The organism is Streptomyces sp. NPDC005485 (assembly GCF_040606085.1).
GTDB lineage: Bacteria > Actinomycetota > Actinomycetes > Streptomycetales > Streptomycetaceae > Streptomyces.
On sequence record NZ_JBEXDZ010000072.1, the window covers coordinates 1 to 43,284 of the forward strand.

Below are 43,284 nucleotides of genomic sequence, written 5' to 3' on the forward strand. Positions count from 1 at the left end.
CTAATCCCCACCGAAGTGGTTCATCGTTCGACTTGCATGTGTTAAGCACGCCGCCAGCGTTCGTCCTGAGCCAGGATCAAACTCTCCGTGAATGTGTGCAGGTAATCCTGCGAAACACTCGCGTTGAGCGGAACAGCCGGGCGGAATAAGCCCAACCGTTCACAGCGTCCTCGCTGATGCGCCTACCGAAACAATGCCCGGCAGGACTTTTTTCAAAGGAACCTCGCCCCGACCGATCGGCCGGAGACGGGGTATCAACATATCTGGCGTTGATTTTTGGCACGCTGTTGAGTTCTCAAGGAACGGACGCTTCCTTTGTACTCACCCGCAGAACATTTTCTGGGGCTTTCCTCCGGGCGCTTCCCTTCGTGTTCCCAGACTCTATCAGTGTTTCTCCGGCTCTCTGACCACCGTCCCGCAGGCATGCGGAAACGGACCCCGAGATAGGATCTGACAAGTTGGGTGCTGCCAGGCAAGGGCGCTTGGTCACGCCGCTCAGCCTCAAGCAGGAGTACGACTGTACACGGGGGCTTGGAGCGGGCGCAAATCGTTTGTGCTGTGCTCTACGGCCGCCAACCGGGACCTCTCGTGCGGAACCGGCACTTCATATGACATACCCTGCTCAACAGTGCGCCGTCCGGTACAGGCAGTGACGGCCCATTTGAATCTCCACCCCTGGGAGGCTTCCCATGACCACCGTGACGTCCCCTATTGCAGGACGCGCCATCGGGCTCGCCGCTGTGCCGGACCCCGTCTTCTCCGGAGCGATGGTGGGTCCCGGAACGGCCATCGACCCCGTCCGTGAGCCCTCTGAGGCTGTCGCCCCCGTGGACGGAGTCATCGTCTCGCTCCATCCGCACGCCTTCGTCGTGGTCGACGCAGACGGCCACGGTGTGCTGACTCACCTCGGCATCGACACCGTCCAGCTCAACGGCGAGGGCTTCGAACTGCTCGTCAACAAGGGCGACACCGTGACCCGCGGTCAGGCTGTCGTCCGCTGGGACCCGGCTGCCGTCGAGGCGGCCGGTAAGTCCCCTGTGTGCCCGATCGTGGCCCTTGAGGCCACGGCCGACTCTCTCGTCGACCTCCGAGAGGACGGCGACGTGAAGTCCGGCGACCAGCTCTTCACCTGGCGCTGACGTCAAACCCGTACTAGACGGCAAGTACACAACCACCGCGGTGGCGGGGCCCGCCGCACAAATCGGAGACGGGTGAGATGGAGACAACGCTGCGAGGCGTCGGCGTGAGCCACGGTGTGGCGATCGGCGAGGTTCGGCACATGGGAACGGCGGTGCTTGAGCCGCCCGCCAAGCAGATCCCGGCGGAGGACGCGGAGCGCGAACAGGGGCGCGCCCGCAAGGCCGTCGAAGCTGTGGCGGCCGATCTGATTGCACGCGGCAATCTGGCGGGGGGCGAAGCCCAGCACGTGCTTGAGGCCCAGGCCATGATGGCCCAGGACCCCGAGCTGATGGCGGATGTGGAGCGGCGGATCGCGGTCGGCAGCACGGCCGAGCGCGCGGTCTACGACGCGTTCGCCTCGTACCGTGCCCTGCTCGCCGGTGCGGGTGAGTACCTCGCCGGTCGCGTGGCCGACCTCGACGACGTGCGGAATCGTATCGTCGCCCGGCTTCTGGGGGTGCCCATGCCGGGCGTCCCGGACAGCGACGAGCCGTACGTCCTTATTGCGCGTGACCTCGCGCCCGCGGACACCGCGCTCCTCGACCCCACTCTCGTACTCGGTTTTGTCACCGAGGAGGGCGGGCCGACCAGCCACAGCGCCATCCTGGCGCGGGCGCTCGGTGTGCCCGCCGTGGTCGCGCTGCCGGGTGCGGGTGAACTCAGCGAGGGCACGGTCATCGCGGTGGATGGCAGCACCGGTGAGATCTTCGTGGAACCGAGTGCTGACAAGAAGGCCCAGCTGGAGGCGGCTGCCGCGGCGCGCAAGGCGGCGCTGTCGTCATCAAGCGGTCCGGGCGCCACCTCCGACGGGCACAAGGTGCCGCTGCTCGCCAACGTCGGTGGTCCTGCGGACGTGCCGGCCGCTGTCGAGGCCGGGGCCGAGGGTGTCGGTCTGTTCCGTACCGAGTTCCTCTTCCTCGACGACAGCAAGAACGCGCCGACCGAGGAGAAGCAGGTCGATGCGTACCGGCAGGTCCTCGAGGCATTCCCCGAGGGGCGTGTCGTGGTGCGTGTGCTGGATGCCGGTGCGGACAAGCCGCTCGACTTCCTGACGCCGGGCGACGAGCCGAACCCCGCGCTGGGCGTGCGAGGTCTGCGGACGCTGCTCGACCACCCCGAGGTGCTGCGAACGCAGCTCACCGCCCTGGCAAAGGCTTCGGAGGGGCTTCCGGTCTACCTGGAGGTCATGGCTCCGATGGTCGCGGACCGCACCGACGCCAAGGCGTTCGCCGATGCGTGCCGTGAGGCCGGGTTGCAGGCGAAGTTCGGCGCGATGGTGGAGATTCCGTCGGCCGCGTTGCGTGCGCGGTCGATTCTGCAGGAGGTCGAGTTCCTGTCGCTGGGGACCAATGACCTGGCGCAGTACACCTTCGCCGCCGACCGGCAGGTGGGCGCGGTGTCCCGTCTGCAGGACCCGTGGCAGCCTGCGTTGCTCGACCTGGTGGCGCTGTCCGCGGAGGCGGCGAAGGCCGAGGGCAAGAGCTGTGGAGTCTGCGGCGAGGCCGCTTCGGACCCGCTGCTCGCATGTGTGCTGACCGGTCTGGGTGTCACCTCCCTGTCGATGGGCGCCGCGTCGATCCCTTACGTCCGGTCGACTCTCGCCAAGTACACGCTGGCGCAGTGCGAGCGTGCCGCCGCGGCCGCGCGTGCCGCGGACACGGCTGAGGAAGCACGCACCGCAGCTCAGGCGGTGCTGTCCGGCGAGTAGCAATGCGCAACTAGCTGGAACACGGTCGCCCGGTCGAGCCGATCAGCCTGATCCGGTCGGCGTACGGGCGCCGTGGGGCGCTCCACCTGCGGGTGGGGCGCCCCTTTTCGTTGTCAGTGGATGTGCCCTGTCCCCTGTCCCTGCTCTCCGAGGTCGGGCGGGAAGCAGTAGTCGACGCCGGATTCCGGGGAGACGAGGTCGCCGGAATCGATGTCGGTGCAGTAGGCGTCGAACACTTCTCCGGCGGTGAGGGGCTCCAGGCCGTCGTTGCGCAGGCGCCATCCGTAGACACGGTCGGACGTGTCCTGCTCGGTGACGCGCATGACGAGTCCCCCGGCGCTTCCGGTGGCGATGCCGAGGGCCAGGACGGTGGTGAATTCGAGGGCTTCTGTCTCGTCGAGGCGGGCGACGCCCTCGGATTGGTCAGTGGTGCGGAGCACGGCGACGAGGGTTTCGGGTGATGCCGCGACACTGCAGACGAGATGGCAGGCGCCCTGGCCGGCGGTGGCGAGGATTCGGGTGAGCAGATGGGAGGCGCGGGCGAAGGCTGCACGTCCGACGTCCTCTCCGCAGGACGCGCAGTCGCCGATGCGGGCCAGGATCGTCGTCGCGTACTGCCAGGTCGCCTGGCGGATGGCTTCGTCGACGAGGCCCGGGACCAGTTCGGCGAGGGGTTGTCCCTCGTACAGGAGGGTCGGGCCTGTGGCCGCCAGTTCCGCGGTGAAGCGGGTGCGGCTGGCCACGGCGTCTGGTTCGAGGCCTTTGTCGGCGCAGAACTCCGCGTACTCCTCGGGGTCGAAGAGGGCCACGGCGGTGTGGCCGCCCTGCGCGGCGAGCGTCCTGAGCAGAGCCTCCACCTGTTTGAGATAGGCAGTGTGGTCGTCGAAGGTGAAGGTGCGGTAGCGCCGCATCGCTGTGAAGTCCTGTTCGTCGGTCAGCAGGCCGATGGTGCCGGCGATTTCCCGGCGCAGGACACTTCGCATGGTCTGGTGCTGGGTGTGCGCCATTCTTCCCCCTGTGCGCAGTCGATCAATGCTCACTCACAGTAACGGGCGCCACTGACAACGACGGTCGGACGAGGGGATCCCGAACCAGTCGGTGTTGAATGATGCAGGTCAGAGCGATGGTCGCGCCGAAGACGGTCCAGCCGACGGGGCCGGTGGCGATGGCCGCGGTGACGGCCAGTGGTCCGATGCTGCGCTGGGCGGACTGTGCCAGACCGTGGGCTCCGAGGTAGGCGCCCTGCGCCGCGTCGGGTGCCAGGGCGAGAGAGAGCTCCCAGGACACGGTGGCGTGAAGCATCTCGGCAGCGGTGAAAGCAGCGGCCGAGGCGGTCAGGAAGAGGGTTGCGCTGAGGGGCCCGCCCATGGCGGAGAGAGCCATGGTGACGCCGCCCAGCGCGAAGGCGGCGGAGAGGGGGAGCAGCAGAGCGCGTGCCGCGGCAGTGGTGGCGCCGAATCTGGCCAGCGGGACCTGGAGGGCCACCACCATCACGTTGTTGAGGACCATGAGCAGCGGGGCGAGGCCGTGCGGCGCGTTCGTCGAGTGTGCGATCCACAGCGGGAGGCCGACCTTGAAGACGGCGTCGTCGAGGAAGAGGACGGTCTCCGTGGCGACGTATGCCAGGTAGGTGCGGTCGCGCCAGGGCCCGGTCGTCTGCGGGGCGGGGGCGGTGTCCTTCGACGAGGCGACCGTGCGGGAGGGGGAGGGCGGTTCGCCGCAGCGTGAGGTGAGGAGGGCGACGGCGATGAAGGAGACGGCGTCTCCGACGAGGAGCCACTGGTATGCGGTTCTGGTGCCGAGGGCGAGGGCCGCCGCGGCGGCGAGGCCGCCCAGGGCCCAGCCGGCGTTGGCGAGGGTCCGGTTGACGGCCTGGTAGCGGACGCGGTCCTGTCCGGAGACGCGGGCGGCGTACAGCTTGGTGAGGACGTTGGCCGCGCGGTCGCCGAGGCTGCCGACGGCCGAGACGGCCAGCAGCAGGGTGTAGTTGTCGGTGGTGAGCAGGGCAAGGGAGGCCAGGGCCCGCAGCAGTTGAAGGGCGATGAGGACGTGGGTGAGGGGCAGCCGGTCCGCGATGCGGCCGCCGAGCGGCGCTCCGGCGATGCCGATGGCCCCGGAGACGGCGGCGAGAGTGCCGATCTGGGCGACGGAGAGACCGGTGACGTACGTGAAGTAGAGGACGGAGACGGTGGCCCACAGGCCGCTGCCGATTCGGTCGACCAGGGCGATCCAGAGCATTCTTCGGCCGTCGGAGCCTCCTGGCATGCGGGTCCACCATGCGGCCGCGCGGCGTATCGGACTCACTGCTCCCCCTTGCTTCCATTTATGTATTGATACATACTTGGCAACGTGGCAACACAATATGCGATCACGGGTGCGACGGCCAAGGGAATTGCCTCCTCGGTCGAACGAGGGGTAGCCGAGGGCTCGTTGGACCCAGGGGAGGCACTGCCTCCGGTTCGGCGGCTGGCCGACGAGCTCGGGGTGAGCCCGGGGACGGTCGCGACGGCCTACCAGGAGCTGCGGCGGCGCGGGATCGTGGTGACGCGCGGGCGCGGGGGGACAGTTGTGTCCGCGGCCCCGGCGGTGGCGTCACGCCGGCCTCCCAAGGTGCCCGCAGGGCTGCGGGACCTGGCCGGCGGGCATCCGGATCCCGAGCGGCTCCCCGGGCTCGTGCCGCCCTCCCGGCTCTCCCCCGGGGCGCGATCGCACCGCGGCACGCCTCGCCTTGAGCGGCTGGAGGACGCGGTGCGGAACTGGCTCGGGCCGGACGGAGTACCCACGGAGCACGTGACCTTCGCGCACGGCGCCCTGGATCTGGTCGGACGACTGCTGTCCGTGGAGTTGCGTCCGGGAGACGCCGTCGCCGTGGAGGACCCCGGCTATCACCATCTGCTGGATCTCGTGACGGCGTTGGGCCTGCGCACGGTCCCCGTCGCCGTGGACGACCAGGGAATGCGTCCCGAGGCGTTGCGCGACGCGCTCGGCGTCGGTGTACGGGCGGTGGTGTGCAGTCCCCGGGCGCAGAATCCGTACGGCGGGTGCTTCTCGAGCGCGCGCCGGGACGCGTTGGTGGCAGTCCTTGAGCGGGAACCCGATGTGCTGGTCGTGGAGAACGACCACGCGTCCGCTGTCGCGGGCGCGCCTCTCCACACGCTGACCGGGGGCGGTCTGGCGCGGTGGGTGCACGTGCGGACCGTGAGCAAGTTCCTGGGCACCGACCTGCGGTGGGCCGCGGCGGCCTGTGATCCGACGACGCTCGCCCGGCACGACGGCCGGTTGCTGCTGACCTCGGGATGGGTCAGCCATCTGTTGCAGGAGACCGTGTACGGCCTGTTGAAGGACGAGGGCACGCGCGCGTTGGTCGCACGGGCCGAGGAGGCGTACGGGACGCGGCGGGGTGCTCTGGTCCGAGAGCTCGGCGCGCGGGGTATCGGGGCCCACGCGGTGAGCGGGATGAACGTGTGGGTGCCCGTGCGGGACGAGTCCGATGTCGTGAACGGGCTGCGGTCCTACGGATGGTGGGTCGCCGCCGGCTCGCGCTTCCGGCTCGCCTCCGCACCCGGTGTACGCCTCACGGTCGCCGAACTCGAGCCCGCCGACGCGGCGCGGCTGGCCTCGGACTTCGCTGCCGTGCTCGGCGAGTCCGAGGCCACCTACGGGGGTTGATCAGGCGCGCTTGCGGGCCAGCTCTTCGTAGAAGCGCAGCAGTTCGACGTCGTCCACGGAGCCGAGGTTGACCGCCTTCTCCAGGGCCGAGCCCTGAAGGAGTCGCTTGACCGGGACCTCGATGCGCTTGCCGGTGAGGGTGTGCGGAACTCCGGGCACCTCGATGACCTCGTCGGGGACGTGGCGCGGCGAGAGCTGTTCGCGGATGGTCTGCTTGATGCGGATCAGGAGGGCCTCGTCCAGGACGGCTCCTGGGGCGAGGTGGACGAACAGCGGCATCCAGTAGCCGCCGTCCGGCTGTTCGACGCCGATGACGAGCGACTCCTTGATCTCCGGAAGTCGCTCCACAGCTTCGTAGATGTCGGCCGATCCCATGCGCACGCCCTGGCGGTTGAGCGTGGAGTCGGAGCGGCCGTGGATGACGACGGAGCCACGTGAGGTGACGGTGATCCAGTCGCCGTGGCGCCACACGCCGGGATAGGTGTCGAAGTAGCTGTCGTGGTAGCGGCTGCCGTCGGGGTCGTTCCAGAAGCGGATGGGCATGGACGGCATCGGGTTGGTGACCACGAGTTCACCGACCTCGTCGGTGAGCGGTTTGCCGCTGGGGTCCCACGACTGCAGGTCGGTGCCCAGCCCGGGGGCCTGGAGTTCGCCGATGTGGACGGGGAGCGTGGGGACGGCTCCTGCGAAGCAGGAGCACACGTCGGTGCCTCCGCTGACGGAGGCGATCCACAGGTCGGCCCCGCTCTCGGCGAACTCGTCGTGCAGCCAGCGGAAGCCGTCGGGCGGCAGCGGCGAGCCGGTGGTGGCGACACACTGCACACGGGAGAGGTCGAAGTCACGGGCCGGGTGGACGCCTGCTTTGCGACAGGCCATGACGTACGCGGCGGAGGTGCCGTAGAGGGTCGCGCCGGTGCGTTCGGCGATGCGCCACTGGGCGGCGGTGTCCGGGAAGCCGGGGCTGCCGTCGTAGAGGACGATCGTGGTGCCCGTCAGCAGCCCGGAGACAAGGAAGTTCCACATCATCCAGCCCGTGGACGTGTACCAGAAGAAGCGGTCCTCCGGTCCCAGGTCGCAGTGCAGGCCGAGCTGTTTGAGGTGCTCGACGAGGATGCCGCCCTGCGACTGGACGATGGCCTTGGGCAGGCCGGTCGTGCCGGAGGAGTACAGCACCCACAGGGGGTGGTCGAAAGGCACCTCTTCGAAGACGGGCTCCACGACCGCGGCCGTGAGAGCGGACCATTCCAGGGCCCCTTCAGGGGCCTCTGTGCCGAGCAGCGGGATGTGGACGACGGCACGCAGTGTCGGCAGTTCGCGGCGCAGTTCGGCGACGGTGTCGCGGCGGTCGTGCTCCTTGCCGCCGTAGCGGTAGCCGTCGACGGTGAACAGCACGACGGGTTCGACCTGCTGGAAGCGGTCCAGCACGCTGCGGGCGCCGAAGTCGGGGGCGCAGGACGTCCAGACGCCTCCCACGGCGGCTGTGGCCAGCAGGGCGACGACAGCCTGCGGGATGTTGGGGAGGTACCCGCTGATCCGGTCTCCGGGGCGTACGCCGAGGGCTCGCAGTTCGGCGGCGAGGGATCCGACCTGGCGGCGCAGTTCGGACCAGCTCACCGGGATCGGCTCGTGGGTCTCGTCGACGTACAGGAGGGCGGGCGCGTCGCCACGGGTGCCGGACGCGCGCAGGGCGTGCTCGGCGTAGTTGACGGTCGCGCCGGGGAACCACTCGGCGCCCGGCATGGAACGGTCACCGAGTACGCGCGCGTAGGGGGTCGAAAACCGTACGTCGAACCATTCGGCGACGGCCTTCCAGAAGGTCTCCAGTTCGTCGACCGACCAGCGGTGCAGCGCCGCGTAGCCGCCGTCGGACGGAGCTCCGTGGTGCTCGGCCGCCCAGGCCTGGAACTTCGTGATCTGCGCCTGGGCGATACGGTCCCCGTCTGGCTGCCAGAGCGGCGAGGGGTTCGCGGTGGACATGGGGCGGCTCCCGGACTGTGCGCGTCGTGTGCGTAGGTCGCGCACGAGCAGGGGTGTGCGCGTCACGCGGCTGACACGGACGATGCCATGTGATCGACTTCTACACCAGGGCGCGCCGCACATAGTCGGCGACGTGAAGATGTGCTGCCACCACGGGTGAACGGGAGTTGAACGACTCACCCATTCGGCGCCGTCAATGGCAGGGTGAGCAGCATGAACGGTCGTGACCTGGTGCGTTCGGTGAAGGTGGTTGGTTCGGTGGGGGCGGCCCAGGGGCTGCGGACCGTGCGGGCGGCGTGGCGCAGGAGGCGTACCGATGCCACCGGGCTGCCGCAGCGGGGGGCAGAGCGCGCTCGGGTGCCCGGGCCGGTGCAGGATGTGAAGCCGGAGCCCGGCGGGGGTGTCGTACGGTTCACGCGCTCCGAGCTGCGGATCGTCGTCACGGTCAACGGAGCCGTGTTCTGGGGCTGGGACGGGGCGGATCCCGAGCCGTCGTACGCCCTTGCGGGCCGCTGTCCCGATCCGGACCCGCGAGCGCTCCTTGAGCCCGACAAGGACGGCGGGTGGCGGGTCGTGTCCGAGCGGGCGACGGTCGTCGTCTCGCGGCACGGGGCGATCGAGGTGCAGACCCCCGGTGGCGTGGTCCTGCGCCGTGATCTGCCGCCCCGCTGGTGGGAGCCGGTCGACGGCGGCGCGGCGCGCTGGCTGCAGCGCTCGGAGGTGGCCGCCGATGCCCGGTTCTTCGGCCTGGGCGGGCGTGCGGCCGGCCCCCGGCTGCGCGACGGAACCCATCGGCTGTGGAACACGGATCCGGGGCACACCTTCGCGCCCGGCGACGATCCCCTGTACATCACCATGCCCCTGCAGATGGTGGTCTCCGACGCGGCCACGCATCTGGTCTTCCACGACACCTCGTGGGACGGCACGGTCCAGCTGCGCGAAGGTGAGGAGGGCGCCGGTTCCGGGCACGACCGGGCCGGGACGAGCGAGCTGCGGATGGACGGCGGCCCGCTGCGCTGCTGGGTGATCGTGGGCACCCCCGCGCGCGTGCTGCATGCCTGGGCCTCGCTCACCGGGGCGCCCGCGCTGCCCCCGGCATGGGCGCTGGGGCACCACCACGCGCGGTGGGGCTTCGGCAGCGAGGAGGAGGTGCGGCGGATCGTCGCGGGGTACCAGGAGCGCGGGCTTCCGCTCGACGCGATCCATCTGGACATCGACCACTACGACGCCCACCAGGTGTTCACGGTCGACCGGGAGCGCTTCCCGAAGCTGTCCGTACTCGCCGAGGAGCTGCGCCGCGACGGCATACGGCTGGTGTCGATCGTCGACGCGGCGGTCAAGGCCGAGCCGGGCAACGCCGTGTACGACGGCGGTGTCGTCGAGGACGCGTTCGTGCGGGACTCCGCGGGCCGGCTCGTCCGTGGTGTCGTGTGGCCCGGGGAGTCGGTGTACCCGGATTTCACGCACGCGCGCGTGCGGCGGTGGTGGGGCGGGCTCTACGAGGAGCGGCTGGCGCAGGGGTTCTCCGGGTTCTGGCACGACATGAACGAGCCGACGTCGTTCACGGCCTTCGGGGAGAACACGCTGCCGCGCTCGGCACGGCACTCCCTGGAGGGGCGCGGCGGGGACCATCGTGAAGCACACAACGTGTACGCGCTGTGCATGGCCCGGGCCGGGTACGAAGGGCTGAGCGAACTGGCACCCCAGGAGCGGCCGTTCCTCTTCTCGCGCTCCGGGTGGGCCGGCATGCAGCGCTACGGCGGCACCTGGTCCGGGGATGTGGCCACGGGATGGCCGGGTCTGCGGGCATCGCTGTCGCTGGTGCTGGGCCTCGGGCTGTGCGGGGTGCCGTATTCGGGGCCCGACGTGGGCGGCTTCGACGGCAGTCCGTCACCGGAGCTGTATCTGCGGTGGTTCCAGCTCGGCGCATACCTCCCGCTGTTCCGAACCCACGCGAGCCTGCGGGCCGGGCGCAGGGAGCCCTGGGAGTTCGGTGACGCCGTCCTGGAGCACGCGCGCGTGGCGCTCGTCGAACGGCGCCGTCTGCTGCCGTACTTCCTGACCCTGGCGCATCTGGCGCGGCGTACCGGGTCGCCGTACGTGCGTCCTCTGTGGTGGGGCGCACCCGAGGACCGGACGCTGCGCGACTGCGAGGACGCGTTCCTGCTCGGCGACTGTCTGCTGGTGGCGCCGGTGCTCGACCCCGGGGCGGACCGGCGTGCGGTGCAGCTGCCGCGCGGGCGCTGGTACGACACGGTGACCGAGGAGGCGTACGAAGGGCCTGCTCAGGTGCTCGTCGAGGCGCCCTTGGGGCGGATTCCGGTGCTGGCCCGTGCGGGGTCGGTGGTGCCTGTGCGGGGTGACGACGGCGGTCTGGAGTTGGAGGTGTGGGCGCCCGCGCGCGGGCGTATTGGGGGCGGGCTCGTCGTACCCGACGGGGGCGACGGCTGGGACGAGCCCGAGATCGAGCGCTATGTGGCGTACTGGGAGGGGCAACGGGTGGTCGTGCGGCGGGAGGGGGACGACGGTTCGGTCGAGCCGTCGTATCCGGTGCGGGTTCGCGGTCTCGGGACGCCGTGACCTGTGGTCGGGCGGGCCGGTGGCAGCCCGCTCAGTACCGCCCCTCGAACCACGCGCGGGCCGCCAGGGTGTGCAGCGGAAAGGCCAGTTCGGCCGGTCTGCGCAGCAGGTGCCAGCCCTCCGTCTCGTCCGTGGCCGCGGACGGCGGAAGGTCGGCGGCAGGGCGCTCCGGGAGGAGCCCGAAGAGCAGCAGGTGCCCGGCGGGGGAACTCATCGCGTCGGCGAGCCGTACCTCGTGGCTCGCCGCGTCGATGCCCGTCTCCTCCTTGAGTTCCCGGACGACGGCATGTCGCCAGTCCTCCCGGTGGTCGATGAACCCCCCGGGCAGAGCGATGCCTCCGCGCGCGGGAGCGATGGTCCGGGTGATGACCACCAGGGAGGTGCCGGTGCTGTCGTACACGGGCTGCAGGGCCACGGCGACGGGCAGGGGGTTGCGGTAGGCCACGGTGCCGCAGGCGGCACAGGTGCGGGGCCAGCCGGAGACGTTCTCTCCGTAGCGCGCTCCGCAGCTGGAACAGTGGGAATCCGGCGCGAAGTCGGCGGGCGGGTGCTGGGTTGCGGACACGCCGCGGACTGTAGCCGATCACTGCGAGGGCGTCCTCGGCGGGCCCGTACCGTGCACCGGTGCGGGCCCGCGGAGGCTCAACGGGAGGAAGTGAGGGACTTCTTGGAGACGGGGAAGTCGAAGTAGGTGTCCGGGTAGGGCTCGGGCTTGTACGTGAAGTGCCACCATTCCTCGGGGAGGTTGACGAAACCGGTTCCTTCCAGGGTGCTCTTCAGAAGCAACCGGTTGGCGCGCCGGCTGCCTTGAACACGCGGATCCAGCGTGTGGGCGAGGGTGTCGAAGCAGTCGAAGCCGGTGCCCATGTCGACGGAGTTGTCCGGGAAGCGCTCGCCCTTGGGCGCATAGCAGGGCACGAGGGTCTCCCCGGGGACGTAGGGCCGGGTCGGCACAGCGGGCAGCCGGACGATGGTGAGGTCCATCGTCGAACCGCGGCTGTGTCCGGACTTCTCGGCGATGTATCCGTCCTCGAAGAGGCGGGTCTTGTCGACCTGGGGATAGAACTCGGCCTTCATCGCCTGGTCGTCGAGGTCCTCGGCCCAGCGGACGAAGTGGTCGACGGCGCGCTGGGGGCGGTAGCAGTCGTACACCTTGAGGGTGTAGCCCTGACGCAGGAGTCGCGTCTGCGCCTTGTGGAGTGCTTCGGCGGCGGTCCGGGTCAGGATGCAGATGGGCTGCCGGTAGCCGTCGATGTGCTCGCCCACGAAGTTGTGGGTGGTGAAGTAGCGCATCTCCTGGATGATCGTCGGGTCCACGGATCTCAGGGCCACGAAGTCCTTGGGGGCCTTCGGCTCGGGCTTCGCCTGCGCGGTGGCGGAGGCGGCGGTCACGGCCAGCAGGGCGGCGAGCGTGGTCACCAGTCCCCGTACGGCGGTGGAGAGTCGTGTCATGCCCCCTGCATCTATCAGGCGCGGGCTCCTCATGGGAAGCGATCGCATGCAGCCCCGCCCTGTTGGAGGACGAGGGGCGGCCGGAACCACCCCCGTGGGCCCCGGCCGTCCCTTCCGATACTCCGACGCCGGAAGGGCCCCCATGGTTCTCCGTGACGGCCTGCCGGATTACGGTTGCCCGTGGCACACTTCTGACGTTCCGTCAGATCCAGTGTCATGGAGGGGCCTTGTCGCCTGCACGCACACCCGTGGTCGCAGGATGGTTCGCCGGGGACGGGGAGGACTTCCATCTCCTCGGTACACGCTGTGCGGCGTGCGCCTCGGTCTTCTTCCCCCGCGAGGACGCCTTCTGCCGCAACCCCGGCTGTCCGGGCGGCGAGCTCGAGGAGGTGCCGCTGTCACGGCGCGGCCGCGTCTGGTCGTACACGGACAGCCGCTACCGGCCTCCGTCACCGTACGTGTCCGATCCGGAACTCTCGTGGGAACCCTATGCGTTGATCGCAGTGGAGCTGGAATCCGAGCGCATCGTGGTGCTCGGTCAGACGGTTCCCGGGGTCACCGTCGCCGACCTGACGGTGGGCATGGAGGTGGAGGTCGTCCCCGGTGTGCTCAGCGAGGACGCGGAGACGACCTGGACGACATGGCAATGGCGGCCTACGGGGGTGACGGCATGACAGGCGAGGTGGCGGTGCTCGGCGCGGGCATGCACCCGTGGGGCAAGTGGGGGCGGAGTTTCGTCGAGTACGGGGTGGTGGCAGCGCGCGCCGCTTTGGCCGACGCGGAAGTCGACTGGCGGGACGTCGGCTCGATCGTGGGCGCGGACACGGTGCGCGGCGGCTATCCCGGATACGTGGCGGGGGCGACCTTCGCGAAGGCGCTCGGCTGGCAGGGGGCGCGCGTCGCCAGCGTGTACGCGGCGTGCGCTTCCGGGGCGCAGGCCATCAACACCGCGCGTGCGCACATCCTCGCGGGGTTCGCGGACGTGGTGCTCGTGGTCGGTGCTGATGCGGCGCCCAAGGGGTTCTTCCGCCCGGCGGGCGGGGAGCGGGCGGACGACCCCGACTGGCTGCGGTTCCGGTTGCTGGGGGCCACGAATCCGACGTACTTCGGGTTGTACGCGCGGCGGCGGATGGCCGTGTACGGAGACACACCGGAGGACTTCGCACAGGTCAAGGTGAAGAACGCGGCGCAGGGGGCGCTCAATCCGAACGCGCGCTACCGCAAGAAGGTCACCGCGCAGGAGGTCGCCGGTTCCGCGGTCGTGGCCGATCCGCTGCGACTGCTCGACATCTGCGCCACCTCCGACGGCGGCGCGGCGCTGGTGCTTTCCAGCATGGAGTTCGCGCGACGCCACGGGGCCGCGGATCCCGTACGGATAAGGGCCGTCTCCACGGTGACGCCGCGCTATCCCAGCACCGTGCTCGATCTCCCCGACATCGCGACGGACTCGGCGGCCGTCGTGGAACCGTCGGCCGAGACCTTCCGCGCGTCGATCGCACGGGCGGCCTACGAAGAGGCGGGCATCGGCCCCGAGGACCTCTCCGTCGCCGAGGTGTATGACCTGTCCACGGCCCTGGAGTTGCAGTGGTACGAGGACCTGGGCCTGTGCGCGGAGGGCGACGGCGCAAAGCTGCTGCGCGAGGGCGCCACGACGCTCGGCGGGCGCATACCGGTGAACGTCAGCGGCGGGCTGGCCTCCTTCGGAGAGGCGGTTCCGGCGCAGGCGATCGCCCAGGTGTGCGAGCTGACCTGGCAGTTGCGGGGCGTCGCGGGTGAACGGCAGGTCGCCGGGGCGCGGGTGGGGATCACCGCGAACCAGGGCCTGTTCGGGCACGGGTCGTCGGTCGTCGCCGTGCGGTAGCGCAGGGGTCGCGCGCCGGCCCTCGACGCTGTGCGGCGATCGCGGAGTCCTACGGCGCTCCCCCGCCGGACGAACACCCGGCGTTCGGACAGGTGTGCCCACCCAGTGTGACGGGTCGGGAATCGTGCGTGAACAGCTCATGAATCGCGCCCGGGGGTGCGCCTGCGGCGCCATCATGCTCCCGTGCCCTCCTGGACGAACGCTCTTCGCTTCGCCTTCCAGCCGATCGTCAACCTGACGACCGGAGGAGTCGCGGCGCTGGAGATACTCGCACGCCCGGAGACCGGTGACGTCCTGGCGCAGGCCCGGCGCGACCCGGAACTCGACGGCCGTCTCGCCGCGTCGGCGATCCGGGCGGCAGCTCAGAAGGAGACGCTGCTGCCGCTGCACGTCAACGTGTTCGCGGGGACCCTCGCCGATCTCGGTGGGCTCGCCGCCCTGCGCGACGCGGTGCGCGAGGCCGGGCGGCGGCCCTGGGAGGTGACGATCGACATCGGTCCGCCGTACACGCACGTGCCCCAGTTCGCCCTGCTGGAGGCGGTCGCGGCGCTGCGCGCCGAGGGCTTCCGGATCTGCGCGGACGGAGTGGGCGACGGTGACGCACCCCTGCGGTTGCTCACCGACCTCGCGCCGGACCTGATGAAGCTCGACGTCTCCCTGCTGGCACGGCCCGCGGCGATCCGGGCGATGCGGACCCTGTGCGAGCAGTTGGGCGCCCTGCTGTCGGTGGAGGGGGTCGAGACGGAGCGGCAGTGCGCGGCCGCGATCGCGGCGGGCGCGCAGTGGGCGCAGGGCGAGCTGTTCGCGCCGCCTTCCCGGCTGCCCGCGGCGGACGTATACGTTCCGGCGCTCTCCCCCGCCGTCCTCACGACACCGCGCTCGGGGCCGCCCGTACGGCAGTTCGTACGACCGGCGGCGCTGCTGCCTGCCACCGCGTCCGCCGGGCAGGTGCGGGCGCTGCTCACGGGCTCTCCCGACGTGTCCGGGGTGCTGCTCGTGGACGCCACGGGGGCGCCGGTGCGGTCGGTGCACCGCTCCCGGTTCCTGCTGTCGATGTCGGGGCGCTACGGGCATGCGCTGTACGCCGACCGGCCGGCCGCCAAGCTGGGCGACGCGCCGCGCACGGTCGGCGTCGACGCCACCGCTTGGGAGGTCCTCGACGTGGTGGCGGTCGGGGACCGGGACCGTACGTCCGACGACGTCGCGGTCGTCGACCACCACGGACGGTGCGTGGGTGTCGTACGGCTGGCAGATCTTGTACGGGCGCTGGCCGAGAGCCGCGTCGAGGAGGCGGCATCCCTCAACCCGCTGACCCGGCTGCCCGGTTCCGACGCGATCACCGGCGAGGTGGACCGCAGGATCGCGGACGGCCGGATGTTCGCGCTGACCTGGCTGGACATCGACCACTTCAAGCGGGTCAACGACAGTGCGGGGTTCGCGGCGGGCGACGAGCTGATCCGGGCGGTGGGCCGGGCTCTGCAGCACGCGGCCTCCGGCGCGACGCGGGTGGGCCACATCGGCGGCGACGACTTCCTCGTCCTCGCGGACCCCGACACACTCGACCCGTTGGCCGCCGCGGTGCTCGACGCGCCGTGGTCGGCGGGCGGACGGGCCGTCACGCTGTCGCTGGCGACCGTTCTGTGTGCGCCGGGCAGCGTTCTCGACCACCGGCAGGCCGCCGCCTGCCTGGCGCCGCTCAAGCAGGCCGCCAAGGCGCTCAGCGGGGCGAGTTGGGTGCTGGGCCGTGCGGGCTTTCCCGGGCATGAGATCCGGCGCGGTTCGGGAGCGGCGCACGCGACGGCACCGACACAGGCCGGCTGCGGGGCGGGTGAGCCGAGCAGGGGCTGATCGGCCGACAGGCCGGTTGGCAGGCAGGCCGGTTGACCACAAGCTGGCTGGCAGCAGAGGTGGCCGCCCGGGCGAGATCAGGAGTTCGAGGCACAGGCGTTCTGGGAGAGTGCGGGCTTGACGGAGCCGGCCCCCTGCCGCGCCGACCATGCCCGATTGTCCTGCGTGCGCCAGCCGCCGGTCCGCGGCGACAACGCCATGGATGTCACCGATGCCGCGAGCAACGAACGTGCGGCACCGGGCCTGACGGGCCGGCGGGGCAGGCCTTCCGCCTCGACGCGACAACCGCAAGCGCATACCGCAGCCGTCCACGGCGGCTTACGACCCCACTGTGGGCCCGCACCGCGAAGAAGGCACGGTCCGGAGTCCCGGGCCTCGTGGCGCGTCCGCGCCCCAACCATTGCGGTCCGCGACCTTGACGCCCTCTGGGCGCCGGTGAACACTTCCGGGTGTCAGTCGGCATCGCCGCATTCGGGCGTCTCCAGGCACTGCGCCGCTCGGGTTCCCGCCTGCATCAAGGACCATCCCCCACAGGCGATTCCGGTGCGACGGCACGCTCGTCACGGACGCCGGGCGGGGCGCGGGTCTCCCTGCCTCCGGCTGAAGTAGCCCTGGGAAACGCACCCTGCACGCCGGTCCGGAACGGTCCACTCCGGGCGAGGCCTAGGAGCCGCCATGAGCAACGGAGACATCTCTGTCGGCGAGTTGACCGGCGCGGCGTTTCCGATCCCGCTCGGCGCGGGCGGGTGCGCCGCTGTCACCCCCGGCAAGTCCACGGCGCAGGGCGTCGGCCGGGCGGTCATCGCCCTCGCACGGGGTTTCGGGGTGCTTGCCGGGGCGGACAGGCACTTCGCCGAAGCCATGACCGGAGCGGCGCTGAGCCGGTTGCTCTGCCCGGGCCGGATCGAACTCACCAGAGACAACCCCACCGAGACGCTGGGCAAGCGCGTTGACGGCACCGGCGGCGCAGGCCTGCCCGTCCTGCTGCTGCCGATCACCGACAAGGGCACCTCGGAGCGGGGTCACTCCTGGACCCCGGTGGCCGGCCCGATCACGGGCGGCGCCATCGGAGCCGTGATCCACAACGCAGCCTTCTGACGAAGGGGACGTCATGCCGGACAACGCCCAGAAGTACGTTGCCGCAATCGATCAGGGCACCACCTCCAGCCGTTGCATCATCTTCGACCGCAACGGCGCGATCGTCGCCGTCGACCAGCGCGAGCACCGCCAGATCTTCCCGAAGCCGGGCTGGGTGGAGCACGATGCCACCGAGATCTGGTCGAAGGTGCAGGCGGTGGTCGCGGGAGCGATCGCCAAGGCCGGGCTGCGGGCCGACGAGCTCAGTGCGCTCGGCATCACCAACCAGCGCGAGACGACGGTTCTCTGGGACCGCGCCACGGGCAAGCCCGTGCACAACGCGATCGTCTGGCAGGACACCCGGACGTCCGCGCTCTGCAACGAACTGGGCGGAACGGACGGGCAGGACCGCTTCCGCGAGCAGACCGGACTGCCGCTGGCCAGCTACTTCTCCGGACCGAAGGCGGCCTGGCTGCTCGACAACGTGCCGGGCCTGCGCACCCGCGCCGAGCGTGGCGAGATCGCCTTCGGGACCATCGACTCCTGGCTGATCTGGAACCTGACCGGTGGCACGGACGGGGGCCAGCACGTCACCGACGTCACCAACGCCGGCCGCACCATGCTGATGAACCTCGAAACGCTCCAGTGGGACCCGTCCATCCTCTCCGCGATGAACGTCCCCGAGGCGGTCCTGCCCGAGATCAGGTCCTCCGCCGAGGTGTACGGCACCGCCGTGGGCCAACTCGCGGGCGTGCCCGTCGCGTCGGCGCTCGGCGACCAGCAGGCCGCGGTGTTCGGGCAGGCCTGCTACGACGTGGGCACCGCCAAGAACACGTACGGCACGGGCAGTTTCCTGCTGCTGAACACCGGTAACCGGCCCGTTCCCTCGAAGAACGGCCTGCTCACTACGATGGGGTACAAGATCGGCACCGAGGCGCCGGTCTACTGCCTGGAGGGATCGATCGCGATCACCGGCGCCCTGGTGCAGTGGTTCCGTGACCAGCTCGGCATCATCCGTTCCGCCGACGAGATCGAAACCCTGGCGGCCGGCGTCGAGGACAACGGCGGCGCGTACATCGTGCCCGCGTTCTCCGGTCTGTTCGCCCCCTACTGGCGCTCCGACGCGCGGGGCGTCATCACCGGGCTAACCCGGTACGTCACCAAGGCACACCTGGCCCGCGCGGTCCTGGAGGCGACGAGCTGGCAGACCCGCGAGGTCGTGGACGCCATGTACCAGGACTCGGGGGTCAACATCACGATCCTCAAGGTCGACGGCGGCATGACCAAGAACAATCTGCTGATGCAGCATCAGGCGGATGTGCTCGGCGTGCCGGTGGTGCGCCCCAAGGTCTCCGAGACGACGTGTCTGGGCGCCGCGTACGCGGCCGGACTCGCGACCGGAGTGTGGAACGACCTCGACGAGCTGAAGTCGCACTGGCAGAAGGACGTCGAGTGGACGCCGGCAATGGAGGCGTCCGAACGCGATCGCGAGTACCACAACTGGCGCAAGGCAGTGGAGAAGAGCTTCGGCTGGCACGAGGACGGAGTGGGCTGAGAACCGGGCTCCACGCGCGCGTGCGTCCCGCGTGAACCACGCGCGCCTGCACGACTGCGGCCCGTACCCCGGTCGGCGGGGGTACGGGCCGTACGTGCGCCCGCGGCCGGACGGTACCCGGCGTCAGGTCGCGACGGTCTCGCGGCGGGCCGCGGCGTACGCCATCGCGTGCTGGACGACGCGGATGAGGACCTCCTTGACCGGCTCGCGGTCGCGCGCGTCGGTCAGGACGACGGGCACCTCGGGGTCGAGGTCGAGTGCTTGGCGGACGTCGTCGGCGGGGTAACGGGAGGCGCCCTCGAAGCAGTTGACGCCGACGACGAACGGTATGGAGCGCCGCTCGAAGTAGTCGACGGCCGCGAAGCAGTCCTCCAGGCGGCGGGTGTCGGCGAGCACGACCGCGCCCAGGGCGCCGGTGGCGAGCTCGTCCCACAGGAACCAGAAGCGGTCCTGGCCGGGTGTCCCGAAGAGGTAGAGCACCAGGTCCTCGCGGAGCGTGATGCGGCCGAAGTCCATGGCGACGGTGGTGGTGCTCTTGCCCTCCACGCCGCTGGTGTCGTCGATCGGACGGCCGGCCTCCGTGAGCAGCTCCTCGGTGCGCAGCGGCTTGATCTCGCTGACCGCGCCGACAAGGGTCGTCTTGCCCACGCCGAATCCGCCGGCCACCAGGATCTTGAGGGTGACGGGCTCGACCGGGGGCTTGCCGCGCTCAGTACGCCCGAAGATCATCGCTTTCTTCTCCTGCTTGATGGGGGTCGTGCGGCGGTGGGCCGTAGCCTCCGCCGCCGGGGGTTTCGATGACCAGCACGTCGTCGGGGCCGACATCCGCCGCGTCGCTTCCGCCGAGCTCGAAGACCGTACCGTCCGCGCGCTCCACCCGGTTGGCCCCGAGCGCTCCGGGGGCGCCGCCGGCCATGCCGTAGGGCGGGACGCGGCGGTGCTGGGAGAGCGTGGAGACGGTCATGGGTTCGCGGAACCGGATGCGGCGCACGGCTCCGTCTCCGCCTCGCCACCGGCCCGTGCCGCCGCTGCCGGGGCGCACCGCGAACTCGTCGAGCAGGACCGGCAGCCGCCACTCCAGGACCTCGGGGTCGGTGAGGCGCGAGTTGGTCATGTGGGTCTGCACCACGGACGCGCCTCGGAAGCCGTCGCCCGCACCGGCCCCGGAGGCCACGGTCTCGTAGTACTGGTACCGCTCGTTGCCGAAGGTGACGTTGTTCATGGTGCCGGAGCCTTCGGCCTGCACGCGCAGGGCTCCGTACAGGGCGCCGGTGATCGCCTGCGAGGTCTCGACGTTGCCCGCGACGACGGCGGCCGGGGGTTCGGGCGCGAGCATCGAGCCGGGCGGCACAACGATGTCCAAGGGGCGCAGGCAGCCGTCGTTAAGGGGGATGTCGTCGGCGACCAGGGTGCGGAAGACGTACAGGACGGCGGCGTTGACCACGGCGAAGGGCGCGTTGAAGTTGGTGGTGAGCTGCGGGGACGTGCCGGTGAAGTCGACCGTCGCGGAGCGGCTTTCGCGGTTCACCGAGACGCGGACCCGGATGACGGCCCCGGAGTCGGTCTCGTAGGCGAACTCGCCGTCTTCAAGGGTGTCGATGACACGCCGGACGGATTCCTCGGCGTTGTCCTGGACGTGCTTCATGTACGCCTGCACGACGTCGAGTCCGAAGTCCTCGATCATGCGGGCGACCTCGTCCACGCCCTTCTGGTTGGCGGCGATCTGCGCACGCAGGTCGGCGAGGTTGGTCCTCGGGTTGCGGGAGGGGTAGGGCGCGTCGGTGAGCAGGCGCAGGGTCTCCGCCTCGCGGAACCGGCCGTCCTCGGCGAGCAGCCAGTTGTCGAAGAGGATGCCCTCCTCCTCGATCGTGCGGCTGTTGGCGGGCATGGAACCGGGCGCGATGCCGCCGATCTCGGCGTGGTGGCCGCGGGAGGCCACGTAGAAGAGGAGCCTGTGGTCACCCTCCGTGCTCGCCGCGTCGAAGACGGGGGTGATGACGGTGACGTCGGGCAGGTGCGTGCCGCCGTGGTACGGATCGTTGACCGCGTAGGTGTCACCGGGCCGCATCCGCGGTCCGCGCCGCCGGATGACCTCCTTGACGCTGGTGCCCATCGAGCCCAGGTGGACGGGGATGTGCGGGGCGTTGGCCACCAGGTTTCCGTCCGGGTCGAACAGTGCGCAGGAGAAGTCGAGGCGCTCCTTGATGTTGACCGACTGGGCGGTGGACTCCAGCCGGGCGCCCATCTGTTCGGCGATCGACATGAAGAGGTTGTTGAAGACCTCCAGGAGAACCGGGTCCGCTTCTGTGCCGAGATCGGAACTCTCCGTGACCGCCGCGCGTTCCATGACCAGATGCCCGTCGTCGGTCGTGGCGGCCTGCCATCCGTCGTCGACGACGGTCGTCGCACCTGCCTCGGTGATGATCGCGGGGCCGGTGACCGTTTCACCGGGGGGCAGTTCCTCGCGGCGGTGCAGGGGTACGTCGCGCCGGGCGCCGCCTGTGTGGAGGCTGACCGTCAGCGCGGCGGGAGGGCGGGTACGGGCGGTGGCGGTGCCGTCGGCGGCGAGGGCGGAGAGATCGGGGGGTTCGGTGAGACCGGTGGCTTCCACCGAGAGGGCTTCTACGACGATCGGGCGGTCGAGTGTGAAGGAGTAGGTGGCGCGATGACGTTCTTCGAAGGCGTCGGTCATGGTGTCGGGCTCGGTGAGTTCGACGGTGAGCGCCGTGTCCGTGCCGTCATAGCGGAGCTGCGCGCGGCGGGCGACCCGGATGCGGTCCTCGGGCACGTCCTCGGCGAGGAGCTCGGCGCGGGCGGCGCCCTCCAGGTCCTCGGCGGTCTTCAGGACGCCGGGCATCGCGGATGCCTCCAGGGGCACCTCGACGGACTGCTCGCGCATGGCCGTCGTGTCGGCGAGACCGATACCGAGGGCGGACAGGACGCCGGCCATGGGCGGTACGAGGACGGTGCGGATGCCGAGCGAGTCGGCAACCATGCACGCGTGCTGGCCGCCCGCGCCGCCGAAGGTCGTCAGCGCGTACCGGGTGACGTCGTGCCCCTTCTGGACGGAGATCCGCTTCACCGCGTTGGCGATGTTGGCCACGGCGATCTGCAGATACCCCTCGGCGACCTGCTCAAGGGTGCGGTCGTCGCCGGTCTTCTCCCGGATGTCGCGGGCGAGCGCGGCGAACCGGTCGCGGACCAGGGGCTCGTCCAGGGGCTGGTCTCCAGCGGGGCCGAACACCTTGGGGAAGTGCGCGGGTTGGATGCGGCCGAGTGCCACGTTGGCGTCGGTGACGGTGAGCGGACCGCCGCCCCGGTAGCACGCGGGTCCCGGGTCCGCGCCCGCCGAGTCGGGGCCCACGCGGTAGCGGGAGCCGTCGAAGTGGAGCACGGAGCCGCCGCCGGCCGCGACGGTGTGGATGTCCAGCATGGGCGCCCGCAGCCGGACGCCGGCGATCTGCGTGGTGAAGACCCGCTCGTACTCGCCCGCGAAGTGCGAGACGTCCGTCGACGTGCCGCCCATGTCGAAGCCGATGACGCGGTCGAAGCCCGCCAGTTGCGACATGCGGGCCATGCCGACGATGCCGCCCGCGGGCCCGGAGAGGATGGCGTCCTTGCCGCGGAACTGGCCGGCCTCGGTGAGCCCGCCGTTGGACTGCATGAACATCAGCCGCACGCCCAGGAGTTCATCGGCCACGTGCTGGACGTAGCGGCGCAGGACGGGCGACAGATAGGCGTCGACGACGGCGGTGTCGCCGCGCGGGACGAGCTTCATCAGCGGGCTGACCTCGCTGGAGAGCGAGATCTGAGGGAAGCCGGTGCGGGCGGCCAGCTCGCCGACGGCCCGTTCATGGGCGGGGTGGAGGTGGCTGTGCATACAGACGACGGCCACGGCGCGGATTCCGGCGTCGTACGCCTCCTGCAGAGGCCCGGCGAGCGCGTCCAGGTCGGGGGCGCGCAGGACGGTGCCGTCGGCGGCGATCCGCTCGTCGACCTCGACCACGCGTTCGTACAACAGCTCGGGCAGCTCGATCGCGCGGGCGAAGATCCGGGGGCGGTTCTGGTAGGCGATGCGCAGCGCGTCGCGGAATCCGCGGGTGACGACGAGGAGGGTGCGCTCGCCGGTGCGCTCCAGCAGGGCGTTGGTGGCGACCGTGGTTCCCATGCGGACGGCGTCGATCTCACCGCCCTCGCCGAGCAGTTCGCGTACGCCGGCGACCGCCGCGTCGGCGTACCGGGCCGGGTTGTCGGAGAGCAGCTTGTGGGTGAGCAGGCGGCCGTCCGGGCGCCGCGCGACGATGTCGGTGAAGGTGCCGCCTCGGTCGACCCAGAACTGCCAGCCTGTCACGTCTGTTCCCCGCTTCCGCGCTGTTCAGAGCGCCCGGAGGCCGCTGATCACGTCGCGCAGAATACTCTCGTCCGGCAGCTCCGCCGGGGGTACCGGCCGTGTCACATGGACCATTTCCTCGTCCACGAGGTCCCCGATGAGGACGCGTACCACTCCGATGGGGAGGTCGAGTTCGGCGGCGAGTTCGGCGACCGACTGGGGGGTGTCGCGGCACAGCTCAACGATGTCCACGTGCTCCGGGGACAGGGTCCGGTCCGCGTCGGGGTCGTCCGAGTGCGTCTGGGCGACGACCACCGCGATCAGGTCGAGGCGGTGCTGCGCCGCACTCGTGGTGCGGCCGCGCGTCATGGCATACGGACGGACCACCGGTCCGGCCTCGTCGTCGAACCAGTGGCGTTTTCCCTGACCGTCTCCGCTCATGTCATCCCACTACCCGCCCGAGGACAGATCGGTGCGCGGAGCGGCGGACAGATGTACGCCTACTCGCTTCACCAGGAGCGTCATCTCGTAAGCGACCTGCCCGACGTCCGAGTCGGCGTCCGACAGCACGGCGAGGCAGCTGCCATCGCCTGCAGCCGTCACGAACAGGAAGGCGTCGTCGAGCTCGACGACGGTCTGCCGGACGCTGCCCGCCTCGAAGTGGCGGCCGACGCCTTTGGCGAGACTGTGGAATCCGGAGGCGACGGCAGCCAGGTGCTCGCTGTCCTCCCGCGTCAGGTCCTTGGAGACGCCGGTGGGAAGGCCGTCGCCGGAGAGCACGATCGCCTTGCGGATGCTGGCGACGCGGTCCACCAGGTCGTCCAGGAGCCAGTTGAGCTCCCCGGTCGCCGTGCTGGTCGTGGTGAGCCCTGCGGCCTTCGGTGCGGTCATCGACCGTCCCCCTCTGTGTTTCGTCGTGCTGTGCCGTCCTGGGCCTCGTCGCCCGCGGCGTTCTCGTCGCGGCCGCGCTGCCAGCCCCGCTGGAGCGAGGCCATCCGGCTGCGCACCTCGTCGGCGTCGCGGTCGGCGGGGTCGGTCCCGCCCTGGTCCTTGCCGCGCTCGGTCTGTCGCGCGGGCCCTTCCTTCAACTGCGGGGCCAGATTGGCCTGTCGGACGCGGCGGGGCAGCAGACCCGCGCCCGATTCTGCCCCGTCCGTCGCTGCGTCGGAGCGCGGGGTGGTGCCGCCCGCTCGCGCGGAGGTGCCTTCGGCGCCCGTCGCGGAGGCGGGACGACGGGTGCGCTGGGGCAGGGCGGGGCTCTGGCGGAGACCGAGTGCCTCGGCGTTCTCGACGCCCTGGCGCGCCGAGCCCGCAGGGCGATCGCCGCTGCGACGCGCGGGTGTCTCGGCGCGCGCCTCGCGGCGATTCGCCGACGGCTTGGCCGCGTCGAGTTCCCCGATGGCCCGGTCGGTCACGCCCCGGTCCACCGGCTCCAGGCCGCCCATCGGTTCCCGGTTCTGCGCGGGCTGCTCCTCGTCCGGCGCGCCACGCCGGGTCCTCGACTCGGTCACGGGACGCCCGTGCGAGCTGACGAGCTTGGGGGTTCGGCGCCGCGGCAGCGGGACGGGGCCGCCGGGGTGGTCCTCGTCGCCGGGGCGTGCGGGTTCGCCCCGGTTGTCGCGGGCCTGCTGGTGCTGTTCGCCCGCGACGCCGGCGAGGGAGCGGCGCGGACGGAACAGACCGCCGCGTTCGCTGTCGTCGTCTCCGAGTGCGCCGGGGAAGTCGGTGAGGGCGTCCAGGTCTACGGGCGCCTCCAGTTCGACCGGCCCGTCCAGGATCGAGGCGGGCAGACCCGGGAGTTGCACCGGTACCTGGGAGAGCGCCGCCTTGCGCTCCTCCTCGCTGCCGCTCTCCTTCGAGGGCAGCGCGCGGTCGAGGCGGAAGCCGATGCCGTTGGTGTCCGGGACGTCGTCGGTGAGGAGGGTGTCCGGGATGAGGACGACGGCGGTGGTGCCGCCGTACGGAGAGGGCTGGAGGGAGACACGGACGTTCTGGCGCTGGGCGAGCCGGCTGACCACGAAGAGGCCGAGGCGGTCGGTGTCGGACAGCTCGAACTCGGGTGTCTCGGCGAGGCGCAGGTTGGCGTCGAGGAGTGCTTCGGCGGCCATGCCGAGGCCGCGGTCGTGGATCTCCAGGGTGAAGCCGTTGGCGACGCGCTCGCCGAGAACCTGCACGGCCGTGTGCGGCGGCGAGAACACCGTGGCGTTCTCCAGGAGTTCGGCCACCAGGTGGGTGAGGTCGGCGACCGCGGGGCCGGTGACGGCGACGCGTGGAAGACGGCGTACCTCGATGCGTTCGTAGTCCTCGACCTCGGCGACGGCGGCGCGGACGACGTCCATGAGCTGGACGGGCTTGCGCCACTGCCGGGAGGGGGCGGCCCCGGAGAGGATGACCAGGCCCTCGGCGTGGCGGCGCATGCGCGTGGTCAGGTGGTCGAGGCGGAACAGGTCGGCGAGTTCGTCGGTGTCCTCGGTTCTGCGCTCCATGGTGTCGAGCAGGGTGAGCTGCTTGTGGAGCAGGACCTGACTGCGGCGGGCGAGGTTGACGAAGACCTCGGAGACGCCGTCGCGCAGCTCGGACTGCTTGACGGCGGCCTCGACGGCCGCGCGTTGAAGGGTGTTGAGCGCCTGGCCGACCTCGCCGATCTCGTTCTTGTCGAACTCCAGGCGCGGCACTTCGGTCTCGATGTCGACCTGTTCGCCGGCGGAGAGGCGGCGCATGACGCTGGGAAGCCGGACCCCGGACGCCTCGTGGGCCTCCAGCCGGAGTCGGCGCAGGTCGCGAATGAGGCTGCGGCCGACGCGTACGGACATGAAGAGCGAGACCAGCAGGGCGATGAGTCCGAGGATGCCCGCGACGGCTGCCTTGACGATGATGCCCATGGCCACGGGCCGGACCCGGTCCTGGTAGCGGTCGCCCGCCTGGTCGTCGAGCTTGCTGAGCTGGCCCAGGACGTGTCCCGCCACGCCGTCCCAGCTCTTGGCGGTGACCCCGCTGGGCGAACCTGCCGGGGAGAGGGCGATGGCCTGTTCGGCGACGCGCAGAGGCGCCGTGTCGGCGTTCTTCCAATAGCTCTGGTAGCGCTCGCGGTCGGCGGCGGGCAGCAGCGGAAGGCTGATGTCGTACAGGAGGGTGCGCTGGGCCACGAGGTCGGACGTGTCGCGGATCTCGTCGCGGGTCAGGTGTCCGGCGACGAGGGCGGAGCCGAGGAGGGCGTCCTCCCGCGAGAGCAGTTCGCGGGCGCGGGCGACGTTGACGAGCGCGCGGCCCTGCTTGTCCATCTCCACGTTGTCGAGCACATGGAGGTTGGCCATCAGGACATAGCAGGGGTCGATGAGGCGGTTGTACTGGTTGAGGGCCTGGGACCGGTCGACGGTGCCCTCCTCGACGCTGTGGCGCAGCGATGCGATTCCCTCAAGGGCGTCGAGAATGGAGGCGAGGCGTTGCGCGGTGCCCGGGCTCATGTCGTCGCGTACTTCGTCGTTCCGGGCGTTCCGGCGCACCTTGGCCACGGCCTTGTCGGTGGCGGCCTTGCTCCGCTTGAGAGCCGTGAGGGCGTCGGAGGCGCGCGGGTCGGCGAGATAGACGAGGGTCTGGCGGCGTTCGGTCTGCAGGACGCGGACGGCGTCCTCGGTCGGATAGCCGACCTTCTCCACAACGTCCGAGACGTTGAACAGCTGACTTGCCTCACGCCCGGTGATGATCGTGGCGAAACCCCAGATCGCGGTCAGGGACACCAGCGGCACGAGGAGCAGCGCCACGATCTTCCGGCGGATGGACTTCCCGCGAAAGCGCATGGCCTCCCCCAGCTCGACCCCCTCCGGCCCGGGGGGTACACATGTGCGTCAACAAACGGCGTGAGCCTACTACCGACACACAGGTAACTCGAAGGCCCGTCCGAACGCACTCTTGGTGGCCGGGGAACGAGACATGGGGAGTTGTCCGTTCATTGGGGGAGATTGCCGCCTCCGGTGCGGCACTTGGGCCCGGATCGTGTCCGGTGACGAACATGGTCAGTTGGCCGGATTTCTTCGCTCAGTGGGAATCTTCGGGCTACGTCGTTCGTCTTTCTGTAAGGGAATTGGGGGCGGAATCGGCCACAGGCGCCGCATGCCGCGTCCAGGCGGCGTAAAACAGCGCAAGCCGGGCAGCCACTGGGGAGCGGTGTCTCGTGACACCGGTGCAAGGCGTCTGCTGGGCGGTGGGGAGTGACGAGTTGATGGGCACGGCAGAGCGGAGCGAGGCGCCCGAGATCGGTGTCGCGGCGCCCGTGACGGAGCGGCGGGCCGTTCAGGCACCGGATCGCGACATTCCGGGGAGCGGACGCGAGGACACGGACGGGCATTCGACGTCGGCGCGCGAGCGCGCTCGCACGGACGTGCGGATCGCCGCGGCTCAGGAGCCGGAAGAGCAGGCGTACTACCGCCCGTTGTGGATCGAGGAACCCGCGCGCAGACGGCGACTGCCCGATCCGGTGCGTACGGCGGCGGTGCGCGCGGTACTGCTCATCAGCGTGACGCTGATCCAGGCGATGGTGGCCTTCCTGTCCACGCTGGCCGGATCCTGGCTGGCCTTCCCCATGGTGCTGAGCAGCGTGGCGAGCACGATCGTCGCCACCTGGGGCGCGCTCGACGTGTGGGTGACACGACAGGTGTGGAACCAGCGCAACGGTGTGGTGTCGGCCCCGAACAGCACCGCACGGACCCTGCGGCGTGAGCGGCGCAAGGCCCGACGCCAGGCCCGCACGGCTGCACGGGCGCAGGAACGAATACGCCGCAGGGGCGGGGCGGGACAGTTGTCGCACTCGTAGGCCCGCTCGCCCGTAGGCGCGCCCGCCCGTAGTTCGGGCGTCACAGAGGCGCCGGCTCCACCGGGCCTGCGCTGCGGGCGAGTTCGCGACGTGCCCGCATGAACGGGCGGGGGCGGTCGACGGAGAGGACGGCGGTGGTGCGGCCCCCGCGTTCGTACAGAGCTAGGAGGCCACCCTCGGCGGGCGCACCGTCCACGAGCGTGCCCTCGGCGATGCGGACGGTGCCAGTGGCCTGGCGCCGACCCGCGAACTGGATCCGCGCACCGTACTGGTCGGACCAGAAGTAGGGCGTCGACCGCACGGTCTCGACGGTTCGCGCGGCGAGCAGGTTGCGTACGGCGACGCGGGGCTGCTCGGTCGCGGAGGTCCAGTGCTCGGCGCGGGAACCGGCGACGCGGGCGACATCGCCCACGGCGACCACTTGCGGCAGTCCGGTCACACAGCCGTCGTCGCACAGCACGCCGTCGTGCAGGGCGAGCGTCGAACCGGCGAGCCAGCCGGTGTTGGGGGTGGCGCCGATGCCGACGATCACGACATCGGCGGGAAGGGTCCGGCCGTCGGCAAGCTCCACGCCGCTCACGGCGCGGCGGCCGTCGGTCCCGGCGACGCTCCTTCCCCGCAGCCCGGCGACGCCGGTGCCGGTGACGAGGTCGGTGCCGCGTCGGCGGTGCAGTGCGGCGCACACGGCGGCCATGTCGGAGCCGAGTTGGGGCACGAGCGGCAGTGCAGCGGCCTCGACGACGGTCACCTCGTGGCCGAGGGCGGCGCACGAGGACGCGGTCTCGGCGCCGATGAAGCCTCCGCCGATGACGACGACTCGGCATGTGCCTCGTGTGAGTTCCGCGCGCAGGGCTCGGGCGTCGTCGAGAGTGCGCAGTGTGTGTACTCCGACGAGGTCGTCGCCGGGGAGGCGGCGGGCCGAGGCGCCGGTCGCGATGACCACGCCGTCCGTGGAGACGGTGCGGCCGTCGTCGAGGAGGACGGTGCGGCCACGTGCGTCGAGTCCGCGGGCACGGACGCCTAGGAGCCACTCGGCGTCGAGTTCGGCGCTCTCTTCCGCGTCGGTGAGGGCGAGCCGGTCCTCGTCGGCCCGGCCGGTGAGGAAGTCCTTGGACAGCGGCGGGCGGTCGTAGGGGCGGTGGGGTTCGTCGCCGACGATCACCAGTCGCCCGTCGAAGCCCTGGGCCCGCAGTTCGCGGGCCGCGTACAGCCCGGAGAGAGAGGCTCCGACGACGGTGACGGTCCTCATGGGCACTCCCCTGTGTCCCCGGCCGCAGTACGGGCCTCACGGACTCGGGCTCCTCGGACTCCGGCTCCTCGAACCTCGGACCCGTGGAAGCCGGCCCCTCGGGCCCCGGTCGCACCGGCCTCGGCCTGGTCGGCCCCGGTCTCGTTCGTCATGCGGCGGTGTCCTCCTCCGCGGCCAGGTGGACGTGGATGATGCCGTCGTCGACGGTGACGCGGTGGGTGCGGACGGGGCGGCGTGCGGGCAGACACGTCGGCTGTCCCGTACGGAGATCGAATGATGCGGCGTGCAGCGGGCATTCGACCAGACAGCCCTCCAGCCAGCCCTCCGACAGGGAGGCGTCCTGGTGGGTGCAGGTGTCGTCGATGGCGTAGAACTCGCCGTCGGCGTTGAACACGGCGACGGGCGGCGTGGTGTCGACTCTGACGGATTCGCCCTCGGGGAGGTCTTCAAGGCGGCAGACGGGAATCACGGGCCCCCCTCTCGGTCCGGGACACGATGTCCGGGACCTTTCAGGTCCAGGCTGTCCGAACCCTTTGCGGTTGCGGACGCTTCGGTAACATGATGTTTCGTATGGCGCACGAGGGAGCGCTATGCGCAACAGAATCCGCGCGGGGGTCCCGTCACGTCAAGGGCTTCCCGCAGATGCGGCCCAAACCGGGCCGCAAGGTGGTGAGAGTTGAGTCATGACCCGCACGCAGAAGCATCCTGACCGCGGCGAGGAGAGTCCGGACAAGCAGCAGGGCAGGGGCACGACCAGCGCCGTCCAGTCGGTGGACCGCGCGGTGAGCGTGCTGGAGATCCTCGCGCGGCACGGCGAGGTGGGCGTGACCGAGATCGCCGAGGAGCTGGACGTCCACAAGTCGACCGCGTTCCGTCTGCTCGGCGTCCTGGAGAACCGCGGCTTGGTGGCCCAGGCCAAGGACCGCGGGAAGTACTACCTGGGCGCTGCCGTACTGCGCCTCGCGGGGGCGGCCGCAGTGCGCCTGGACATCTCGCAGGAGGGCGTGCCCGTCTGCCGCGAACTCGCGGACGAGCTGGGCGAGACGGTCAACATCGCGGTCCTGGACGACGACGCGGCCGTCAACATCATGCAAGCCCGCGGCACCGCGTCCGTCACCGCGCAGAACTGGCTGGGCAGACGCACCCCGCTGCACGCCACCTCCAGCGGAAAGGTGCTGCTCGCCCACATGCCGCCCACCCTGCGCGAGGGCCTGCTCGCCCGCTCCCTGCCACGCTTCACGGAACGCACGATCACCGGTACCTCGGTGCTGCGCAACGAACTGGAGGCCGTGATCGAGCAGGGCTACGGGGTCACCCTGGAGGAGCTGGAGCTGGGCCTCGCCGCCGTCGCGGCCCCGGTGCGCGCCCACGACGGCAAGGTCATCGCGGCGATCAGCGTCTCCGGGCCCGTGTACCGGCTGAGCGCGGACCGGCTGCCCGAGCTGGCGAAGCGGACGGTCGCCGCCGCGGCCGACCTCTCACGCCGTATGGGCTACGGCTTCTGACGGACCGCGGCGGCCCCGGAAGAAGCCGCCCCGTAACGCGCGCCGCACTTCACGGCGGAACCGCACGGAATCTCGCAAGGACCACGCAACGCACCGCGGGGCCAGGAATCTCCTGGTCCCGCGCTTCTGTGTGTCGACCAGGTTTCATACGGCCCGTTCCTTTTGCCAAGGGTTAACTCGTACCTCTTGACGGCAGCTTGATGCCGTTCTCAATATGTCTCTCATCACGCAACCCAACGTGCACTGCGCAACAGCAGAGGAGCCCGGTCGTGCCACACGAGGTCCGTGCCGTAGTCGCCGTCAAAAAGGGCGCACCCGTCGAGGTGCAGACGATCGTGGTTCCCGATCCCGGGCCGGGCGAGGTGCTCGTCAACGTGCAGGCCTGCGGGGTCTGCCACACGGATCTGCACTACCGGGAAGGCGCGATCACCGACGACTTCCCCTTCCTGCTGGGCCATGAGGCGGCCGGCACGATCGAGGCGGTCGGCGACGGCGTCACCGACCTCGTCCCCGGCGACTACGTCGTCCTCGCCTGGCGCGCCCCCTGCGGCTCCTGTCGCTCCTGTCGCCGCGGCCGGCCCTGGTACTGCTTCGACTCCCGCAATGCCACTCAGCCGATGACGCTGCTCGACGGCACCCCGCTCAGCAACGCCCTGGGCATCGGCGCTTTCGCCGAGAAGACCCTGGTCGCGGCCGGACAGGCGGTGAAGATCGACCCCGCCGCCCGCCCGGAGGCCGCCGGCCTCATCGGCTGCGGCGTGATGGCCGGATACGGTGCCGCGGTCAACACCGGTAAGGTCGGCCGCGGAGACACGGTCGCCGTCATCGGCTGCGGCGGTGTCGGCAACGCGGCCATCGCGGGCGCCTGCCTGAACGGCGCCATGAAGGTCATCGCCGTCGACATCGACGACAAGAAGCTCGACCAGGCGGAGAGGTTCGGCGCGACCCACACCGTCAACTCCCGCGGTACGGACCCCGTCGAGGCCGTTCGGGCACTCACCGACGGCTTCGGAGTGGACATCGCCATCGACGCGGTCGGCCGCCCGGAGACGTACAAGCAGGCGTTCTACATGCGTGACCACGCCGGCATCCTGGTCCAGGTCGGCGTCCCCGACCCGGAGATGAAGGTCGAGATCCCGCTGATCGACCTGTTCTCCCGCGGCGGCGCCCTCAAGTCGTCCTGGTACGGCGACTGCCTGCCGAGCCGCGACTTCCCGTTCCTCATCGACCAGTACCTCTACGGGCAGCTGGACCTCATGGCCTTCGTCAGCGAGACCATCGTCCTGGAGCAGGTCGAGGAGGCGTTCGCGAAGATGCAGCGCGGTGAAGTGCTGCGCTCGGTCGTGGTCCTGTGACCGCCCGGGGAACCGCCCGCGTCGAACGCGTGGTCACCTCGGGCACCTTCAGTCTCGACGGAGACACCTTCGACGTGGACAACAACGTCTGGCTGGTCGGCGACGACGAAGAGGTGCTGATCGTCGACGCCGCCCACGACGCCCGTACGATCCACCAGGCCGTCGGAGGCCGCCATGTCGCCGCCATCGTCTGCACCCACGCGCACGACGACCACGTCGGCGCGGCCGCCGAACTCTCCGTCCTGACCGGCGCCCCCGTCCTCCTGCACCCCGACGACAACGAGCTGTGGTCCTTCACCCACCCGGCCCGCAAGCCGGACGGCGAGCTCACCGACGGCCGGATCCTCGCGGTCGCCGGGATCGAACTCCAGGTGATCCACAACCCCGGCCACACCTGGGGCAGTTGCTCGCTCCACGCCCCCTTCCTGAACGCCGTCTTCACCGGCGACACCCTCTTCCACGGCGGCCCGGGCGCCACCGGCCGCTCCTACTCGGACCGCCCCACCATCGAAGCCTCCCTGCGCAACCGCCTGCTCACCCTGCCCGGCGACACCGTCGTGCACACCGGGCACGGCCAGGACACGACGATCGCGGCCGAACGGCCCCACGTCCCTGCCGCCTAGCCATCTCGGCTCCTTCGCCACCTCCGCAACCTCCGCCACCTGCGCCACCTCCGCCACCTCCGCCACCTCCGCCACCCAGGCATCGCAAGCTCCGCAGACCCCCCGTCATCCCCGCCACCACTAGGAGGGGCATGTCCAGCACGCCCGCAACCCGCCCGCGCGGTCCCCAGGTCGTCGTCATCGGCGCCGGGATCGTCGGCTGCTCCCTCGCCGACGAGCTGACCGCCCGCGGCTGGACCGACGTCACCGTCCTCGAACAGGGACCGCTGCCCGCCCCGGGCGGCTCCACCTCGCACGCGCCGGGCCTGGTGTTCCGGACCAGCCCGTCCAAGACCCTCACGGCCTTCGCCCAGTACACGGTGGAGAAGTTCAACTCCCTGCAGGTGGACGGCGTTTCCTGCTTCAACCCGGTCGGCGGGCTGGAACTCGCGACCACCCCCGAGCGCCTCGCCGACCTGCATCGCAAGGCCGGTTACGCGGCCTCCTGGGGCGTACGCAGCGAACTCGTCAGCGCGGCCCGCTGCAAGGAACTGTGGCCGCTCATCGACGAGTCGGCCGTCCTCGGCGGCTTCCACACCCCGGACGACGGCCTGGCCCGCGCCCTGCTCGCGGCCCGCGCCCAGATGACGCGCGCCGAGAGCCGCGGCGCCCGCTTCCTGGACCGCCACACGGTCACCGGCATCGAGCAGCAGGACGGGAGGGTCACCGCGGTTGTCACCGACCGGGGCACCTTCCCGGCCGACCATGTCGTCTCGGCGGCCGGTTTCTGGGGCCCGGTCATCGGCCGTATGGCCGGAATCGACGTCCCTCTCCAGCCACTCGCCCACCAGTACGCGAAGACCAAGCCACTGCCCGAACTCGCGGGCGCCACCGCCGAGGCCGAGAAGCCGATCCTCCGCTTCCAGGACCGCGACCTCTACTTCCGCGAGCACAACGACCGCATCGGCATCGGCAGCTACGCCCACCAGCCGCTGCCCGTCGACCCGTTCGCGATCCTCGGCTACGACGAGGCGCGCGCCAACGACATGGAGATGCCCTCCTCCTTCCCCTTCACCGAGGAGGACTGGGCGCCCAGCTGGCAGGACTGCCGCGTGTTGCTCCCGGCGCTGCGCGACACGGAGATCGAGGAGGGCTTCAACGGCGTCTTCTCCTTCACCCCGGACGGCATGCCCGTGCTGGGTGAATCACGCGCACTGCGCGGCTTCTGGCTGGCCGAGGCCGTCTGGGTCACCCACTCCGCAGGCGTCGCGAAGGCGGTCGCCGAATGGATGGTTGACGGGCGCGCCTCCATCGACCTGCACGAATGCGACCTCACGCGTTTCGAGGACGCGCAGCGTTCACCGTCGTACATCCGTGAACGCGGTTCACAGCAGTTCGTCGAGGTGTACGACGTCCTCCACCCGCTCCAGCCGATGGAGCAGCCGCGTCCCCTGCGGGTCAGCCCCTTCTACGCCCGCCAGCAGCAGCTCGGCGCGTTCTTCCTGGAGGGCGGCGGCTGGGAGCGGCCGCACTGGTACGAGGCGAACGCCCCGCTCGTCGACGCGCTCGGCCCGCTGCCCGAGCGCGACGCCTGGTCGGCCCGCTACTGGTCCCCGATCGCGGCCGCCGAGGCCCGGGCGACCCGCGAGAAGGTCGCGCTCTACGACATGACTCCCCTGCGCCGTCTGGAAGTCACCGGCCCCGGCGCCCTCGACTTCCTGCACCAGATGACCACCAACAACCTCCGCAAGAAGCCCGGCGCGGTCACCTACACACTGCTCCTGGACGAGACGGGCGGCATCCGCTCCGACCTGACCGTCGCGCGTCTGGGCCCCGACCGCTTCCAGATCGGCGCCAACTCCCCCGCGGACCTCGACTGGTTGACCCGGCACGCGCCCGCCGACGTACAGATCCGGGACATCACCTCCGGCACCTGCTGCATCGGCGTCTGGGGTCCGCTCGCCCGTGACCTCGTCCAGCCGTTGACCCGCGACGACTTCTCGCACGAGGCCTTCGGCTACTTCCGCGCGAAGCAGACGTATCTCGGCCATGTCCCGGTCACCGCCATGCGGTTGAGCTATGTCGGTGAGCTGGGCTGGGAGTTGTACACCAGCGCCGACCTGGGTCTGCGGCTCTGGGACACCCTGTGGGAGGCGGGCCAGCGGCACGGAGTGGTCGCGGCCGGGCGCTCCGCCTTCAACTCCCTGCGCCTGGAGAAGGGTTACCGCGCCTGGGGCACCGACATGACCGACGAGCACGACCCGTTCGAGGCGGGCGTCGGCTTCGCGGTGCGCATGGACAAGGAGTTCGTGGGTCGCGAGGCACTCGACGCGGCCGCCGGCCCGGCTCGCCGGCTCACCCCGCTTCTCCTCGACGACCCCGCCGCCGTCGTTCTCGGCAAGGAGCCCGTGTATGTCGACGGCGGCCCGGCCGGTTACGTGACCAGCGCCTCGTACGGCTACACGCTGGGCCGCTGCGTCGCCTACGCCTGGCTGCCGACGCTGCCGACCGGCACCGGCGTGCACATCGAGTACTTCGGCGAGAAGGTCCCCGCGACCGTCGCGGACGAACCGCTCTTCGACCCGAAGATGACCCGTATCCGCCGCTAGGAGGCACCCGTGTCCCCCACTTACGACGTGATCGTGAGCCCTGCGGAGGAAAACGACCTCGGTGCCCAGGGCACGCCGCAGACCGTCGACCGGACCGTGTACGACCACGAGGTACGCCCCACGGCGGACCGCACGTCCCGCCCGGCCGGCGCCACCGCTGACCCGATCGGCGCTTTCGACCCCCACCGCCTCGCCGCCGCGCCCGCCCGAGGAGTACGCACGTGACGACGACCCCCCTCTCCCCGACCCAGCTCTCCGCCAGCCTGGTCGCCACCCTTCCCGGCCACTACTACACCGACCCGGAGATCTTCCGGCAGGAGCAGGAGCGGCTCTTCGAGTCGATGTGGTTCTGCGCGGTGCGCGGTGCCGACCTGGCGAAACCCGGCGCCTTCCGGACCGTCCGGATCGGCCGCGAGTCCGTCCTGGTCACCCGTTCGCGCACCGGTGAACTGCGCGCCTTCCTGAACATCTGCCGCCACCGCGGGGCCCGGCTGTGCACGGAGGAGTCCGGCGAGGTCCGCCGCAACCTCCAGTGCCCGTACCACGCCTGGACCTACGACCTCGACGGCAAGCTGGTCGCCGCGCCCAACCTGGTCAGGATGCCCGACGTCGACCGCACCGCGTACGGCCTGGTCAAGGTCGCGCTGCGGGAGTGGCTCGGCTACGCCTGGGTGTGCCTGGCGGACGAGCCGCCCTCCTTCGAGGAGACGGTGATGAGCGCGGCTGTGGAGCGCCTCGGCGACGCGGCGGCCATCGAGCACTACGGCACCGAGAACCTCGCACTCGGAAAACGCATCACCTATGACGTGAAGGCGAACTGGAAGCTGATCGTCGAGAACTTCATGGAGTGCTATCACTGCGCCACGATCCACCCCGAACTCACCGATGTCCTCCCGGAGTTCGCCGAGGGCTACGCCGCCCAGTACTACGTCGGACACGGCGCCGAGTTCGGCGAGGAGATCAAGGGGTTCACGGTCGACGGCAGCGAGGGCTTCGGCAGGCTCCCGGCGGTGGCGGACGACCAGGACCGCCGCTACTACGCGATCACGGTGAAACCGACGGTCTTCATCAATCTGGTCCCCGACCATGTCATCCTGCACCGCATGTTCCCGCTCGCGGAGGACCGCACGGTGGTCGAGTGCGACTGGCTGTACGCGCCGGAGGTCGTCCGGTCCGGCGCCGACGTGTCCAAGTCGGTCGAGCTCTTCCACCGCGTCAACGCACAGGACTTCGAAGCCTGCGAGCGGACCCAGCCCGCCATGGCCTCGCGCGCGTACCGGAACGGTGGTGTGCTGGTGCCCACCGAGCACCACATCGGGATCTTCCACGAATGGCTGATCCAGCGGCTGGGAGGCCACGGTGCCTGAACGAAACGATTCGCCGGGAGGCCCCCGTGGCTGAGACCACCGACAGACCCGCCCTCGCCGTCCCCACCCTCTACATCGACGGCAGCTGGAAGAACGCACTCGACGGGCGCACCCGTGAGATCCACTGTCCCGCCGACGGCTCGCTGGTCGCCGTCGTCGACGAGGCGGGCGGCAAGGACACCGTCGAGGCGATCGCCGCGGCACGCCGTGCCTTCGACGAGGGCCCCTGGCCTACGACGCCGGCAGCCGAGCGCGGTGACCTGTTGCTGCGCGTCGCCGACCTGCTCGTACGCGACAAGGACGAGCTCGCCCGCGCCGAGTCCCTCGACACCGGCAAACGCCTGGTCGAAAGCGCGTACGACATCGATGACATCGAGAACTGCTTCCGTTACTTCGGGCGGCAGGCCGCCACCGAGCCGGGCCGGATCATCGAGACAGGCTCGGCCGCCGCGGACAGCCGGGTCGTGTACGAACCCGTCGGCGTCTGCGCGCTGATCACTCCCTGGAACTACCCCCTTCTCCAGACGGCCTGGAAGGTCGCCCCTGCGCTCGCGGCGGGCAACACCTTCGTCCTCAAGCCGAGCGAGCTGACCCCGCATACGGCGATCCATCTGATGCGGCTCCTCGAGGAGGCCGGACTTCCGGCGGGCGTGGCCAACCTGATCCTGGGGGCGGGACCGGAAGCCGGTGCTCCGCTCGCCGACCATCCGGACGTCGACCTCGTCTCCTTCACCGGCGGACTGCAGACCGGGCGCGGGCTGATGGCCGCCGCGGCCGGCACGGTGAAGAAGGTCGCGCTCGAACTCGGCGGCAAGAACCCCAACATCGTCTTCGCCGACGCCGACTTCGAGACGGCCGTCGACATGGCGCTGACCGCCGTGTTCCTGCACTCCGGGCAGGTCTGCTCGGCAGGGGCCCGGCTCCTGGTCGAGGACTCGCTGCACGACCGGTTCGTCGACGAGGTGGTACGCCGGGCCTCGGAGATCCGGCTCGGCGGCCCGTTCGACGAGCGGGCGCAGACCGGCCCGCTGATCTCGGCCGCGCACCGCGCCAAGGTCGAGGCGTACGTCGAGAGCGGCATCGCGGAGGGCGCGGTACTGCGCTGCGGCGGCAGGCGCCCCGAGGGACTCGACGAGGGCTTCTACTTTCTGCCGACCGTCCTTGACGACTGCTCGCCCGAGATGACCGTTGTCCAGGACGAGTCCTTCGGGCCGGTGCTGACCGTCGAGCGCTTCACCGACGAGGCCGAGGCCGTACGACTGGCCAACGGCACCATCTACGGCCTCGCGGGCGCCGTCTGGACCAGCGACGAGGCAAAGGCCCAGCGGGTCGCGGCCCGGCTGCGGCTCGGCACGGTGTGGATCAACGACTACCACCCCTATGTGCCGCAGGCCGAGTGGGGTGGGTTCAAGCAGTCCGGCTTCGGCCGCGAGCTAGGGCCCTCGGGTCTCGCCGAGTACCGCGAGACCAAGCACATCTGGCGCAACACCGACCCCTCCCCGCAGGGCTGGTTCGCGTAGCCGCGCCGTCCTGGCCCGCCTCCCCCTTGAACACGTCCCCTTCGAACACGTCCCCTTGATCCCGGCACCCGCACGAGCCGCTCCCTCACCCCTCCTCCAGGCCCACCAGGAGTCCGCTCATGACGAAAACCGAACAACCACCATCCGGTTCCGGCCAACACGGTCATGACGACACCGAGCTCGCCGAGTTCGGCTACAAACCCGAACTCAAGCGCACCCTCGGCAACTTCCACACCTTCGCCGCCGGCATCAGCTACATCTCCATCCTCACCGGCACCTTCCAGCTCTTCTACTTCGGCTACGGCAGCGGCGGCCCCGCCTACTGGTGGTCATGGCCGATGGTCTTCGTCGGCCAGTTCATGGTCGCGCTGTGCTTCGCGGAGCTGGCCGCCCGCTATCCCGTCGCGGGCTCCGTCTACAACTGGTCTAAGAAGATCGGCAATCCGCACCTCGGCTGGCTGGCCGGCTGGATGATGCTGATCGCGTCCATCGTGTCGATCTCCGCGGTGGCCCTCGCCTACCAGCTGACGCTTCCTCAGATCTCCTCCGTCTTCCAGTTCGTGGGCGACGGCACCGGCAAGTACGACGTGGCGACGAACGCGGTGGTCCTGGCCACGGTCCTCATTCTGTTCACGACCCTGGTGAACGCCTTCGGTGTGAAGCTGATGGCCACCATCAACAGCGCCGGCGTCTTCATCGAACTGGTCGCCACCGTCGTCCTCATCGTGCTGTTCGCCGTCCACATCACACGAGGCCCCCAGGTGGTCACCGACACCCAGGGCACCGGAGCCGGGCACTCCGCGGGCTATCTGGGCGCGTTCATGGTGGCCTCGCTGGCATCCGCGTACGTCATGTACGGCTTCGACACGGCCGCCTCGCTCGGCGAGGAGTCCCTCGACCCCTCGCGCAACGCGCCGCGCGCCATCATCCGCGCCATCGTCGCCTCGTTCATCCTGGGCGGCCTGGTGCTGCTGTTCGCGCTGATGAGCGTCTCCAGCCTCAAGGGCGAGAAGCTGTCCACGGACGGCCTGCAGTACATCGTGCTCGACGTGCTCGGCCCGACGGCCGGCAAGGCCATGCTGTGGTGCGTGCTGATCGCGGTCACCGTCTGCGCGCTGGCCGTGCACACGGCGGCGATCCGGCTGGCCTTCGCGATGTCCCGGGACAACAACCTGCCCGCCTCCTCGCTGCTGGCCAAGGTCAGCCCGCGCTTCCAGACGCCGGTGCTGCCCGCGGTGATCATCGGCATACTGGCCGTGGCGATCCTCGTGGTCAACATCCGCCAGCCGCAGATCTTCACCGTCGTCACCAGCATCGGCATCATCATGATCTACCTCGCCTACCTCGGCGTGACCGGACCGATGCTGGTGGCCCGGCTGCGCGGCAGGTGGCAGCCGGCCGGGGACGGGAAGTTCTCGCTCGGCCGCTGGGGCCTGCTCGTCAACATCGTCGCCGTGGTGTGGGGCGCGGCCATGACGCTGAACCTGATCTGGCCGCGGGCCGAGGTCTACAACGCCGCCGCTCCCTTCCACTGGTACCTGAAGTGGGGCGCGGTCCTGTTCGTCACGGTGATCGCCGGCGGCGGCTTCGCCTACTACTGGTTCATCCAGCGCCACAAGACCGGCGTACTCGCCGAGCACCGGCTCCACGAGCCCGCCGCCGCCACTCCCCTCGCCGCCCCCGCCGCCGACTGAGGACCGGCGAAAGACCGACTGACGCGTCACTCAAGGAGGTCAACTTCCCATGAGCATCGATGAGTTCGACTATGTCGTGGTCGGCGGCGGCACCGCGGGGAACGTGGTCGCGGCCCGGCTCAGCGAGGACCCCGCCGTCACGGTGTGCGTCCTGGAGGCGGGACCAAGCGACGTCGGCGACGACGACGTGATGAAGCTGGAGCGCTGGATGGGCCTGCTGGAGTCCGGCTACGACTGGGACTACCCGGTCGAACCGCAGTCCAGCGGCAACAGCTTCATGCGGCACGCCCGCGCCAGGGTGCTCGGCGGCTGCTCCTCGCACAACTCCTGCATCGCCTTCTGGGCGCCCGCCCAGGACCTGGACGACTGGGCGGCAGCGGGCTGTACGGGCTGGAGTGCGGCCGAACTCTTCCCGCTCTACCGCCGGTTGGAGTCGAACGACGCTCCCGGCGACCACCACGGCCGCACGGGCCCGGTGAAGCTGCGCACGCTGAAGGGCGAAGACCCGTGCGGCACCGCCCTGTTGGAGGCGTGCGCACAGGCCGGCATCCCGACGACGGCCTTCAACTCCGGTACGACCGTGGTGCGCGGCGCCAACTGGTTCCAGATCAACTCCGACGAGAACAACATCCGGCAGTCCTCGTCGGTCGCCTATCTCCACCCGATCATCGGCAAGCGCCCCAACCTGGAGGTGCGCACCGGGGTGCGGGCCAAGAAGCTGGTGCTCGAAGGCCGACGCTGCGTGGGCGCCGAGTACCTGGACCCGGACCTGATCCACACCCGGACCGTGCGCGCCCGGCGCGAGGTGATCGTGTCGTGCGGCTCCATCGACACCCCCAAGCTGCTCATGCTGTCGGGCATCGGGCCCGCGGAGCATCTGCGTGAGGTCGGGGTCGAGGTGGTGGTGGACTCGGCGGGCGTCGGCGAGAACCTCCAGGACCACCCCGAGGGCGTCATCATGTGGGACGCAAAGCAGCCGATGACCACCACGTCCAGCCAGTGGTGGGAGGCGGGCATCTTCTACGACACCGAACCGGGCCTGGACCGGCCCGACCTGATGTTCCACTACGGCTCGGTGCCCTTCGACATGAACACGGCGCGCTGGGGCTACCCGACATCCGAGAACGCCTTCTGCCTCACCCCGAACGTGACCCGCGCCAGGTCACGGGGCACGGTACGGCTGCGCACCCTCGACTACCGGGACAAGCCCAGGGTCGATCCGCGCTACTTCACGCACGAGCACGACGTGCGCGTGATGACGTACGGCCTGAAACTGGCCCGCCGCATCGCCGAGCAGCCCGCGCTGAGCGGCTGGGCGGGCGCCGAACTGGCGCCCGGACCTGACGTGCGGACCGACGACGAGCTGCTCGACTACATCCACAAGACCCACAACACCGTCTACCACCCGTCCTGCACCGTGAAGATGGGCGCGGACGACGACGCCTCGGCCCCGCTCGACGCGCGGCTGCGGGTCAAGGGGGTCGAGGGCCTGCGGGTCGCGGACGGCTCGGTGATGCCGGACCTCATCTCCGTCAACCCGTGCATCACGACGATGATGATCGGCGAGAAGTGCGCGGACATGCTGAAGGAGGACAGCTGATCAACTCGTCGTGGGCGCCGGGCGCTTGAACATCCGAGTCGCCGTGATCTCGCTGTGCACCGACTCGTCCTCCCCGGCCGGGGCCTGCTGAGGCAGTCCCGGCCGGAGGTGCTCCTCCACGCTGATGTACTTCAGCCCGGCGCGCAGGTCGGCGTCGTTGCGCAGCCGGATGACGAGGGGGAACTCGGCCAACGCCGTCGTGTCGAACAGACCGGTGGTGTAGAGGAGTTGGACGCCCAGCGCGTCGGAGACGGCCCGCTGCAGCTCCAGCAGGTACGTCGCGTTGGCGCGCCCGATGGGGTTGTCCAGGAACAGCGTGCCCGCATGCCGGTGCTTGTCGCTTCTGCCGCGGTCGTTGGAGCGCAGCGCGGCCATCGTGCAGTACAGGGCGATGGCCGCGGTGAGCAGCTGGCCGCCCGAGAACACGTCGCCCATCTGCCCGACGGGCACGCGCTCGGCGCGCAGCACGGCGTCCGGCTTGAGGATCTCCACGGCGACACCCTTGGGCTCCAGCGCCGCGGCGACGCCCCGCAGGAGCAGCGTCATGCCGTCCCGCCGCAGATCGGAGTTCTTCTTCACCGCCGCGCGGGTCGCCTCGTCGACGACCTCGCCGAGCCGCTCGGCCAGGGTGGCCTGGTCGGGCTCCTCGAAGCGGATGCGCAGGAACTCCTGCCCGGACCACTCGCCGAGCCCTTCCGGCAGCCGGGACAACCGCTGCGCGGAGCGCAGGGTCGCGAGGGAGGACTCCACGAGGCCGCGCAGCCGGTCCACGATCGAGTCGCGGTTGCGCTCCAGCTGCGCCAACTCGTCGGTGAGGACGCGCAGTCGGGGTGCGAAGGCATCCGCCCACTTCTGCGCGTGCTCGGGCAGCGCGGAGGCGGGCAGCTCGCGGATCTGCTGGCGGGCGGGGGTGCGGACCTGCTCGTAGCGGGTGGAGTTGGCGTGCCGTACGAGGATGTCACTCGCCTCGCGTACGGCGGCCTCGGCGGCGGAGAGGTCGGCGGCGCAGCCGCGCAGCGATCTGCGGGTCTCCGCAGCGGCCCGGCGGGCCTCTTCCAGGTCCCCGGGGTAGGGCTCGGGCTCTTCCTGCTCGTCGTCACCGTGCTCGCGCAGCAGGTCCCTGAGCAGGGCGGCCGTCTCGTCGAACCCTCCGGCGCCGTCCTCGGCGGCGCGGTGGGCGTCGAGCAGTTCGGCGTGCGCCTCGCGTGCCTGGGCCAACGCCTCGGTGCGGGAGGCGAGTTCACCGGTGGCGGTGCGCAGCAGGATCTGCGCGTGCTCGCCGTCGCGCGGGATCAGCTCCTCCGGCAGTTCGGTGTGCGCCTCGCCCTCCTGCGGTGCGTGCCGCTCGGCCTCGCCGCGCAGCCGTCCGAGCTGCTCGCTCGCGGTCGACATACGCGTCTCCAGGAGCTGGACCAGCTCCTCGGCGCGGGCGGCCGCGGCCTGGCGGGACGGCCCGTCGGATCCGTCCGTCGACTCCAGTAGCTGCGCGGCGCGCGTGCGCACCTTGTTGCTGAGCCGGTCCAGGTCCGCGAGCGCGCCGCTCTCGTCGCTCTCGGCCCGGGCCTGCTCGGCCCGCAGGTCGGCGCCGACGCCGACTTTCTCGTACAGCTGCGAGGCGGCCCGGTAGGCCTCCCGCAGGGCGGGCAGCGACGATTTCGCGGCTGTCTGCTCGTCGTCCGGTACGTCGTCGGGGGCGCCCGCGATCTCGGCGCGCTCGGCGCGCAGCGCGCGGGCCGT

The 43,284-nt window shown here is 70.6% G+C and carries 31 protein-coding genes, 1 rRNA gene and 1 pseudogene; 19 read left to right on the forward strand and 14 right to left on the reverse strand.

What is annotated here, in order from left to right; genetic code table 11:
* A 16S ribosomal RNA gene (locus ABZS97_RS23625) occupies positions 1 to 92 on the reverse strand; the annotation flags it as partial.
* Positions 93 to 689: 597 nt separating this feature from the next.
* Between ABZS97_RS23625 and ABZS97_RS23630 the strand changes: the two genes are divergently transcribed.
* Both ABZS97_RS23630 and ptsP read left to right on the forward strand, forming a co-directional pair.
* Positions 690 to 1,139, forward strand: a complete 450-nt coding sequence (locus ABZS97_RS23630) for a PTS glucose transporter subunit IIA (protein WP_356140306.1) — start codon at positions 690 to 692, stop codon at positions 1,137 to 1,139.
* A 77-nt stretch (positions 1,140 to 1,216) separates the two neighbouring features.
* A complete protein-coding gene (ptsP, locus tag ABZS97_RS23635; protein ID WP_356140307.1) occupies positions 1,217 to 2,887 on the forward strand; it encodes a phosphoenolpyruvate--protein phosphotransferase in 1,671 nt (556 codons plus the stop codon).
* Positions 2,888 to 3,000: 113 nt separating this feature from the next.
* Here ptsP and ABZS97_RS23640 read toward each other — a convergent pair whose 3' ends face one another.
* Positions 3,001 to 3,894, reverse strand: coding sequence for a hypothetical protein (locus ABZS97_RS23640; RefSeq protein ID WP_356140308.1), 894 nt, complete (start codon positions 3,892 to 3,894; stop codon positions 3,001 to 3,003).
* 22 nt (positions 3,895 to 3,916) lie between these two features.
* A complete protein-coding gene (locus ABZS97_RS23645) occupies positions 3,917 to 5,152 on the reverse strand; it encodes an MFS transporter (protein WP_356140309.1) in 1,236 nt (411 codons plus the stop codon).
* Between the two features lie 84 nt (positions 5,153 to 5,236).
* Between ABZS97_RS23645 and ABZS97_RS23650 the strand changes: the two genes are divergently transcribed.
* A complete protein-coding gene (locus ABZS97_RS23650; protein WP_356140310.1) occupies positions 5,237 to 6,556 on the forward strand; it encodes an aminotransferase class I/II-fold pyridoxal phosphate-dependent enzyme in 1,320 nt (439 codons plus the stop codon).
* On the opposite strand, the gene ABZS97_RS23655 is transcribed toward ABZS97_RS23650, so the two are convergent.
* A complete protein-coding gene (locus tag ABZS97_RS23655) occupies positions 6,557 to 8,533 on the reverse strand; it encodes an acetoacetate--CoA ligase (RefSeq protein ID WP_356140311.1) in 1,977 nt (658 codons plus the stop codon).
* A 213-nt stretch (positions 8,534 to 8,746) separates the two neighbouring features.
* Here ABZS97_RS23655 and ABZS97_RS23660 point away from each other — a divergent pair, with 213 nt between their 5' ends.
* Positions 8,747 to 11,113 (forward strand): TIM-barrel domain-containing protein, encoded by a 2,367-nt coding sequence (locus ABZS97_RS23660; protein WP_356140312.1) that lies wholly within the window; start codon positions 8,747 to 8,749, stop codon positions 11,111 to 11,113.
* Between the two features lie 31 nt (positions 11,114 to 11,144).
* Here the strand turns inward: ABZS97_RS23660 and ABZS97_RS23665 are convergent, their stop codons facing one another.
* Together ABZS97_RS23665 and ABZS97_RS23670 are read right to left on the reverse strand one after the other, a co-directional pair.
* A complete protein-coding gene (locus tag ABZS97_RS23665) occupies positions 11,145 to 11,678 on the reverse strand; it encodes an NUDIX domain-containing protein (RefSeq protein ID WP_356140313.1) in 534 nt (177 codons plus the stop codon).
* A gap of 77 nt (positions 11,679 to 11,755) precedes the next feature.
* Positions 11,756 to 12,565 carry a M15 family metallopeptidase gene (locus tag ABZS97_RS23670; protein ID WP_356140314.1) on the reverse strand — a complete coding sequence of 270 codons (810 nt, stop codon included), beginning with the start codon at positions 12,563 to 12,565 and terminating at the stop codon, positions 11,756 to 11,758.
* Positions 12,566 to 12,813: 248 nt separating this feature from the next.
* Here ABZS97_RS23670 and ABZS97_RS23675 point away from each other — a divergent pair, with 248 nt between their 5' ends.
* From ABZS97_RS23675 to glpK, 5 genes are all read left to right on the forward strand, one after another.
* The gene (locus ABZS97_RS23675) at positions 12,814 to 13,239 is read left to right on the forward strand and encodes a zinc ribbon domain-containing protein (RefSeq protein ID WP_356140335.1); all 426 of its coding nucleotides are present in this window, start codon (positions 12,814 to 12,816) and stop codon (positions 13,237 to 13,239) included.
* The gene (locus tag ABZS97_RS23680) at positions 13,236 to 14,426 is read left to right on the forward strand and encodes a lipid-transfer protein (RefSeq protein WP_356140315.1); all 1,191 of its coding nucleotides are present in this window, start codon (positions 13,236 to 13,238) and stop codon (positions 14,424 to 14,426) included. Before ABZS97_RS23675 ends, ABZS97_RS23680 begins: the two co-directional genes overlap by 4 nt.
* A 183-nt stretch (positions 14,427 to 14,609) precedes the next feature.
* Positions 14,610 to 16,274: an EAL domain-containing protein gene (locus ABZS97_RS23685; RefSeq protein ID WP_356140316.1), complete on the forward strand. Its 1,665-nt coding sequence runs from the start codon at positions 14,610 to 14,612 to the stop codon at positions 16,272 to 16,274.
* Positions 16,275 to 16,949: 675 nt separating this feature from the next.
* A complete protein-coding gene (locus ABZS97_RS23690) occupies positions 16,950 to 17,372 on the forward strand; it encodes a hypothetical protein (RefSeq protein ID WP_356140317.1) in 423 nt (140 codons plus the stop codon).
* A 13-nt stretch (positions 17,373 to 17,385) separates the two neighbouring features.
* Positions 17,386 to 18,906 (forward strand): glycerol kinase GlpK, encoded by a 1,521-nt coding sequence (gene glpK, locus ABZS97_RS23695; protein ID WP_356140318.1) that lies wholly within the window; start codon positions 17,386 to 17,388, stop codon positions 18,904 to 18,906.
* 123 nt (positions 18,907 to 19,029) lie between these two features.
* Here the strand turns inward: glpK and ABZS97_RS23700 are convergent, their stop codons facing one another.
* The 5 genes from ABZS97_RS23700 to ABZS97_RS23720 are packed head-to-tail and all read right to left on the reverse strand — an operon-like array spanning position 19,030 to position 27,033.
* Positions 19,030 to 19,635: an ATP/GTP-binding protein gene (locus ABZS97_RS23700; protein WP_356140319.1), complete on the reverse strand. Its 606-nt coding sequence runs from the start codon at positions 19,633 to 19,635 to the stop codon at positions 19,030 to 19,032.
* Positions 19,616 to 23,257: a hydantoinase B/oxoprolinase family protein gene (locus tag ABZS97_RS23705; protein WP_356140320.1), complete on the reverse strand. Its 3,642-nt coding sequence runs from the start codon at positions 23,255 to 23,257 to the stop codon at positions 19,616 to 19,618. The genes ABZS97_RS23700 and ABZS97_RS23705 overlap by 20 nt, the downstream gene beginning before the upstream one ends.
* 24 nt (positions 23,258 to 23,281) lie before the next feature.
* On the reverse strand, positions 23,282 to 23,677 hold the full coding sequence (locus ABZS97_RS23710; RefSeq protein ID WP_356140321.1) for a DUF742 domain-containing protein: 396 nt from the start codon (positions 23,675 to 23,677) through the stop codon (positions 23,282 to 23,284).
* A 9-nt stretch (positions 23,678 to 23,686) separates the two neighbouring features.
* Positions 23,687 to 24,127 (reverse strand): roadblock/LC7 domain-containing protein, encoded by a 441-nt coding sequence (locus tag ABZS97_RS23715; RefSeq protein ID WP_356140322.1) that lies wholly within the window; start codon positions 24,125 to 24,127, stop codon positions 23,687 to 23,689.
* Positions 24,124 to 27,033 carry a nitrate- and nitrite sensing domain-containing protein gene (locus ABZS97_RS23720; protein ID WP_356140323.1) on the reverse strand — a complete coding sequence of 970 codons (2,910 nt, stop codon included), beginning with the start codon at positions 27,031 to 27,033 and terminating at the stop codon, positions 24,124 to 24,126. Before ABZS97_RS23720 ends, ABZS97_RS23715 begins: the two co-directional genes overlap by 4 nt.
* Positions 27,034 to 27,455: 422 nt before the next feature.
* On the opposite strand from ABZS97_RS23720, the gene ABZS97_RS23725 reads away from it, so the two are divergent.
* On the forward strand, positions 27,456 to 28,046 hold the full coding sequence (locus ABZS97_RS23725; protein ID WP_356140336.1) for a hypothetical protein: 591 nt from the start codon (positions 27,456 to 27,458) through the stop codon (positions 28,044 to 28,046).
* A 40-nt stretch (positions 28,047 to 28,086) separates the two neighbouring features.
* On the opposite strand, the gene ABZS97_RS23730 is transcribed toward ABZS97_RS23725, so the two are convergent.
* Both ABZS97_RS23730 and ABZS97_RS23735 read right to left on the reverse strand, forming a co-directional pair.
* Positions 28,087 to 29,295, reverse strand: a complete 1,209-nt coding sequence (locus ABZS97_RS23730; protein ID WP_356140324.1) for an FAD-dependent oxidoreductase — start codon at positions 29,293 to 29,295, stop codon at positions 28,087 to 28,089.
* Positions 29,296 to 29,443: 148 nt separating this feature from the next.
* Positions 29,444 to 29,764, reverse strand: a complete 321-nt coding sequence (locus tag ABZS97_RS23735; protein WP_356140325.1) for a bifunctional 3-phenylpropionate/cinnamic acid dioxygenase ferredoxin subunit — start codon at positions 29,762 to 29,764, stop codon at positions 29,444 to 29,446.
* A gap of 214 nt (positions 29,765 to 29,978) precedes the next feature.
* On the opposite strand from ABZS97_RS23735, the gene ABZS97_RS23740 reads away from it, so the two are divergent.
* The 9 genes from ABZS97_RS23740 to ABZS97_RS23780 all read left to right on the forward strand — a co-directional run bounded on the left by ABZS97_RS23740 (position 29,979) and on the right by ABZS97_RS23780 (position 41,547).
* Positions 29,979 to 30,800 carry an IclR family transcriptional regulator gene (locus ABZS97_RS23740; RefSeq protein ID WP_356140326.1) on the forward strand — a complete coding sequence of 274 codons (822 nt, stop codon included), beginning with the start codon at positions 29,979 to 29,981 and terminating at the stop codon, positions 30,798 to 30,800.
* A 269-nt stretch (positions 30,801 to 31,069) separates the two neighbouring features.
* Complete coding sequence (locus ABZS97_RS23745; protein WP_356140327.1) at positions 31,070 to 32,155, forward strand: S-(hydroxymethyl)mycothiol dehydrogenase; 1,086 nt, start codon at positions 31,070 to 31,072, stop codon at positions 32,153 to 32,155.
* Positions 32,152 to 32,778, forward strand: a complete 627-nt coding sequence (locus ABZS97_RS23750) for an MBL fold metallo-hydrolase (protein WP_356140328.1) — start codon at positions 32,152 to 32,154, stop codon at positions 32,776 to 32,778. The genes ABZS97_RS23745 and ABZS97_RS23750 overlap by 4 nt, the downstream gene beginning before the upstream one ends.
* A gap of 131 nt (positions 32,779 to 32,909) precedes the next feature.
* Positions 32,910 to 35,366, forward strand: coding sequence for an FAD-dependent oxidoreductase (locus ABZS97_RS23755; RefSeq protein ID WP_356140329.1), 2,457 nt, complete (start codon positions 32,910 to 32,912; stop codon positions 35,364 to 35,366).
* A 9-nt stretch (positions 35,367 to 35,375) separates the two neighbouring features.
* The gene (locus ABZS97_RS23760) at positions 35,376 to 35,591 is read left to right on the forward strand and encodes a hypothetical protein (protein WP_356140330.1); all 216 of its coding nucleotides are present in this window, start codon (positions 35,376 to 35,378) and stop codon (positions 35,589 to 35,591) included.
* Positions 35,588 to 36,733 (forward strand): aromatic ring-hydroxylating dioxygenase subunit alpha, encoded by a 1,146-nt coding sequence (locus tag ABZS97_RS23765; RefSeq protein WP_356140331.1) that lies wholly within the window; start codon positions 35,588 to 35,590, stop codon positions 36,731 to 36,733. The genes ABZS97_RS23760 and ABZS97_RS23765 overlap by 4 nt, the downstream gene beginning before the upstream one ends.
* Entirely contained in the window at positions 36,697 to 38,253 is a 1,557-nt protein-coding gene (locus ABZS97_RS23770; protein WP_356140332.1) for an aldehyde dehydrogenase family protein, read from the forward strand. Before ABZS97_RS23765 ends, ABZS97_RS23770 begins: the two co-directional genes overlap by 37 nt.
* Before the next feature lie 119 nt (positions 38,254 to 38,372).
* Complete coding sequence (locus ABZS97_RS23775) at positions 38,373 to 39,947, forward strand: amino acid permease (RefSeq protein ID WP_356140333.1); 1,575 nt, start codon at positions 38,373 to 38,375, stop codon at positions 39,945 to 39,947.
* Positions 39,948 to 39,996: 49 nt separating this feature from the next.
* Positions 39,997 to 41,547 carry a GMC family oxidoreductase N-terminal domain-containing protein gene (locus ABZS97_RS23780; protein ID WP_356140334.1) on the forward strand — a complete coding sequence of 517 codons (1,551 nt, stop codon included), beginning with the start codon at positions 39,997 to 39,999 and terminating at the stop codon, positions 41,545 to 41,547.
* Here ABZS97_RS23780 and ABZS97_RS23785 read toward each other — a convergent pair.
* Positions 41,548 to 43,284 (reverse strand): annotated as a pseudogene (locus tag ABZS97_RS23785) (hypothetical protein); the annotation flags it as partial.

What these genes read in the sequence shown, in the direction of transcription:
- ABZS97_RS23630 (WP_356140306.1), top strand. Translation starts at nt 690, where the DNA reads ATGACCACCGTGACGTCCCCTATTGCAGGACGCGCCATCGGGCTCGCC.
- ptsP (WP_356140307.1), top strand. Translation starts at nt 1,217, where the DNA reads ATGGAGACAACGCTGCGAGGCGTCGGCGTGAGCCACGGTGTGGCGATC.
- ABZS97_RS23640 (WP_356140308.1), bottom strand. Translation starts at nt 3,894, where the DNA reads ATGGCGCACACCCAGCACCAGACCATGCGAAGTGTCCTGCGCCGGGAA.
- ABZS97_RS23645 (WP_356140309.1), bottom strand. Translation starts at nt 5,152, where the DNA reads ATGCCAGGAGGCTCCGACGGCCGAAGAATGCTCTGGATCGCCCTGGTC.
- ABZS97_RS23655 (WP_356140311.1), bottom strand. Translation starts at nt 8,533, where the DNA reads ATGTCCACCGCGAACCCCTCGCCGCTCTGGCAGCCAGACGGGGACCGT.
- ABZS97_RS23660 (WP_356140312.1), top strand. Translation starts at nt 8,747, where the DNA reads ATGAACGGTCGTGACCTGGTGCGTTCGGTGAAGGTGGTTGGTTCGGTG.
- ABZS97_RS23670 (WP_356140314.1), bottom strand. Translation starts at nt 12,565, where the DNA reads ATGACACGACTCTCCACCGCCGTACGGGGACTGGTGACCACGCTCGCC.
- ABZS97_RS23680 (WP_356140315.1), top strand. Translation starts at nt 13,236, where the DNA reads ATGACAGGCGAGGTGGCGGTGCTCGGCGCGGGCATGCACCCGTGGGGC.
- ABZS97_RS23690 (WP_356140317.1), top strand. Translation starts at nt 16,950, where the DNA reads ATGAGCAACGGAGACATCTCTGTCGGCGAGTTGACCGGCGCGGCGTTT.
- glpK (WP_356140318.1), top strand. Translation starts at nt 17,386, where the DNA reads ATGCCGGACAACGCCCAGAAGTACGTTGCCGCAATCGATCAGGGCACC.
- ABZS97_RS23700 (WP_356140319.1), bottom strand. Translation starts at nt 19,635, where the DNA reads ATGATCTTCGGGCGTACTGAGCGCGGCAAGCCCCCGGTCGAGCCCGTC.
- ABZS97_RS23710 (WP_356140321.1), bottom strand. Translation starts at nt 23,677, where the DNA reads ATGAGCGGAGACGGTCAGGGAAAACGCCACTGGTTCGACGACGAGGCC.
- ABZS97_RS23715 (WP_356140322.1), bottom strand. Translation starts at nt 24,127, where the DNA reads ATGACCGCACCGAAGGCCGCAGGGCTCACCACGACCAGCACGGCGACC.
- ABZS97_RS23720 (WP_356140323.1), bottom strand. Translation starts at nt 27,033, where the DNA reads ATGCGCTTTCGCGGGAAGTCCATCCGCCGGAAGATCGTGGCGCTGCTC.
- ABZS97_RS23725 (WP_356140336.1), top strand. Translation starts at nt 27,456, where the DNA reads ATGGGCACGGCAGAGCGGAGCGAGGCGCCCGAGATCGGTGTCGCGGCG.
- ABZS97_RS23730 (WP_356140324.1), bottom strand. Translation starts at nt 29,295, where the DNA reads ATGAGGACCGTCACCGTCGTCGGAGCCTCTCTCTCCGGGCTGTACGCG.
- ABZS97_RS23740 (WP_356140326.1), top strand. Translation starts at nt 29,979, where the DNA reads ATGACCCGCACGCAGAAGCATCCTGACCGCGGCGAGGAGAGTCCGGAC.
- ABZS97_RS23755 (WP_356140329.1), top strand. Translation starts at nt 32,910, where the DNA reads ATGTCCAGCACGCCCGCAACCCGCCCGCGCGGTCCCCAGGTCGTCGTC.
- ABZS97_RS23770 (WP_356140332.1), top strand. Translation starts at nt 36,697, where the DNA reads ATGGCTGATCCAGCGGCTGGGAGGCCACGGTGCCTGAACGAAACGATT.
- ABZS97_RS23775 (WP_356140333.1), top strand. Translation starts at nt 38,373, where the DNA reads ATGACGAAAACCGAACAACCACCATCCGGTTCCGGCCAACACGGTCAT.
- ABZS97_RS23780 (WP_356140334.1), top strand. Translation starts at nt 39,997, where the DNA reads ATGAGCATCGATGAGTTCGACTATGTCGTGGTCGGCGGCGGCACCGCG.